General features: G+C 61.6%; 60 protein-coding genes (1 of these 60 cut by a window edge). 9 read left to right on the forward strand and 51 right to left on the reverse strand.

The features are described from left to right. Positions 1–249: 249 nt before the first annotated feature. From ACOERD_RS14730 to ACOERD_RS14770, 9 genes are all read right to left on the reverse strand, one after another. Positions 250–621: a hypothetical protein gene (locus tag ACOERD_RS14730; protein WP_419737910.1), complete on the reverse strand. Its 372-nt coding sequence runs from the start codon at positions 619–621 to the stop codon at positions 250–252. Beyond that, positions 618–935 (reverse strand): hypothetical protein, encoded by a 318-nt coding sequence (locus ACOERD_RS14735; RefSeq protein WP_419737793.1) that lies wholly within the window; start codon positions 933–935, stop codon positions 618–620. The genes ACOERD_RS14730 and ACOERD_RS14735 overlap by 4 nt, the downstream gene beginning before the upstream one ends. Further along, positions 935–1273 carry a hypothetical protein gene (locus ACOERD_RS14740; protein WP_419737794.1) on the reverse strand — a complete coding sequence of 113 codons (339 nt, stop codon included), beginning with the start codon at positions 1271–1273 and terminating at the stop codon, positions 935–937. Before ACOERD_RS14740 ends, ACOERD_RS14735 begins: the two co-directional genes overlap by 1 nt. After that, on the reverse strand, positions 1270–1953 hold the full coding sequence (locus tag ACOERD_RS14745) for a hypothetical protein (RefSeq protein WP_419737911.1): 684 nt from the start codon (positions 1951–1953) through the stop codon (positions 1270–1272). Before ACOERD_RS14745 ends, ACOERD_RS14740 begins: the two co-directional genes overlap by 4 nt. Beyond that, a complete protein-coding gene (locus ACOERD_RS14750; protein WP_419737796.1) occupies positions 1950–2171 on the reverse strand; it encodes a hypothetical protein in 222 nt (73 codons plus the stop codon). Before ACOERD_RS14750 ends, ACOERD_RS14745 begins: the two co-directional genes overlap by 4 nt. A 24-nt stretch (positions 2172–2195) precedes the next feature. Then, entirely contained in the window at positions 2196–2942 is a 747-nt protein-coding gene (locus ACOERD_RS14755; protein WP_419737797.1) for a DUF3164 family protein, read from the reverse strand. Positions 2943–3015: 73 nt separating this feature from the next. After that, a complete protein-coding gene (locus ACOERD_RS14760) occupies positions 3016–3183 on the reverse strand; it encodes a hypothetical protein (protein WP_419737912.1) in 168 nt (55 codons plus the stop codon). After that, on the reverse strand, positions 3180–4196 hold the full coding sequence (locus ACOERD_RS14765) for an AAA family ATPase (RefSeq protein WP_419737913.1): 1017 nt from the start codon (positions 4194–4196) through the stop codon (positions 3180–3182). Before ACOERD_RS14765 ends, ACOERD_RS14760 begins: the two co-directional genes overlap by 4 nt. A gap of 26 nt (positions 4197–4222) precedes the next feature. Further along, positions 4223–4504 carry a hypothetical protein gene (locus ACOERD_RS14770; RefSeq protein ID WP_419737914.1) on the reverse strand — a complete coding sequence of 94 codons (282 nt, stop codon included), beginning with the start codon at positions 4502–4504 and terminating at the stop codon, positions 4223–4225. On the opposite strand from ACOERD_RS14770, the gene ACOERD_RS14775 reads away from it, so the two are divergent. Next, positions 4497–6239 (forward strand): IS1634 family transposase, encoded by a 1743-nt coding sequence (locus tag ACOERD_RS14775; RefSeq protein ID WP_419737624.1) that lies wholly within the window; start codon positions 4497–4499, stop codon positions 6237–6239. The two genes, ACOERD_RS14770 and ACOERD_RS14775, sit on opposite strands and share 8 nt — an antisense overlap. An 85-nt stretch (positions 6240–6324) precedes the next feature. Here ACOERD_RS14775 and ACOERD_RS14780 read toward each other — a convergent pair whose 3' ends face one another. From ACOERD_RS14780 to ACOERD_RS14795, 4 genes are all read right to left on the reverse strand, one after another. After that, positions 6325–8007 (reverse strand): Mu transposase C-terminal domain-containing protein, encoded by a 1683-nt coding sequence (locus ACOERD_RS14780; protein ID WP_419739537.1) that lies wholly within the window; start codon positions 8005–8007, stop codon positions 6325–6327. A gap of 212 nt (positions 8008–8219) precedes the next feature. Next, positions 8220–9029 carry a hypothetical protein gene (locus ACOERD_RS14785; protein WP_419737916.1) on the reverse strand — a complete coding sequence of 270 codons (810 nt, stop codon included), beginning with the start codon at positions 9027–9029 and terminating at the stop codon, positions 8220–8222. Further along, the gene (locus tag ACOERD_RS14790) at positions 9026–9349 is read right to left on the reverse strand and encodes a hypothetical protein (RefSeq protein WP_419739538.1); all 324 of its coding nucleotides are present in this window, start codon (positions 9347–9349) and stop codon (positions 9026–9028) included. The genes ACOERD_RS14785 and ACOERD_RS14790 overlap by 4 nt, the downstream gene beginning before the upstream one ends. Further along, positions 9346–10083 (reverse strand): helix-turn-helix domain-containing protein, encoded by a 738-nt coding sequence (locus ACOERD_RS14795; RefSeq protein WP_419737918.1) that lies wholly within the window; start codon positions 10081–10083, stop codon positions 9346–9348. The genes ACOERD_RS14790 and ACOERD_RS14795 overlap by 4 nt, the downstream gene beginning before the upstream one ends. 273 nt (positions 10084–10356) lie before the next feature. On the opposite strand from ACOERD_RS14795, the gene ACOERD_RS14800 reads away from it, so the two are divergent. Together ACOERD_RS14800 and ACOERD_RS14805 are read left to right on the forward strand one after the other, a co-directional pair. After that, positions 10357–10626 carry a hypothetical protein gene (locus ACOERD_RS14800; RefSeq protein ID WP_419737805.1) on the forward strand — a complete coding sequence of 90 codons (270 nt, stop codon included), beginning with the start codon at positions 10357–10359 and terminating at the stop codon, positions 10624–10626. Positions 10627–10869: 243 nt separating this feature from the next. Continuing rightward, positions 10870–11109, forward strand: a complete 240-nt coding sequence (locus ACOERD_RS14805; RefSeq protein WP_419737806.1) for a hypothetical protein — start codon at positions 10870–10872, stop codon at positions 11107–11109. A gap of 280 nt (positions 11110–11389) precedes the next feature. On the opposite strand, the gene ACOERD_RS14810 is transcribed toward ACOERD_RS14805, so the two are convergent. Further along, positions 11390–12571, reverse strand: a complete 1182-nt coding sequence (locus ACOERD_RS14810) for an ISNCY family transposase (protein ID WP_419737631.1) — start codon at positions 12569–12571, stop codon at positions 11390–11392. Between the two features lie 335 nt (positions 12572–12906). Between ACOERD_RS14810 and ACOERD_RS14815 the strand changes: the two genes are divergently transcribed. Beyond that, positions 12907–13512 (forward strand): invasion associated locus B family protein, encoded by a 606-nt coding sequence (locus tag ACOERD_RS14815; RefSeq protein ID WP_419739539.1) that lies wholly within the window; start codon positions 12907–12909, stop codon positions 13510–13512. A 57-nt stretch (positions 13513–13569) separates the two neighbouring features. Here the strand turns inward: ACOERD_RS14815 and ACOERD_RS14820 are convergent, their stop codons facing one another. The 5 genes from ACOERD_RS14820 to ACOERD_RS14840 form a co-directional block, all read right to left on the reverse strand. Then, positions 13570–14778 (reverse strand): beta-ketoacyl-[acyl-carrier-protein] synthase family protein, encoded by a 1209-nt coding sequence (locus ACOERD_RS14820; RefSeq protein WP_419739540.1) that lies wholly within the window; start codon positions 14776–14778, stop codon positions 13570–13572. A 9-nt stretch (positions 14779–14787) separates the two neighbouring features. Beyond that, entirely contained in the window at positions 14788–15045 is a 258-nt protein-coding gene (locus ACOERD_RS14825; protein WP_170705028.1) for an acyl carrier protein, read from the reverse strand. Between the two features lie 32 nt (positions 15046–15077). Next, complete coding sequence (gene lpxD / locus ACOERD_RS14830; RefSeq protein ID WP_419739541.1) at positions 15078–16169, reverse strand: UDP-3-O-(3-hydroxymyristoyl)glucosamine N-acyltransferase; 1092 nt, start codon at positions 16167–16169, stop codon at positions 15078–15080. A gap of 37 nt (positions 16170–16206) precedes the next feature. Beyond that, entirely contained in the window at positions 16207–17811 is a 1605-nt protein-coding gene (locus tag ACOERD_RS14835; protein ID WP_419739542.1) for a L,D-transpeptidase family protein, read from the reverse strand. A gap of 137 nt (positions 17812–17948) precedes the next feature. After that, positions 17949–18083 (reverse strand): hypothetical protein, encoded by a 135-nt coding sequence (locus tag ACOERD_RS14840; RefSeq protein WP_419739543.1) that lies wholly within the window; start codon positions 18081–18083, stop codon positions 17949–17951. Between the two features lie 84 nt (positions 18084–18167). Here ACOERD_RS14840 and ACOERD_RS14845 point away from each other — a divergent pair, with 84 nt between their 5' ends. Continuing rightward, positions 18168–18737, forward strand: coding sequence for a DUF882 domain-containing protein (locus ACOERD_RS14845; RefSeq protein ID WP_170373694.1), 570 nt, complete (start codon positions 18168–18170; stop codon positions 18735–18737). Between the two features lie 236 nt (positions 18738–18973). Then, positions 18974–19144, forward strand: coding sequence for a hypothetical protein (locus ACOERD_RS14850; protein WP_419739544.1), 171 nt, complete (start codon positions 18974–18976; stop codon positions 19142–19144). A gap of 137 nt (positions 19145–19281) precedes the next feature. On the opposite strand, the gene ACOERD_RS14855 is transcribed toward ACOERD_RS14850, so the two are convergent. The 8 genes from ACOERD_RS14855 to trbJ form a co-directional block, all read right to left on the reverse strand. Next, positions 19282–20094 (reverse strand): nucleotidyl transferase AbiEii/AbiGii toxin family protein, encoded by an 813-nt coding sequence (locus tag ACOERD_RS14855; RefSeq protein WP_419739545.1) that lies wholly within the window; start codon positions 20092–20094, stop codon positions 19282–19284. Then, on the reverse strand, positions 20091–20876 hold the full coding sequence (locus tag ACOERD_RS14860; RefSeq protein ID WP_419739546.1) for a type IV toxin-antitoxin system AbiEi family antitoxin: 786 nt from the start codon (positions 20874–20876) through the stop codon (positions 20091–20093). The genes ACOERD_RS14855 and ACOERD_RS14860 overlap by 4 nt, the downstream gene beginning before the upstream one ends. 96 nt (positions 20877–20972) lie before the next feature. Next, entirely contained in the window at positions 20973–21317 is a 345-nt protein-coding gene (locus tag ACOERD_RS14865; protein WP_419739547.1) for a DUF2274 domain-containing protein, read from the reverse strand. A 13-nt stretch (positions 21318–21330) separates the two neighbouring features. Further along, complete coding sequence (locus tag ACOERD_RS14870) at positions 21331–22551, reverse strand: TrbI/VirB10 family protein (RefSeq protein WP_419739548.1); 1221 nt, start codon at positions 22549–22551, stop codon at positions 21331–21333. Further along, positions 22548–23723, reverse strand: a complete 1176-nt coding sequence (trbG, locus tag ACOERD_RS14875; protein ID WP_419739549.1) for a P-type conjugative transfer protein TrbG — start codon at positions 23721–23723, stop codon at positions 22548–22550. Before trbG ends, ACOERD_RS14870 begins: the two co-directional genes overlap by 4 nt. Then, positions 23720–24445: a conjugal transfer protein TrbF gene (gene trbF, locus ACOERD_RS14880; RefSeq protein ID WP_419739550.1), complete on the reverse strand. Its 726-nt coding sequence runs from the start codon at positions 24443–24445 to the stop codon at positions 23720–23722. Before trbF ends, trbG begins: the two co-directional genes overlap by 4 nt. A gap of 3 nt (positions 24446–24448) precedes the next feature. Then, a complete protein-coding gene (gene trbL / locus ACOERD_RS14885; protein ID WP_419739551.1) occupies positions 24449–25807 on the reverse strand; it encodes a P-type conjugative transfer protein TrbL in 1359 nt (452 codons plus the stop codon). 15 nt (positions 25808–25822) lie between these two features. Then, the gene (trbJ, locus tag ACOERD_RS14890; RefSeq protein ID WP_419740146.1) at positions 25823–26509 is read right to left on the reverse strand and encodes a P-type conjugative transfer protein TrbJ; all 687 of its coding nucleotides are present in this window, start codon (positions 26507–26509) and stop codon (positions 25823–25825) included. 182 nt (positions 26510–26691) lie between these two features. On the opposite strand from trbJ, the gene ACOERD_RS14895 reads away from it, so the two are divergent. Further along, positions 26692–28434 (forward strand): IS1634 family transposase, encoded by a 1743-nt coding sequence (locus ACOERD_RS14895; protein WP_419737624.1) that lies wholly within the window; start codon positions 26692–26694, stop codon positions 28432–28434. A gap of 6 nt (positions 28435–28440) precedes the next feature. Here the strand turns inward: ACOERD_RS14895 and ACOERD_RS14900 are convergent, their stop codons facing one another. The 21 genes from ACOERD_RS14900 to ACOERD_RS15000 form a co-directional block, all read right to left on the reverse strand. Continuing rightward, a complete protein-coding gene (locus tag ACOERD_RS14900; RefSeq protein WP_419739552.1) occupies positions 28441–28824 on the reverse strand; it encodes a hypothetical protein in 384 nt (127 codons plus the stop codon). An 8-nt stretch (positions 28825–28832) separates the two neighbouring features. Then, on the reverse strand, positions 28833–31445 hold the full coding sequence (trbE, locus tag ACOERD_RS14905; protein ID WP_419739553.1) for a conjugal transfer protein TrbE: 2613 nt from the start codon (positions 31443–31445) through the stop codon (positions 28833–28835). Between the two features lie 27 nt (positions 31446–31472). Then, a complete protein-coding gene (locus ACOERD_RS14910; RefSeq protein ID WP_419739554.1) occupies positions 31473–31736 on the reverse strand; it encodes a VirB3 family type IV secretion system protein in 264 nt (87 codons plus the stop codon). Continuing rightward, a complete protein-coding gene (locus ACOERD_RS14915; protein ID WP_419739555.1) occupies positions 31733–32248 on the reverse strand; it encodes a TrbC/VirB2 family protein in 516 nt (171 codons plus the stop codon). Before ACOERD_RS14915 ends, ACOERD_RS14910 begins: the two co-directional genes overlap by 4 nt. 23 nt (positions 32249–32271) lie before the next feature. Beyond that, positions 32272–33231 carry a P-type conjugative transfer ATPase TrbB gene (trbB, locus tag ACOERD_RS14920; RefSeq protein ID WP_419740147.1) on the reverse strand — a complete coding sequence of 320 codons (960 nt, stop codon included), beginning with the start codon at positions 33229–33231 and terminating at the stop codon, positions 32272–32274. A gap of 29 nt (positions 33232–33260) precedes the next feature. After that, entirely contained in the window at positions 33261–33785 is a 525-nt protein-coding gene (locus ACOERD_RS14925; RefSeq protein WP_419739556.1) for a CopG family transcriptional regulator, read from the reverse strand. 252 nt (positions 33786–34037) lie between these two features. Further along, positions 34038–36065, reverse strand: a complete 2028-nt coding sequence (locus tag ACOERD_RS14930) for a conjugal transfer protein TraG (RefSeq protein ID WP_419739557.1) — start codon at positions 36063–36065, stop codon at positions 34038–34040. A gap of 92 nt (positions 36066–36157) precedes the next feature. Continuing rightward, positions 36158–39907: an anti-phage defense-associated sirtuin Dsr1 gene (dsr1, locus tag ACOERD_RS14935; RefSeq protein ID WP_419739558.1), complete on the reverse strand. Its 3750-nt coding sequence runs from the start codon at positions 39905–39907 to the stop codon at positions 36158–36160. A gap of 77 nt (positions 39908–39984) precedes the next feature. Further along, complete coding sequence (gene rlxS, locus ACOERD_RS14940) at positions 39985–41982, reverse strand: relaxase/mobilization nuclease RlxS (RefSeq protein ID WP_419739559.1); 1998 nt, start codon at positions 41980–41982, stop codon at positions 39985–39987. 160 nt (positions 41983–42142) lie between these two features. Further along, positions 42143–42328 carry a hypothetical protein gene (locus ACOERD_RS14945; RefSeq protein ID WP_419739560.1) on the reverse strand — a complete coding sequence of 62 codons (186 nt, stop codon included), beginning with the start codon at positions 42326–42328 and terminating at the stop codon, positions 42143–42145. Positions 42329–42330: 2 nt separating this feature from the next. After that, positions 42331–43047 carry a lytic transglycosylase domain-containing protein gene (locus ACOERD_RS14950; RefSeq protein ID WP_419739561.1) on the reverse strand — a complete coding sequence of 239 codons (717 nt, stop codon included), beginning with the start codon at positions 43045–43047 and terminating at the stop codon, positions 42331–42333. An 80-nt stretch (positions 43048–43127) separates the two neighbouring features. Then, the gene (locus ACOERD_RS14955) at positions 43128–44870 is read right to left on the reverse strand and encodes an IS1634 family transposase (protein ID WP_419737624.1); all 1743 of its coding nucleotides are present in this window, start codon (positions 44868–44870) and stop codon (positions 43128–43130) included. A 132-nt stretch (positions 44871–45002) separates the two neighbouring features. Further along, positions 45003–45617, reverse strand: coding sequence for a lytic transglycosylase domain-containing protein (locus tag ACOERD_RS14960; RefSeq protein WP_419739562.1), 615 nt, complete (start codon positions 45615–45617; stop codon positions 45003–45005). Then, entirely contained in the window at positions 45605–46105 is a 501-nt protein-coding gene (gene traF / locus ACOERD_RS14965) for a conjugative transfer signal peptidase TraF (RefSeq protein ID WP_419739563.1), read from the reverse strand. Before traF ends, ACOERD_RS14960 begins: the two co-directional genes overlap by 13 nt. Next, entirely contained in the window at positions 46102–46338 is a 237-nt protein-coding gene (locus tag ACOERD_RS14970) for a helix-turn-helix transcriptional regulator (protein WP_419739564.1), read from the reverse strand. The genes traF and ACOERD_RS14970 overlap by 4 nt, the downstream gene beginning before the upstream one ends. A gap of 216 nt (positions 46339–46554) precedes the next feature. Beyond that, positions 46555–46704: a hypothetical protein gene (locus ACOERD_RS14975; RefSeq protein WP_419739565.1), complete on the reverse strand. Its 150-nt coding sequence runs from the start codon at positions 46702–46704 to the stop codon at positions 46555–46557. A gap of 314 nt (positions 46705–47018) precedes the next feature. Next, entirely contained in the window at positions 47019–47357 is a 339-nt protein-coding gene (locus ACOERD_RS14980) for a DUF736 domain-containing protein (protein ID WP_419739566.1), read from the reverse strand. A 274-nt stretch (positions 47358–47631) separates the two neighbouring features. Then, complete coding sequence (locus ACOERD_RS14985) at positions 47632–47808, reverse strand: hypothetical protein (RefSeq protein ID WP_419737675.1); 177 nt, start codon at positions 47806–47808, stop codon at positions 47632–47634. 28 nt (positions 47809–47836) lie between these two features. After that, a complete protein-coding gene (locus ACOERD_RS14990) occupies positions 47837–48505 on the reverse strand; it encodes a hypothetical protein (protein ID WP_419737676.1) in 669 nt (222 codons plus the stop codon). 3 nt (positions 48506–48508) lie between these two features. Further along, positions 48509–49231, reverse strand: coding sequence for a DNA methyltransferase (locus tag ACOERD_RS14995; RefSeq protein ID WP_419737677.1), 723 nt, complete (start codon positions 49229–49231; stop codon positions 48509–48511). After that, positions 49228–50196: an IS1595 family transposase gene (locus ACOERD_RS15000; RefSeq protein ID WP_419737678.1), complete on the reverse strand. Its 969-nt coding sequence runs from the start codon at positions 50194–50196 to the stop codon at positions 49228–49230. Before ACOERD_RS15000 ends, ACOERD_RS14995 begins: the two co-directional genes overlap by 4 nt. Before the next feature lie 594 nt (positions 50197–50790). Here ACOERD_RS15000 and ACOERD_RS15005 point away from each other — a divergent pair. Then, on the forward strand, positions 50791–51561 hold the full coding sequence (locus ACOERD_RS15005; protein ID WP_419739567.1) for a DUF6650 family protein: 771 nt from the start codon (positions 50791–50793) through the stop codon (positions 51559–51561). Positions 51562–51616: 55 nt separating this feature from the next. Further along, positions 51617–52933 (forward strand): hypothetical protein, encoded by a 1317-nt coding sequence (locus ACOERD_RS15010; RefSeq protein ID WP_419739568.1) that lies wholly within the window; start codon positions 51617–51619, stop codon positions 52931–52933. A gap of 78 nt (positions 52934–53011) precedes the next feature. On the opposite strand, the gene ACOERD_RS15015 is transcribed toward ACOERD_RS15010, so the two are convergent. The 3 genes from ACOERD_RS15015 to ACOERD_RS15025 all read right to left on the reverse strand — a co-directional run. Continuing rightward, positions 53012–53968 carry a DUF2493 domain-containing protein gene (locus ACOERD_RS15015; RefSeq protein ID WP_419739569.1) on the reverse strand — a complete coding sequence of 319 codons (957 nt, stop codon included), beginning with the start codon at positions 53966–53968 and terminating at the stop codon, positions 53012–53014. A gap of 254 nt (positions 53969–54222) precedes the next feature. Continuing rightward, positions 54223–55320 (reverse strand): DUF7146 domain-containing protein, encoded by a 1098-nt coding sequence (locus ACOERD_RS15020; RefSeq protein WP_419739570.1) that lies wholly within the window; start codon positions 55318–55320, stop codon positions 54223–54225. A 5-nt stretch (positions 55321–55325) separates the two neighbouring features. After that, on the reverse strand, positions 55326–55564 hold the end of the coding sequence (locus tag ACOERD_RS15025) for a strawberry notch-like NTP hydrolase domain-containing protein (RefSeq protein ID WP_419739571.1). 4249 nt of this gene lie beyond the right edge of the window; 239 of the gene's 4488 nt are visible here — the last part of the coding sequence; its start codon lies beyond the right edge, outside the window — the gene reads right to left on this strand; the stop codon is at positions 55326–55328.

Genomic DNA, 55564 nt, shown 5'->3' on the forward strand with positions numbered 1-55564 from the left:
TCCACCTTTGCCCCGGTCTCGATGAGCGCCGTGGTTACCGCCTCGGTGATCGTCTCCACATCCTCCATTCTCGAAAGCCGCTCCAGAAGGGCGGCGCGGGCTGTGGTGCCGGGATCGGCGTTTTTGTCCTGTTCTTCCATATCCATATCCTTCATCTAGGTACATTCTCCCGCTTCCGCCTGGTACAGCGCCCGCCGGAAAAGGCGATCTGCGCCCGCCCCCCGGGCCGGCGGAAGGCACCCTGCCGGCTCATGGCTTGCGCGCCTCGCGCCGGTAGCGCCGCACGGTGCCGGTTGCAATACGCAAGGCGCGGGCGATCTCGCCTGTTCCCATGCCGCGCCCTGCCAGCCACAGCACCACCGCGCGGCGCGCCAGCGGCACCTCCAGCACATGACCGCCACAGCCCTGCATGAGCGCCTGTGCAGGCGCGTGACCCAGAAGGGCGATCAGGGCCTGGCCGTCGGGGCTTTGATCGCGCTGGAACATGGCGGGCACCCGCCAGCTCTGCCCGCCATGTTCCAGCGCGATGGCAAGTGCTGCCTCGCGCCCGGCGTGATCGGCAATCTCGGCCAGGGAGGCCGGCAGGGGCGCGGATGCGCAAGTCTGATGCGGGCGGGTCAATGCTCAGGTCTCCGGCGGGCACCCCTTTGGTGCCGCAGGCTCAGCCGTTCGGCGCGGTTCGAGATCGGCCCGGCCTGGGCGTTGGTTATGGTGACGAGTGCGACCGTGCCATCTGCCGTGCGCCGCAGATGAAACCGCAGGCCGCCCCGGATCACCGCGCCCTCGCCAAAGGTGCGCATGGCGGCCTCCGCGCCCGGCACCTGCGCCGCAATCCGCGCCCTCAGCCCCTCCACATCCACACCCCAGCTGCGCTCGAGCCAGCGCAGCACCGCGTGTTCGGTGACATGCAGCGAAAAGTGGCTTGACCTATCCATTACGCAGCCCCCCGGTCTGGCGTCTCGCGCGACATGCGCCGCGCGGCCATCTTCCGGCGTCCGTATTCGGCAGGGGTGAGGCGAAGCCGCTTTGCCTCGATCCGCGTCTGCGCGCGCCGCTGCTGGCGGGTGAGGCGGGAGGCAGGCGGGATGGCCCTGTTGGCCTTCAGCTTTGCAACCCACCGCCTCTGCGCGCGCCCGACCCCTGCGCCCGGTGCGGCGCGCGTATACTGGCGCGTGTGCTGACCCGGGGGTGCGGGTGTGGCACGTCCGGCCTGAAGCGGCATGGAGGTCAGCCCCGCAAGCAGGGCGCCATAAAGCATCTGTGCCATCTTCATGGGGAGACCTCCGCATCTGCATCTGCCTGCGCCTCTGCGCGGGCCAGCATCGCGCGCAGCGACCGGATCACATCGGTGATGCAGCCCGTATCGGTCAGCGCATCCACATCGATGGGCACAAAGGCCCAATGCGCCCCGAAGCGCGCGCGGATGAAGGCGTTGAGCCCGGCGCGGCCCGGGCGTTTCAGCGCGCCCCGGCGCCCCAGTTCGCCCCAGAGCGCGTGAATGAGGCGCACGTCGCCCCTTTTGGCTTTGGGGCGGGGGTTTGCGCCGCTGTGGCTGTCCCGGTGGGCCGCGCTGGCGCCCTTCTGACCGCCCCTGTGGCCGCCCCCTGTGCCATCCGGGGCTCCGCCCCTGTGGCCGCCCCCTGTGCCATCCGGGGCTCCGCCCCTGTGGCCGCCCCCTGTGCCATCCGGGGCTCCGCCCGTTCGGCGCTTCATCCGTCCACTGGACGGATGACCGGTTGCACCGGACCGCGCCTCACCCTGCAGCGTGTTGAGATGGGCCAGTAGTCGGGCCAGGTCGCGGGCGGACATGTCCCGCATCGACGCCTTGCCGGTCACAGCCAGTTGCACATCATGGCGTGCGTCCGCATCGAGCCCGAGGGCGCGGCAGGCCCCGTGCGCCGCGCGCATCAGCCGGGCGCGGTCCCCTTCGGCATATCGGCGGGTGCGGGTCATGTCACCGCCGCCCCGCCCTGCGCTTTGCGCGCCGCGCGTTCGAACCTCTTCTGCCGCCGCGCGATCCGCATCCGCTGCGCTTTATGTTCGGGCGCCTTCATCGGCAGGCGCGTGACGGGCAGACCGGAGACCCCCTCGGGGATATGCCTGATCCGCCCGGCCGCCACCGCCGCGTCGATGAGCCTGCGCGCCTCGGCGGAGAGCGGGGCGCGCGTCATGCGGGTGCCAAAGACCGCCACCGCTCAGCCCGCCTTGGCCAGATCGATGCTGATCGGCTCCCAGGCCGCATCGGGGGTGGCGCGGCGATAACAGCGCATATAGGTTTTCGAGCCCACCACCCGCATCGCATCGCGGATCGCTTCCATCGCCCTGCGCCAGCGCCCGTCGGCGATATCGAGCCGCAGCAGGCTGTAGATGCCGGCGCGCGCGATCTCGCCCTCCTTGTCGACCTGGAAGGCGTGGGAGACGATGGTGCGGATCTCGGCGCGGCTGCCCTCGGCCCATTCGGCCAGGCATTCCTCCACCAGGTCGCGCGCCACCTGCAATTCGGGGCCGAAGGCGATGCGATCTGCGATCTGCACCTGCACCTTCATGGTGCCGTCATAGGACATATAGGTGCGGTTGCCCTTGACCGAGCGGCGGCTATGGCCGCCATATTCGGCCTCCAGGATCGCATCAAACCCGCCGATCTCGTCAAAGCAATGGGACCGGAACCGCCCGATCTGCCCCGAGAGATCACCGGCAAAATGAATGACCCGGCGCACCATCTCGTCCTGCAACTGGTCCTGCGGGCGCACCATCTCGAGCGGTGTCAGGCGCCCTTGTGCATCGCGCATGTAGCGCGCACCATCAATGTCCACCGTGGCCGCATCGATCCAGTTCAGCGGCGGCAGGCCCAGAGATACGGGACCGGCTTCGCTCTCCGGGTCACAGCCCTGGTCGATCCGGGCCTCGGGGCCCCTGTCGGGATGCGGGTTTGTCTGTGCCATAACATGTCCTTTCGATGTGTGAACTGTTGCAGGGGGTCTTTTGCAGCGGGGGTGCGGTCCCGGATCGGGGTCCTCAGCCCTCGGCCGCGTCCTCAAAATCCACATGCGCGAAGATCGCCGGCACCCCGTCTTCCAGCCCGACGTCATCGATCTCATGCAAGCCGCCCAGGATGTCGGCGATCCAGACCTCCTCATGGGCCGACAGCTCCGAGAGCCGTTCGATCAGCTCCTCTACGCTCATGACAGCTCTCCCGCCGCCGCTTCGATATCGGCCTCCGTAATGGTCTCACGCCCGGCGCCGCGCGCGATCATCCAGGCCCGCGCCAGATGGCGGCGCAACCCGTGCAGCCCGCCGGGCCCTGCAGCGGCGGCGATCAGATGCTTCATCTCGCGGGCGCCCGGTTTGCGTCCCAGCGGTCCTGCGGCAATGGCGGCCACATCGTCGCGGGCCAGCGCCTTGAGATCGACCCGCATGCCGATCCGCCCCGTCACCTGCGGACAGCGCGCCAGCGTCATGCGGATGGTGTCATCGCCGATGAGCGCCAGCCCGCAGCCGGCCATGTCGCGAATGCAGCGGAGCTCATCAAGCAGGGGTGCGCGCAGATGATGCGCCTCATCGACCACGATGAGCGCGCCGCGCCCCTCAAGGCCGGCCACAATCGCCTGCTCGGCCTCCATGGAATGGGTCGGGCGTGCCCCCGCGCCAAGGGCTGTGCCGAGCCGCGAAAGCAGCCGGGGCAGGGTCGTGAGCGTCGGCGAGGCGCGCAGCCAGATCGCCTGGGCGCGGCCGGCGCAATGGGTCTCGGCCGCCCAGGTCTTGCCGCGCCCCGAGGGGCCATGGATCAGCGCCAGATCGCCGGCGGCCTGGGCATAGGCCAGCGCCGCGCTGACCGCCCGCGTGGCACAGGTCTCGGCATGGGCATCGAGCCGGGCCCCGCCAAAGGCATGGGCGGCGCGCTCGGCGCGGGTATCAAGCCAGCGCCCGATCCGCGCCTCCACGGCGTCATTGTCGCCGCCATAGCTGCCGTTCAGCCAGCTTGAGAGCGTGGGGGCGCTGACCCCGGGACCGATCTCGGCAGCAGCCCTGGCGCGCGACAGGCCAAAGGCGGCCATTTCCGCCTCCACCCGGGCGCGCAGCTCCGCCGGGGCGGGGGCCGCAGAGGCGGGATCGAGGACGCCAGAGGCGGGATCGGGGTTCGCAGACGGGCCGCGCGCCTCACGCGCAAGGGGTGTGATGTTTTCTGCCGGTTCCATCGGGGGTTCTCCTCTCTCAGATGCCTTCATCCAGAAACAGTTTCGCGGCCGCCTCCAGCGCAGGGCTGGCGCCCCCGGCCCCGCCAGCGGTGCGGCGGGAGGCTTTGGGTGCGGCGCTGGACGCAGACCCGCCTGCGCCCGCACGCGCCTCGGCCGCCTTGCCCCTGACTTCCGACCTTTTTGTTGATCTGACTGGGTTTTTGGTTTGTTTTCAGGTGTGGTTGCTCAGAGGCGCGTTGTAGTGCCCCATTATTATAAAAAGTATTGACATGGGCCTTCAGATGGCTAACCTCTTCGCCCATGTTCATCCGCACCAAACATGACGCAAAGCTCAACCGCACACGGATCCAGATCGTTGAATCCGTCCGCACCGGCTCCAAGGTACGCCAGAAGATCCTGCGCCATGTGGGTGTGGCCCATAACGACAGCGAGATTGAGGATATCAAGCGTCTGGCGGGCCGCTTGATGGAGCAATTACGCATTGATCGCTCGCCGCAAATGGAACTGTTCACGCCCACGGAATATGCCGATCTGCAGGCGCTGGTGCGCCGCGCTCCGCGGCCGGACAAGCTTGGCGTTGATCTTGCCGAGTGCCGTGAGGAGGCGCGGGTCTCTCTGGGTCTGCGGGATGTCATGGGGACGATGTATGACCAACTGGGTTGGGGGGCCCTTCTGGGGGCGGCGCGTAAAAGTGCCAATCGCATTGTGAAAGAGCTGGTTATGGCGCGGATCGCACAGCCCGAGAGCAAGCGCGCGACCGTGGAGGCGTTGGAGAACCAGGCAGGCATCACGCTCAATCTGGACGTGGTCTATCGGAGCATGGATTACATCAATACGCCGGTGATAGACGGGATTTGCAAAACCTCTCACGCGGCGGCAGAGAAGTTGCTGGGCGGGCCAGTGACCGTGCTGTTCTACGATTGCACGACCCTGGCCTTTGACACCGAGCGCGAGGACCCGGCCGAGGATGCGGACGGGGTCGAGCAGGATCATCTTCTGGCCAAGGGCTTCAGCAAGGATGGCAAGCATCACCGCGCTCAGGTCATGCTGGCGCTGATCGTCACCTCCGATGGGCTGCCTGTGGGCTATGAACTCTTCCCGGGAAACACCTGGGAAGGTCATACGCTGGAAGCTGCGCTGAAGGCGTTGGAGGGACGCTTCGACGTGGCCAGGGTCACGTTCGTGGCCGATGCCGCCATGCTCAGCAAGGACAACCAGCAGATGTTGCAGAACAAGGGTCTGCCCTACATCCTCGGCTATCGCATGAAGTCCGCCCCGGCCGCCGTGAAGGCGAACATTTTGAGCCCGGAGGGACGCCAGCCTTGGGCTGGACACGGTTCTGAAGAGGCAACCGAGAAGGGCTGGTACAAGGTGATCGACCAGGAGGGAGCGCGGGTCATTGTGACCTGGTCACCCACCCGGGCACGCAATGATGCCCACAAGCGCGACAAGGCAATCGAAAAGCTGCACAAGAAGCTCAAGCGCTCTCGCAAACCCGGCAGCTTCAGCAGCCGGGGATATGGCCGCTTCCTGGCCTTCCCCGACAGCGGGGACGTCACGCTGGATGATGCAAAGATCAAGGCAGCGGCACAATGGGACGGGCTGCATGCCATTGTTGTTCATGGTGCGGACGAACTGGAGGCACAGGACGTCATTGCCCGCTATCACCAGTTGTGGGAGATCGAAGCCTGCTTCCGCACCAACAAGCACGATCTGAAAATCCGGCCCATCTATCACTGGTCGCCGCGTCGGGTCCGGGCCCATATCGCCATCTGCTACATGGCCTTCTGCTGCCTGCAGCACCTGCGCAAGCATCTGGACCTGCTCGGACACCCGATGAGCCCGGCTCGTATCCGCAACGAGTTGAACGCATTGCAGCTCTCGATCCTGCGCCACAAAGGCACCCCTGACCGCTACGGCATGCCAAGCCATGCCACGGTCGATGCCAGACGCATCCTCACCTGCGTCGGCCTGACCTGGAACGAAGCCCCTTTCAAGATACCCCCCGGGCGCACCCGAAAAACTGGCCAGACCAAAGCCTGAGCTCCCTCAACACTCCGAAACAATCGCTGGCGAAAAAAGTCCGTGTAGTGCCTTTTGGCAACCAAGGCATAATAATATCAATGACTTATACGAAAAAATGTCGGAAGTCAGGAAACAGTTTCGCGGCCGCCTCCAGCGCAGGGCTGGCGCCCCCGGCCCCGCCAGCGGTGCGGCGGGAGGCTTTGGGTGCGGCGCTGGACGCAGACCCGCCTGCGCCCGCACGCGCCTCGGCCGCCTTGCCGGCCTCCTTGAGTGCCGGCGTCTCGTGGGGTTGATCCGCCCGTGCCCCGGTGCTGGAAAAGGCGATCACCTTGCCCGCCGCCTCCTCAGACGCGCTGAGCACATCCTCCATCGCCCCCTTGGGATTGTGGGCGCGGGCCAGATCGCGGGCGTCCTTGCGGGCGGCCCTGTCGGCCTTGCGGGCCCGGGTTTTCGCCTGCGCCGCAATACGAGCCAGATCAGCCCCGGTGCGCGCGGGGTCCTCGGCCATGAAGAGAAACCGCCCCTCAGGCGAAAACACGAAAAGACGCGCGGGATCAGCAGGGTCATAGCGCAGCTCCACGCGCTCGCCCACGCGGGTGCCCATCTCCGGGGCCATGTACCAGATACCCCCCACCGAAAGGCCGTGCTTGGAAATGGTGCGGCGCGGCCCGTCTCCCGAGCGGCTCACCGGCTCGGCCAGGAGCGGATCAAGCGCGCGCGGATCACCGATCCGGCGCAGGGGCCTGTCCGGGTCTCCCGGCCAGGCCGCCATGCGCTGAAAAGGGCTCTCGCCGGTGCCGCCATGGGCGCGGCGCCCATAGATGGCCTCGACCCAGATGTCGCATTTGCGCTGCAGCTCCGCCCCGGAAAGCGCGATGTCAAAGGTCTCGGCCGCGTCCGTGCCGCGTCTCCGGGACATGGACTTTTTTGCCTCAAGCTTCTTGCGGTCCATCACGTCATGGCCGGTAAAGCCCGGCAGGAAGGCAAAGAGATCGCGCGTCATCGTGCCGAAGAAGCGCTCGATATAAGGTTTTGCCTCGGGCGTATAGGGCGGGCAGATGTCATGCTGGATGCCCAGGTCCGAGAGCACCCGGGTGAGATGGCGCGAGGTGTAGTCCCGGCCCTCATCGGTGCGCGCCACCTCCGGCACGCCCCAGTCGACAAGGCAGCGCCGCAGGAGCGCGCAGATCGCCGTTGCCCGGCTGGTGGGTACCACCAGAACCTTCGCCCGGCGCGCCCAGACATCAATGGCCCCCACGATCGTATGCCGCCCGTCGGTGCAGATCACATCCGCAGGCGTCGAATCCAGTTCCCAGAGCGCGTTGGGCGCGCGCACTTCCGCCGCCGCGCACCCAAGCGCAGGGGCCAGCCGCGCGCGATGCCCGTCAGGATCAGAGACGGCCGAGAGCGCACGGGCGTTCTCCGCATCGCCCCGCCAGGTCTTCAGCCAGCGCTGTGTCGCGCGCAAGGACGGCGTCTTGCCATAGCGCGCCTTCAGCACCCGCACCACATGGGAGGCGGTCAGGTGTCCCCCGTGCTCATGGATCAGCGCAAGGGCGCAGTCGCGCATCTGCGCGTCACTGAGCGGCCCGCAGCGCCCGCGCCCGGGCCGGTCGGTCAGCACCACCAGCCGCGCCTCGGGTGCCAGGCCCTGGCAGGTCAGACGCCAGCGGCGCACGGTGTCACCTGTCACCCCGGCGCCTTTTGCGGCCCGGGCATCCGCATCCGCCCGCGCTATCCCTGTGGCTATCAATCGCTCGGAGGCCGCCACCGCATCCAGCCGCATCCGCGCCTGCGCCAGTGCGGCAGACGAGCGGGGTGCGCTCGGGGGTGCGTCTGAACGAGACGGAAGACCGGCGGAAGGCGTTGCGCCTGAACGGGTCTTTGAGGGGGCCTTGAGGGGGTTTGCATTTGACAGGCCTGGGGGCGTGGAGGGGCCTTGCAGGGGCGCTGCAGGGGGCGGGCTTGGCGATATGGCGGGTTTGGGTGGTGCGAATGTCATGGGCTATGGCCTGAAATCCCTGCCGGCAAGGGGCCGGTTTGTTCCGGGGTGGCGTCATCAATCGTCATGGCGTCGTGACGGTTTGCATCCGTCGCTAGGCGGGTGAGCGACGCGCTGACTTTTCCGGCCAGCTTCGTAACCCTCTCCTCCAGCGCCCGTCCGATCAGGGCCTCCAGTGACGGGGCCAGGCGGCGGCGTGCATTGCCGTGCAGACTTGCAACCGCGACCGCAAGATCCTCCGATTCCGTCGCAGCGAGAATGCGGCGATAACCCTCCTCCACCATATCAAGGCCTGCCTCGATATCGGCGCGCACACCATCAACCACGCGCCGCGCCGCATCGGGCCCCGCCCGCTCGGCCTTCAGCGCCTCGATCTCCGCCTTCAGTCGCGCGTTTTCACGCTCGGCACGGCCCCTTGCGGAGCGCTCCGCCATCACGCCGCGCAGCCGGTCCACGGACCAGTTGTAAAGCGAGGCCTCGGCCAGAACCGCGTCGCCCTCTTCCGGCTCCAGCCCCGCCACTTCGGCATGATGCGACCAGCTCAGTTCGTCCCGGCGTCGGGACGGTTCGATCCGCCGCGCCACCGAGGCGCGGTTCTTCAATGTGCCCAAAGGCACGTCCAGCTTTTCCGCCAGCCGCGTCATGTCGCCATAGGCCGTCGGGCGCTCGGCAACCCAGTCACCCATCTCCCAGGCAATGCCGTCAAGGCCACGGTCGAACGCCCTTTCGCGCGCCACAATCGAAAGACCCTTCTCTTCCCATTCGGCATCAAGGCGCGCCTCTATCTGTTCGCGGGGCTCAATCATTGCGCGTCCTCTTTTCCAGTGTGGCCTTGCTGATCTTCGGGTTCCGGCAACACGGGGGCGCGTTCGGGCGCCCCTTGAGCCGGTGACGGGACCGGCCGCACAAGCCGGTAGAGAAAGATGCGCTCCATCGTCATCGGATCGATACCCTGGCGGCAGGCAATCTCCGCGCCGTTGGCCCTGAGCTCCGCCACGGCCGCATTGACCGCGCAGACATCCGCCCCCGTCACGATCTCGCGCGTCGAGTGTTCCCGCCCGTCGCGCAAAAACGCGTGCAGGCGCTGCAGGCGCGGGGAGCGGGAGAGGCGCGCTGCATGCATCATGCGCGCCCTCCCCCACAGGGCGCACCGCCACCCGCAGGGGTCTCGTTGAGATGCGCGAGCACCTCCGCCACCATCAGCGCCGCCCCATCACAGGCCTCGATCCGTGCCACCGCCCGGGCGATGCCACGGGTCACCGCCTTATGATCGCGCCCGCCAAGGGCGGCCCCGATGCGCCCATACGTGGCTTGCGTGAGGGCAGCGCACAGGCACATGGCCATCTGCCGCGCCTGTGCAACCTCCCGATCCTTGAAACCCCCGCGCAGCGCATCCGCCTCCAGCCCGGCCACATGGGCGCTCACCAGGACAATCCGCGCCAGCGCGCGGTCCTGCCCGCCCGGCAGATGCGGCAGCGGCGCAAGCTCGCTGAGCAGGGCGCGCAGCTCCGCGCGCGAAAGGGGCGGTGTGTCGCTTTGCGGGACGGGTGCGCGCCCCGTCGCAGGGGATGTTTCCGGGGTTATCTCGGGGGGTGTTTCGGGGGCGGTCTTGTCGTCCGCCTCGCGCCCGATCCTGTCGCCCGTCTCAAACGCCATCACGCCGGTGAGCGCCGCCTCTGCGCGGGCCATCGCGCCGCAGGCTTCAAGCTCTGCGCCAAGGGCCGCCGCCTTGCGCAGTTCGCCCAAGGTGGCTTTGGCGGTGCGGGCATCCATGCGGCCGCAGGGTTCGGCCGGGCCGATCGACCGGCCCGCCTCCGCAAGGGCGCGGCGCAATTGCCGGAAATCGGAGGCGGCGCTCATGGGCTCACCGCCCAGGCAAGCACCAGCAGAACCCAGAGTGCCCCGAACAGCGAGACCGCGCCAATGAGATCGCTCAGCCAGTGATCGTCCAGGGCGCGGACGAGCCGGGCAAGAAGGCCCCCACGGACAGGGCCGTGGGGGCAGGTGCTGCGCGCTACAGGCGGGCGCGCAGAGCCAGGGAGTAACCGGTCAGGGGTGGCGGCCGGGTCAGGCGTGACGCCCTCCCCCGCCGCCGGTACCATCGGAGATGCAAACCAACCGATGGAGGAAAAGATGGATCCAGATAACGCCGAAATAATCGCCAAGGTCGCAAGCCGCTCAGCCCGAAGCACACACCATTTACTGATCGCGCTGATTGCCTCCCTGATCGACAGCGGCGCGCTATCAGCGGAGGTATTTGCGGAAAAACTCAACGATATGGAGCGCACCATTCGGAGCGTCAGCCCCGAAGACGCCTGGGATGAACTGGAGATGAGGGTCACGATCAGCCTCATTGATCAAATTCGTGATCTTGTTTCTGGCGGCGAGAAAACGTCACCCTGAGCGCGGCGGCGATCGGCCCCCTGCAATCCATCTCGTCGACGAGCACATTGATCAGCCGATCAGCCGGATCGGCAATCTCGTCAAGATTCGGAGTAGGATGGTTATGCATGGCCGTTACCTCGTTGCTGCAGGGGTGTCGGGCGGGCGGATCATGACAGACCCTCCGCTTTGGCAGGACCGGGCGTAACGCCTGGTCCCGCCGCCGGTTCCATCGGAGATGCAAACCAACCGATGGAGAGATAAATGGATGCGGAAAAATACATGTTAATGACGGAGATCGACCGGCGTATAAGTGAGGCCGGCAATCGGGATTTTGAAACGATCATGAGCATTATGCGCCCCCTCATGGCTGTGGTCAGGGCAGGCCTGCTTTCGGGCGCGATTTCTGTTGATGACGCCATTAAGCTGCTGCCCCCGGGCCGGAATGAGGATCAGGATCGCGGGACGATTGAGCAGTGGGCAAACCCGCGATCCGGCGAATGAACGCACGATCATAGTCGTTTATCTCGATACCCGCCCCGGAGAGATCGTACTCAATCCAGAACACGCCAAGGTCCGAAGATGCGGTGGCAAAGGCGGCGATGACCTTGCGGGTCGCAAGGCGTTCCACCGGGTCTTTCCGGGTGTCGAGAACATTCTGAATTGTCCGGTGTAGGTAACATGCCAATTGTCCGCTTCAGTTGATTGCGCGGTGGCCCAATTCGGAGGGAGCCGTAGGCGACCGTAGATTTGGGCCACCGCGTTCGCGCCACGTCGAAGCGGGTCACGCGACTTTGTGTTTGCTATCCTCCTGTGTGATGGGTGATCCGTCAGGCTGGTAGCGGCCAATGCATCTCGGGCCGTGGAAGATGACCAGTTGACCATCGGGGTATTCGTGGACCCTGACCTTCGCCTTGACGAAATGATGACGGTGCCTGTCTGCCGCGATCTGCATGACCAGGCCCTTGTAGCGCACCGTATTGTCGTTGCCGACGACGCGGTCTTCCTGCACACACAGGGTGTCGCGCACATTGCCTGTAAACGGCACGAAGGCCGAGGTCGTATCCTCCGGCTCCTTTGCAAACAGGGCATTGTGTTCGGGAAGATAGACCTCTTTCAGGAACTGATTGGCCTCTTCAATGGTTGTGATCCCATGGGACCGCAGTTCCTGCGGCAATCGGTTCTGGAACGTGCCAAACATGCGTTCAGACCGTCCACGGGCCTGCGGTGAATAGGCCGGGATCAGCTCAATGCCGAGTTGCTGCAAGGCGCGCCCGACCTGGGTCAGATTGTCCTTGTCCACTTTGCCGCCCGCTTCGGGCGTATGCCAGTAATGAGAGCCCCGATCGGCATAGAGCGAGCAAAACAGACCTTGCGCCTCGATCACCTCTGTCAGCCCCTGAAAACTGCTCATCGTCCCTTCTTCCTCGACAAAGAATGCCGAATAAACCCGGTTGGTGGCATCGTCCATGGTGACGATCAGATCCCACCACTGACCCGGAACCCATTCATGGCTGGAGCCGTCCTGATGCAACATCATGCCAACCATCGGACGGCGGGGCCGCTTGCGCCGATGGGCACCTCGTCGGGGTGCTGCCTGAACCCGGCCGTGGCGCTGCAGTGTAAGCCGCACCCAGTTGTAGCTCTGTGTGAAACCATGGTGGGCCACCAGCTTCTCGTGGAAATGCTTCGGCGTGTAATCCCAGTACTTGGTATCAAACAGTTCAAGCATCTCCATGACCTTATCCGTGGCAACACGATTGTTGGCCAGTTTGCCAAGCCGACGGTCGTACAGACCTTCTGCACCATCCGCCTCAAATCGATCCTCCCAACGCCTGACGGTGCGCACGGATACACCCAGTATCTCAGCCGCCTGTTCTTGCGTCAGCTTGTTCGCGCTTCGCCGCGAATACACATCTTCAAACTTCATCAGTCGAACTTCCTGTAACACTTCTGCTCGGTTCATAACGCCTCCTCTCAGAGACAGAATAGAACCGGACAGATCGCATGTTACATACACCGGACATATCGCGTGTTAGCGACAAATTTTTCTGTTAGCGGTTGACCCTTGCTCCCCCCTTTCGTAACGTCTGCGCATAACTAAGTCGGCCAGTCCGACGGGGAGAAAAATTTTGGGAAGAGGGCTGCTCCACCAGCCCTCTTTTCTTTTGCCTGTATTGGTCCTTGAGCGGGGTTTGGCCCAAGAAAGCAGTCACAATGATATCGGTTATTCGGTTAACGACTGACAGCCGCAGCGAAGGATGCTAGATGAGGCAAAACAAACAGCAAACCGAGGCATTCATGTTCAAGAAACTCCTCTCGTTTAATACTCTGGCAGCCGTTCTGATGTGCGGAGCGGTTAGCGCGCAGGAAACGACTTCTGAAGGCACGACCACTGAAGGCACTGGGGCCGATGCGGGCACAGGCCTCGATTTGGGCCAATCCGGCCCGCGTGTAGGTGAGCAATTTGTCAAAGAAGAATCCGGCGATTGGGATGTCTCCTGCATCAAGGCACCGGAAGGCGAAGATCCTTGTGCGATCGTTCAGGTTCTGAACGGCCCTCAGGGTGATCCGATTGCAGAAGTGTCCATCGGCAAGCTGCCCGAAGGCGGAGCGGCTGTTGCATGGGCCAATGTGATCGTACCGTTGGAGACCTTGCTGCAGGCGCAATTGGCCCTGTCGATCGACGGCGCACCGCGCAAGCTCTACAACTACCACCATTGTCTGCCTGTTGGCTGTGTCGCGCAGCTGGGCCTCAGCCAGGGTGACATTGACGCGATGAAAGCGGGCAGCAAAGCGACCTTCTCGCTGGTTCCCGCACGCTTCCCCGATCAGGTCATAACAATGGAAATGTCCCTGTCGGGCTTCACTTCGGGCTTTGACGGGCTGGCCGTTAACGTCAACTAAGTCAGCTGCGAATAGAGATCGCCGCCGCAGCTTTGTGGCGGTGGTTTTCTTTGCAGTTCAGACGCTTTTGAGCGCCAAGACTGCGTTCAACCCGCCAAACGCAAACGCATTGCTGAGCGCTACGTCGACCTTGGCTTCGCGCGCGACGTTTGGCACCACGTCCAGCGCACATTCCGGGTCAGGTTCTTCATAACCGATGGTGGGCGCGATAACGCCGTCCCGCAGCGCCATGATGCAGGCCAGAAGCTCTACCGCTCCGGTGCCTCCGATCAGGTGGCCGTGCATGGATTTGGTTGATGAGATCATCAAATCATCTGCATGCGGTCCAAACACATCCGCTACGGCGGCACATTCCGTTTTGTCATTTGCCGCAGTACCTGTGCCATGTGCATTGATATAGCACACATCGCTGGCGTTCAGCTTGGCATCCGCCAACGCGCCCGCCATCGCTCGTGCGGCCCCCTGCTTGCTGGGCATCACGATATCCGAGGCGTCCGAAGACATGGCGAAGCCAACAACCTCGCACAGGATATCTGCGCCCCGCGCGCGGGCATGTTCGTATTCCTCGAACACAAAGACACCAGCACCCTCGCCCTGCACCATCCCGTTGCGGTTGGCGCTGAAGGGGCGGCAGGCATCCTTGGACATCACGCGCAGACCTTCCCAGGCCTTCACACCGCCGAAACACAGCATGGATTCGGAACCACCCGTGATCATCGCAGGCGCGGCACCGCTGCGCACCATCTGAAACGCTTGCGCCATTGCATGGTTCGAGGATGCACAAGCCGTCGAAACCGTAAAGCTGGGGCCTTTCAGGTTATGCTCCATTGAGACATGGCTGGCCGCCGCGTTGTTCATCAGCTTGGGCACAACAAAGGGATGCACCCGGTTCTTGCCGTCTTCGTAGACCGAACGGTAATTGTCATCCCAGGTCGAGACACCTCCGCCCGCCGTACCCTGAACCACGCCGGATCGTGCCGCCAGCTCGCCGTGGAACTGAATGCCCGACTGGTCGATCGCCTCCTTCGCGGCTGTCAGAGTGAACTGCGTAAACCGATCGTAGAGAGACATCTGCTGGCGGTTAAAGCGCCCTTCGGCCTCAAACCCCCGCACCTGACCGCCGATCTTGATCGCCAGACGGTCAACATCTCGGAATTCCAGGTCCGAGATACCACAACGCCCTTCGCGCATGGCCTCGAGCGTGTCGGGGACCGAATGACCCAGCGAGTTGATGGTTCCCGCCCCGGTAATGACAACCCGTTTCATTGTTTTGGGTCAGACCTTTTCCGACACTAGCTGTTCGATGCCCGCAATGATCGCAGCCACGTTTGAGATGTCGAAATCATTGGACTCGGGCTCATTGGCGTTGAAGGGAACCGAGATGTCGAACTCTTCCTCGATGGCAAAGATGCTTTCGACCAGACCCAGGCTGTCGATGCCCAGATCCGCAAGTGTACTGTCGGGTGTGACATCCGATGGCTCCAGAACGGCCTGCTCTGCAATGATTGCGATGACGCGGTCGCTGATGCTCATGTTGATCCCCTGGCTATCAATCTGAGGATGATTTAATCGCTCGGAGACTGTTTGAAAACAGCCTTTTTCAATGCCTCGACGTCGCGAGCCATGCGCGGCAAGCGGCGTTGAGCCTTGTAGATCTCGGTATGGGTTTCCATCTTGACGCCCGGATAGCCCATGACCACACGTCCGGCTGGTACGTTGGACAGGATCTTGGTGGCGCCCCCCGCGATCACGCCATCGCCAATGAAGATATTGTCAGCCACGCCGGTTTGACCGCCAAGAACCACGTTGTTTCCCACATCGACTGAGCCGGACAATCCACTTTGACCGCACAGCAGACAATCGCGCCCGATGCGCGTGTTGTGACCCACATGCACAAGGTTATCGAGCTTCGAACCATCGCCAATTCGCGTGTTTCGGATCGTACCATTGTCGATCGTACAGTTAGAGCCGACCTCGACATCGTCCCCGATTTCCACTGCGCCCAGAGAGTGGATGCGCAGCCAGCTTTGCGCCTTTGCATCGCCCTGATCGCCCAACGTCTTGCGCGCGTTTTCAACACCTGAAATCTCAGGAGTAACAAAGCTGAACCCGTCGGAACCAATACGCGCGCCGGGTTGGGCGATGAAGCGGTCTCCGATTTGCGCACGCGCACCGATGCTGACCATTTCGCGCAGATGGGCTTGCTCACCCAACACCACGTCCATTCCGATTGTACAGTGCGGACCGATCACCGATCCCGCGCCAATCTTCGCCCGCGCGCCGATAACGGCCAGCGGGCCGATCGAAACACCCTCACCGATCTCGGCCGCCGGGTCGATCACAGCCGAAGGGTGAACACCCGGTTCAACACCCTGCCCCCGGTCCAGCATTGTCGTGATACCAGCCATCGCCATGCGGGGGCGCGTAACAAAGATCGCAGCGCGCAGGCCCATTGCTTGCCAATCCGCGCCTTCCCACAGCATTGCCGCGCGGGCCTCACCGTTCGAAAGCGTTTCGGCATATTTGGGGGACATTGCCATCGCCAGATCGGTTGGTCCGGCATCACCCGGTTCAGCGGCCCGCAGAATTGTCAGGTCTGTTTCACCCTGACACTCGGCCCCAAGGCTGTCGGCGATCTGTTGGATGGTGAACTGCATAGCGGGCGTCCTCTTGGGCAGGATTTACCCTGAGTGCTTACCCCTGAACGTCCGGCAGGGCCACCCCTGCCTTTTGCAGCGCGTCCCAAATTTTGGCATCGCGGTTATAGACGTCGCGGCGATACTGAACTTCACCTTTCGGGCCTATATAGGCAGTGCGATAGATCAGGTGGACGGGCACTTTCTTGTCCAACTTCACCGTCGTTTCTTTGCCGGTATTCAACACACGGTGGAAGAATGCTTTGGGGTCTTCCTCCTGCTTAGACAGCAGCGCATAGGCGAACTCGAAAGGTTGCGCCAGTCGGATGCACCCGTGCGAGAACGCCCGCACTTCACGCGCAAACAGAGATTTCTGAGGCGTATCATGTAGATAGATGTTGTAATTGTTAGGGAACATGAACTTCACCAGCCCTAGCGCATTGCTTTTGCTGGGCGGCTGACGCATCGCGAACGGAAAGTTGCGCGCGGTAAACTGGGTGAAGTCGACGGCCCCTCGATTGACCTGACGACCACTGCGGTCCGTGATCTGGATATGGCCCACCGCGTTCGGGTTCGATTTCAGTTTCGGCAGGTATTCCTTGGTGATGATCGAGCGTGGCACATACCAGCTGGGATTGATCACCATATGCTCCATCTCATCCGAGAATTCCGGGCTGCGGCGATCATGTACGTTTTTGCCGATCACGGCGCGGGTCTCGAACGTGACCAGCCCGTCATCCACGATCTTTGCCGAGAAGTCGGCCTGATTGACCAAAATATGCCGCTCGCCCCGATCGCGCGGCAGCCAACGTTCCCGCTCCAAGGCGACATAGACGGCCTTTAAACGGTCCGAAGCCGGTCGGTTCAGCTCGGTGATGGTACCTTGTCCGGCCACACCGTCCGATTCCAGTCCATGTGCTGTTTGGAACGCCTGAACGGCCGCAAGCAGGTCGTCATCAAATTCTGGACTGGCCGTGGGCTTAAGGTAACCCATCGAAACAAGCCGATTGCGCAGTTTGATCACATTCGGACCGGTATCTCCGTATTCCAGTTTAGCCACTGGAACGGTCGGCCCCCACCCGCCCTGGCGGATCAGGTTCTCCAACGCGATCTTTTGCTTCATCAAAGCGCGATATTGGGCGGTCTGCGGGATCAGAGTTTCAAAATATGTTGCACCTTGGGTGTTGAGTGCCTCAAGATGCTGGTTTGCATCACGGCGTTTAACCTCGCGCACCAGGCCATCATCAATACTGGCTGGCCGCAAGGCGCCGGAATAGATGTCATTTGCATAGGTCAGGAAGACACGGGACAGCTCAGCCTCGACCGTGCCCAAATCGCGAACTGATCGCGCCTCAGCCATCTGATCAACCAAGGCCTGCACATCAAATGCTGCAGGCAATCCATGGCGCTCGATCTCGGAAAGTGCTTTGATCAGCGCCGCACGGCGTTTGGCGTGTTCTGCTGTATCGCCGACCCACAGAGGGACAAAGCTATTACTGCGGTAAAATTCAGCAATCTGATCAGAAGGCGAGGTATTCTCAGCAACCGCCATCCGAAATGCCGTGTTCGACCCCTCGCCTGACGACGCGTTCGCCAAAGATGCCGTCGCCAGAAAACAGGCGGTGAAAACAAAACTGGTACTGGTCCGTAACACTGAGAGCATGGGATGGCCTTGGTTCTTCAATAACTTATGCGATGTCTGCCGGAGCTTTATTTATATATGGTTTTCAGCCATCGGGCATGTCTATTCACAAATACCTTACTTGTTTCCTTCTTTTGCACCCTGATGCGCGTTTGCATCTACCCGATGCCGAAAACCCTCAGTTGCTCAATAAAATGACTCATTTGCATCACCTGCGCAAAAAACTGCCGAAAATTCCCCCTGACAAAGGTGCATTCCAAAGACTTCTTGGCCAGCGATTCCAACTGTGCCATACATTCGCCATCTGGGATGGGAAAATATTAATACAGCGCGCGTAACATCGTGCGCAGTCAGGAACAGTACGGGACGAAACAAAAATGACCAAGAGCAGTACTTCGGGTATTACCCGTCGTGCCCTTCTGGGCGCATTCGCGGCAACGGCCGTGGCGGCAGCACCGACTTATTCCAACGCAGCAGGCTTCCTTCGTGGCGGTGGCGATATTCGCCGCATTCGCATGTATTCCGGTCGCACGGGTGAGCGGATTGATATGGTTTACTGGGTGGACGGCAAATACATCAAAGACGCCGTGAAAGAAGTGAACCACTTCATGCGCGACTGGCGTACCGATCAGTCGAAAGCGATGGATCTGCGCACAATCGACATCATGGCGGCGTCTCACAACCTTCTGGACGCCGATGAGCCCTATATGCTCCTTTCGGGGTATCGCTCGCCACAAACCAACGCGATGTTGCGGTCGAAATCGCGCCGGGTGGCGCGGAACTCGCTCCATATGCAGGGACAAGCGGCTGACCTGCGCCTCGCATCCCGTTCGGTTTCACAGATGGCCAAAGCGGCCATGTCCTGTCGTGCTGGCGGTGTTGGACAATACTACCGTTCGAACTTCGTCCACATGGATTGCGGCGTCGTTCGCAGTTGGCGCGGCTAAGCGTACTGTCGTTTACTGAGATGTATATGGCAGGCCACTAGGTCTGCCTAAGTGTTGTTGCAAAACTCGAATTTTGCTGGAACGGGCTGCTGCAATTGGCGCCCTTTGTTCGTTGCAGAGCCAATACGCCAACGATTCTCTAGCTTGTTCAGGCTAAAGATATTTTCCAAATCAAACATCTAGCGGATGCAACGACCACGACGGTCGGACTGAACAAATCATCAAGACTGTGAGAAGTGGCGCGCCTTGAAGGAGAAACTTCGAACGCATTTTTTGAAACACTGGAGAGCTGGACCGCTTATCTCGAAGCGGAAGACATTGACTTGCCAGAAGTAGAAGAGCGGCGGTTCGTCGTAGGCCTTCATGATGAGGGTTACGACAAAAACATCGATACAAAGGGACGCTGAGGATCAGTTCGCTGCCGCGGCCGGGAACTCCTCTGCTCGTATAACGCTGCGGCTTGCTGAAGATGAACTGGAGAAGCGTGAGGAGGCTGTCAAATTTGTCTCGGCCAGTAGCCGCACTTTCCTTAAGATGCGGCCACCTATTCACCTTTCCACGGATCGCCGGGCAGGCGCCTGATCAGTTGTGAGGAGACGTCTGCGGCCGCCTCATGAATGTCCCAGCCATACCCGGCCGCCAGCAATGGGCCGATATCGGCCGTGAACAGCGGCATCCTGAGTTTTGCCGCAAGATTACGCTCGAACAGCGCGCGCGTGATGGTGCTTCCCTCCTGCGTCATATAGTGCAGGAATGCCTCGACAACGCGGACAGGGTCAATACCCGATTGCTTCAACGCAACGGCAAGGTCGAAGAGATCGCGCCCTTTGCGCCGCTGATAGAGCGCGCGCAACTTGGTGCCGAGCAACTCGTTGAAGGTGTAGGTGGTGATTTTCGCCTCGCCAATGAACCAGCGCGACGAGATCGCGAACGACTTTTTCCTGAGTCCGAAAAGGGTGAAGTGTTCCCTGGAATTGATCTCGACTTTCAAACGCAGCCGTTGGGGCGGAACATCCTCGGACCCGAAGCGGTAGCTCAGCGTGACCCGCCCCTCGTTCTGCTTCCATTGCGGCTTGCCGAGCCATGGGTCGAGAACAGCGCGCAAGGCATCGAGGGTCGGGCCGATCGGCTCGGCGCGGATCTGCACCAGATCGATGTCCTCCGAATAGCGGGCGGGCGGATCGATATGCAGTTTGTAAAGGGCAGTTCCACCACGAAAAGCAAGGCTCTCGCGCAACTGCGGATGGGAGAATATCTCCACCAGGGCGCGGCTGATGACCAGATCCTGTTCGACCTGAAAATCCTCGACCCAGGGCGCCTTCGTGCGCCACTCGGTAATATAGTCGCGCGGGATCATGCCTCGATCTCCACATCCGCATTGACGTCCAGCTTCCAGCCGGCGTCGCGAACCGCCGCCTCACGCGGCATGGCGGGGATGAGTGGTGTGATGTCGCGTGCTGCCTCATGAACGTAGCGCCTGAGAAGTTCGGCCTTCTCCGCTTTCCCTGCCATGTCCAGCAGATAGCCCAGCCGTTGTGCCCAGGGTATGGGCGCCGTTCGGGCCGCCGCGACCAGTCGTTCGGGATCAATCTGTTCAGCCAGTTCGGCGATGACCGTTGCCGCCTGTTCGAGCCCACCCGCATGATGCGGATAGCCAATGAGATCGATGACCGTGGTCTCAACGGTTGAGACCCGGACTGTACCGCGCGGCGTATTGAAGGGCCGGGTCTTTACATCGGCAAGGTGCTTGCGGACGATAAAGACGACCCTGACCGCGCCGCACGCGATTCCGCGGCGTTTCGTCCCTATGACAACCTGAAATTCCTGCGGCCGGTGATGAGCGGCGCCATGGTATTGGGCGGCGGAAAGCAGCCCGACGTAATAGTCGATGCCAAGCTGTTCCATCAGCGCCGGAATGAATTGATCGGCAGGCAGGCAACCGAGCCGCCTGTACTCGGGCGGGACAATGACGTAGAACCCGTGCGCCGGATGCGCCACCAGCCCCTGCCGGGCAAGCCGGTTCAGTGCGAGCATGACAGCGGTCTTGGTGCCGCCGAGCGCTTCCCGCGCTGCCTCCGGGGTGAAATGATACCGACCGCGCGCGGCAAGCTCGTCAATGTATCTTCTGGCACCTGACATGGCGTCTCCAAAATTAAGTGCAAAATCTATCATATTTTGAAGCTTTTTGCGAACGATTTCGGATTCGAGCAAGGTGAAACGCGAGTTTGCATGGGGTCATTCCTTGACCTGCGATTGGGATAAGGCGGTTTGCGTTTCGCCCGCGAGGGATGACCGAGCGTGGTTTCCGGGCGTGGCTCCATCCTTGTGTGTGCCGGCAACATTGGTCTTCGTCTTCGCCTGCGCAATCCCCTCCTTCCGCGCCTTCGCGAACGCACGGTCACTGGCGAGGAAGGCGTCGAGCATGAAGGGGATGAGGTCGGCAACCTTTTCGTCTTCGCCGTAGGTGGCTCGATAGAGGGCGGCATAGTCCCTGAGCGCCGCATTGAGTTCTGCATCCACCGTGATGGTGATCCGGGTCGGCGTGCGATCGGGAAGCCTTGCGAGTCTGAGGTTTGTCATAGTCGTGTTCCTTTCAGCCTTTGTTGCCGTGGTAAGGGCGCAGGATGAGATCGCGTTGGACGATGATCCTGAGCGGCCAGCCGGGGCGGATGGTGATGGTGGGCTGGATGTCGAGGTTTTTTTGTGTGATCCGCTGGCCTGCCCGCTTGGCATTCTGCTGGACGGAGTCGCGGATGGCGCGGACCAGATCGCTTTCACCCTCACCGAAGGTGAGTTCGGTGCCGACGCCGAGCAACGTTGCCATGGCGATGCCCTTGAGGAGCCGCCCGGTGTGATGGTCCACCTTGTCTTCGAGCCCGGCGTAGCCTGCGGCGTCGGTAGCAGGAAGGTTGTCAATCCGGATCGATGATCCGTCCGGCAGGATGATCCGCTGCCAGACGAGCAGGGCGCGGGACTGGCCGAAAGCGACGACGCTGTCATAGGCGCCGATCAGGCGCGCGCCTTGCGGGATGAGCAGGACCCGGCCGGTGACCGTGTCATGGACGTTCTCGGTGACCTGTGCCACGACCAGCCCCGGCAGGTCGGAATTGATGCCGGTGATCAGGCTGGCGGCGATGACGCTGCCGGCCATGATCTGATAGGGCGAGGCGGGTGTTTGCAGCGCATGGGGACTGTAGATGCCGCCTGTGTCCTGCCGGTTCAGGAAATCCAGCTTGTGTCGCTGGTGGTTCGGATCGCGTCCGGACCCCGATGTGCCAGGTCCTGACAAAGCGATGGGCGCAGGCTGGCCGGCCATCACCGGTGCCATCGCCTGTGGTACCGCCAGCGCTGATCCCGTCGCCGTTGCATTCTGCGGCGGCCGGTTTTCAATCCGGAAGAAGAGGACGGATTCCTTCGCCGCAATCGCCTGTTGGGCGGCCCGCTGGTCGGCGGCGGTTTGGTCCTGACCGCCGGGGGCGATGCCGAGTTGACGTTGATGTTCGAGGATCGGACGCCCGAGATCACCGGGCAGCGGTGGCCCCAGTTCGGGGATATCGGACATTGCCGGTTTGACCTGGCTGTAATCCCCCGGCAGGGCGGCGAGACCGTCGGGCGTCGGGTTTGTGCCGGTGTTATACAGTTCCTCGGCCTGTTTCGCGATACGCAGGGCCGGGGTTTGCAGCGCCAGCAGGGTGACGATCAGCAATCCGGTGGAGACGATGGCGGTCCCACCGATGACGACGCTTTTGCGGAAGCGTACGATGCGCCGCCCGGGTCCGGTGTGCATGGGGGCCCCTTCCTGTTTGCCGCTCATCTTTCCCTCCCCGCCCGATGGTCTGCCCGTTTTCGCTGGTGGTGCCGGGGTTTGCCGCCGGATATACCGTCCGTGCGGGTGATACGTACGACTTTCTGGGGGTTGGCACCGAGCCGGAGTTCGGCGGCGGCGAACAGGCGGTCGACGATGTAGTAATGGCCGTTCATGCGGTAATTGACGAGCGCGCTGCCGCCCTGCGCACCGACGACGAACAGCGGTGGCGCCTCGCCCTGATCGATTCGGCGCGGGAACGCTATATAGACCTTGTGGCCGTCGTCGAAAGCGCGCAAAGGCTTCCAGGGCGGATCGTCGCCGGTAATGGCATAGCGGAAACGGATCCGGTCGAGCGCAATGCCGGCAGCGACCGGACGGGCGGCCTCGGCTCTGGCGTTGTCGCGTTTGAGTGCGATCAACTGGTCGGCCGGATAGGTCCAGGAGATCGCCGCCATGGCGGTCCTGTCGGTGCTGATGAGGTGCAGGTGATAGGTACGCCGGTCGGTGGTGATGACGAGATTGGTCTCAAGGTCCGGCGCGAAGGGCTTGACCAGCACATGGGTGCGTTGCGTGGCACCGGTACCGCTCAACGTGTCGCCGATCACCCAGCGCACGGTATCGCCGGCGGCCACGGAGGTGAGTTTCTCGCCCGTCTGAAGTGCGATGTCACTGACCCGTTCAGGCGCGGCATAGAGGCGATAGAGCGCGCCTTTTGTATAAGGGTAGACCTGGATGGCATTGATATAGCCGTGCCGGGTCGGCTCCTGTGTCGCGGCCCTGTTGGCGTCCCTGATACGCTCGGTTGGGGCGCGGGCGGCAGGCGGGCGCTTGTCTTTTGCGCGCATGTCTTTACCGGCCTCATCGCCATTGGCCTTGTTACCGGGGGCCTTTTGACCGGGTGCCGTTTTGCCGGTGGCCTCTTCGGCAACAGAAGCTCCTGCCTTGCCGGGTTTAGAACCCGGGTCGGGCATGAGTTGTCCGGGCAGCGGCAGCGGCTTGGCCACTTCGACGATCCGTACCGGCTTCAGCGGTTCCCGTGTGACGGCCGCCGGTCTGAAGTCATTGGCGTCATAGGGGGCGTCATAGGGGGCATCATAGATGATTGTCGGTGGCAAAGGGTTTGAGACGCAGGCCGACAGGGCGAGCGCGGATACAGACAGGATGGTCAGGTGTTTCATCGGGCGGGGTCCTTATTATGTTTTTCCTGGGGATTGACGGTGTCGATTTCGCGCGTCCAGTCGATGGCGGTGACGAAGACCCCCAGCGGGTTCTTGCGCAGCTGCTCTTGCGTTTGCGGCGCTCGCATCATCACGCCCAGGATGGCGGTCCAGCGCTCCGTGCGGGCGAGACTGCCGCGCTCATAGACCTGCTCGGTCCATTTGACCTGGAACGAGGTATCGGAGGCACGCACCACGCTGCTCACCTGTACGGAGACACTGTGTGTGCCGATCCGGCCGAACGGGTCGCTCTCTTTGGCGTAGTCGTTCAGAAACAGCGCGGCGGGGCCGGTGACAAAATCATAGGCCGCCAGCCAGTTCTGCCGCACCAGCACCGGATCAGTGGAAAGGGACCGCACCTGGGTGATGACGCGCGCCAGATGCCAGGCGATCTGGGCGTCAGTGGGCTGGTAGTCCTGAATGGCGGGCGCCACAGTGCGGGCCTCACCGAAGCGGTCCACCTCGACCACGTAAGGAGTGACACGGCTTTGCATCGATTGCCAGACGAGCGCAGATGAAAGTGCAACCGAGGCGGCAAAGCAGCCGAAAGCCATCAGCCGCCAGTTCCTGGCCTGCACACGAACAGAGCCGATGCGCTCGTCCCAGAGCTGCGCGGCCCTTTGGTAGGGGGTGACGGGCTCGGGTGTTTGCCCGTATCGCTGGAGTGTGCGTTTGAACAGCATCGTTCAATCCTCTTTGTTCGCAAGTGTGGGATTTGCGCCCTGGCCGGGCCGGTCACCGTCGCGGATCGCCTGGCCCACCGCATGACGGCCGGCGCGGGCGGCCTGCCCGCTGTGCAGGCGTCTGGCCCATGTTGGCGGCGCGGTCTCCGCAGGCCCCTTCGAACTGCCCGATGCGGCCGCGCTCATTGCCGCGGTCGGCGTGCCGCCGGTAGCGCTCCAGGCCCCACGGTGTCCGGCATCGGCGCTTTGCCTGAGGGACGCGCTGGCGCGACCGGCAACCTGACGCGCTGTGTTGGTAACCGCCCCGCCGGCGGCACGGGCGACCCCGCCCATACCGGCCGTGACACCTGCCAGGCCCGAAGCACCTGATGTGGCGCTGCCAAGCTGGTAGGCGGTAGACGCGGCCGATCCCATGGCGGTGCCGGCCCGGATCGCGGCAATGCCACCGGCAGTGCCCATACGCGCTGCAGCCAGACCCGCGCCACCGGCCAGGAGAGTGGCCCCAGCAGCGGCGCCCGCTGTGCCGATGGCGGCACCAGCCCCCAGTTGCGGCGCACCGGCAACAAGGCCCGAAGCGATACCGGGGCCGAAGATGCCGAGGCCCAGAAGCGACAGTGCGCCCAGCACCTGGGCCATGGCGGTGGCAAGGTCCGCTTCCCGGCCGCCGAGCCCGGAGGTGAAACTGGCGAACAGGGTGCTGCCGATGCCGGTGATGACGGCGAGCACCATCACCTTGATGCCCGAGGAGATCACGTTGCCGAGCACCCTCTCGGCGAGGAAGGCGGTGCCGTTCCACAGCGCGAAAGGCACCAGCACGAACCCCGCCAGCGTCGTCAGTTTGAACTCGATCACGGTGATGAACAGCTGGATCGACAGGATGAAGAAGGCCAACAGCACCAAAAGCCAGGCGACCAGCAGCACGAAGACGGTCAGCGCGTTGCCGAAAATCTCCGGGAAACCGACGAGATCGCTCACCTGCCCGATGAGCGGATAGGCGGCCTCATAGCCGGTGGCGGCGATGCGGCCGGGTTTCATGAGGTCAGCGGCGGTCATGCCGCCGGGCACGGCCTGAAGCCCGAGACCGGCGAAGGAACGATAGACGATGTCGGCCAGCCGCTGGAAATTGCCGAGGATGAAGGCGAAGACGCCGACATAGAGCACCTTCTTCAGGAAGCGGGCGATGACCGCATCCTCGCTGCCGCTCATGGTCCCCAGCGCCCAGAAGAGACCGGCGAGCGTGATGTCGATGCCGATCAGGATGGTGGTCAGGAAGGCAACGTCGCCCGACAACAGACCGAAGCCTGAATCGATGTAGCGGCTGAAGGTCGCCGTAAAGGTGTCGATGATGCCCAGATCGTTCATGTCGCCGCCTCACCCTTACTCGGCCGTATAGGCGGACCCGGAGCCCAGAAACCGCCGCGTCGTCTCACGCGCTGCTTCCTCGGCCTGCGCCTTGCGCGCCATGTCCTGGGCTTCAGCGCGATACTGCGCCGCCATCAGCGTCTGGATCTGCATCTGCTGCTTGGTCGAGAGCGCGATCAGCTGGTTGGCCGCCTGTTGGACCTGAAGCGCGCCCGCCGCCCCCTGGCTGCGGGTGACAAGATCGCTCAGGAGCTGCCGATCGCCCTGTACATTGGTAACGATCTGCGCCTGAACCTGCATGGTGCGGCGGAAGGCGCCCATGGCGTCCTGCCAGCGGCTACGGGCGGCACGGACGATATCGTCCGTACGGACCATTGCGTCATAGCCTTGCGGATGCTGCTGCCGCCACCGGACCTCGAACTGTTCAAGGTTGAAGTTCAACCCTTCGGCCTCGATCATCAGCCCGTCGATGCGGGTCAGCGCGGCCTGCATCCGGCCGAGGGTGGAGACATCGAGCCGCTCAAGGTTTTTCGCCATGTTCTGCAACATGCTTGCCTGGTTCTGCAGCGCACGAATCTGGTTGTTGATCTGTTCGAGCGCCCGGGTGGCGGTGAGCACATTCTGCGCATGGTTGGTTGGATCGAAGACGACGCCACCGAACCCGAACAGGGCCGCAGCAGGACCCGGCGGGAACAGCGCCAGAAAAGCGGCAAGACAGGCGGCGGCAAGAGCGTGTGAACGGTGTTTCCTGACTTCCGACCTTTTTGTTGATCTGACTGGGTTTTTGGTTTGTTTTCAGGTGTGGTTGCTCAGAGGCGCGTTGTAGTGCCCCATTATTATAAAAAGTATTGACATGGGCCTTCAGATGGCTAACCTCTTCGCCCATGTTCATCCGCACCAAACATGACGCAAAGCTCAACCGCACACGGATCCAGATCGTTGAATCCGTCCGCACCGGCTCCAAGGTACGCCAGAAGATCCTGCGCCATGTGGGTGTGGCCCATAACGACAGCGAGATTGAGGATATCAAGCGTCTGGCGGGCCGCTTGATGGAGCAATTACGCATTGATCGCTCGCCGCAAATGGAACTGTTCACGCCCACGGAATATGCCGATCTGCAGGCGCTGGTGCGCCGCGCTCCGCGGCCGGACAAGCTTGGCGTTGATCTTGCCGAGTGCCGTGAGGAGGCGCGGGTCTCTCTGGGTCTGCGGGATGTCATGGGGACGATGTATGACCAACTGGGTTGGGGGGCCCTTCTGGGGGCGGCGCGTAAAAGTGCCAATCGCATTGTGAAAGAGCTGGTTATGGCGCGGATCGCACAGCCCGAGAGCAAGCGCGCGACCGTGGAGGCGTTGGAGAACCAGGCAGGCATCACGCTCAATCTGGACGTGGTCTATCGGAGCATGGATTACATCAATACGCCGGTGATAGACGGGATTTGCAAAACCTCTCACGCGGCGGCAGAGAAGTTGCTGGGCGGGCCAGTGACCGTGCTGTTCTACGATTGCACGACCCTGGCCTTTGACACCGAGCGCGAGGACCCGGCCGAGGATGCGGACGGGGTCGAGCAGGATCATCTTCTGGCCAAGGGCTTCAGCAAGGATGGCAAGCATCACCGCGCTCAGGTCATGCTGGCGCTGATCGTCACCTCCGATGGGCTGCCTGTGGGCTATGAACTCTTCCCGGGAAACACCTGGGAAGGTCATACGCTGGAAGCTGCGCTGAAGGCGTTGGAGGGACGCTTCGACGTGGCCAGGGTCACGTTCGTGGCCGATGCCGCCATGCTCAGCAAGGACAACCAGCAGATGTTGCAGAACAAGGGTCTGCCCTACATCCTCGGCTATCGCATGAAGTCCGCCCCGGCCGCCGTGAAGGCGAACATTTTGAGCCCGGAGGGACGCCAGCCTTGGGCTGGACACGGTTCTGAAGAGGCAACCGAGAAGGGCTGGTACAAGGTGATCGACCAGGAGGGAGCGCGGGTCATTGTGACCTGGTCACCCACCCGGGCACGCAATGATGCCCACAAGCGCGACAAGGCAATCGAAAAGCTGCACAAGAAGCTCAAGCGCTCTCGCAAACCCGGCAGCTTCAGCAGCCGGGGATATGGCCGCTTCCTGGCCTTCCCCGACAGCGGGGACGTCACGCTGGATGATGCAAAGATCAAGGCAGCGGCACAATGGGACGGGCTGCATGCCATTGTTGTTCATGGTGCGGACGAACTGGAGGCACAGGACGTCATTGCCCGCTATCACCAGTTGTGGGAGATCGAAGCCTGCTTCCGCACCAACAAGCACGATCTGAAAATCCGGCCCATCTATCACTGGTCGCCGCGTCGGGTCCGGGCCCATATCGCCATCTGCTACATGGCCTTCTGCTGCCTGCAGCACCTGCGCAAGCATCTGGACCTGCTCGGACACCCGATGAGCCCGGCTCGTATCCGCAACGAGTTGAACGCATTGCAGCTCTCGATCCTGCGCCACAAAGGCACCCCTGACCGCTACGGCATGCCAAGCCATGCCACGGTCGATGCCAGACGCATCCTCACCTGCGTCGGCCTGACCTGGAACGAAGCCCCTTTCAAGATACCCCCCGGGCGCACCCGAAAAACTGGCCAGACCAAAGCCTGAGCTCCCTCAACACTCCGAAACAATCGCTGGCGAAAAAAGTCCGTGTAGTGCCTTTTGGCAACCAAGGCATAATAATATCAATGACTTATACGAAAAAATGTCGGAAGTCAGGCGGGTCAGCGCGGCCTGCATCCGGCCGAGGGTGGAGACATCGAGCCGCTCAAGGTTTTTCGCCATGTTCTGCAACATGCTTGCCTGGTTCTGCAGCGCACGAATCTGGTTGTTGATCTGTTCGAGCGCCCGGGTGGCGGTGAGCACATTCTGCGCATGGTTGGTTGGATCGAAGACGACGCCACCGAACCCGAACAGGGCCGCAGCAGGACCCGGCGGGAACAGCGCCAGAAAAGCGGCAAGACAGGCGGCGGCAAGAGCGTGTGAACGGTGTTTCATGGGGCGTTTCATGGGGATGGCTCCTCCTGTTGGGAATTTTCCGGACCCGGCTCCTGTGCCGGTGCCTCGTGTACTTGTGTCTTGTGTTCCGGTGCCTGCTGCTGCGATGTCTCCTTTTGGGGAGACGGGAACTGCGCGATCAGGTTGCCGGCCCAATCGAGGCCGCGGGCCTTGAGGAAGCCGGCGGCAAAATCGTTCGGGCCGTATTCAGCCAGGACACGGTCGATCAGGGTTTGTGCGGCCGGATTAGAGGCGCCGCACAGGGCGAGGTTGACGGGCCCCAGGCCCAGGTCGAACAGCCGGTTGCCGCCCCGCGATTGCAGGTAATAGTGACGCTTGGGTGTCGCGCGGGCGATCAGGTCGATCTGGCGGTCGTTGAGACCGAAACGTGCGTAAGCCGCGCGTGCCTGCGGCTCGACCGCCCGGTCATTGGGCAGAAGGATACGCTGCGGGCAGCTCTCGATGATCGCCGGCGCGACCGCGCTGTCGGCGATATCGGCCAGCGACTGGGTGGCGAAGATCACCGAGACGTTTTTCTTGCGCAACACCTTCAGCCATTCGCGGATGCGCGCGGCAAAGAGCGGGTTGTCGAGAAACACCCAGGCCTCGTCGAGGATCAGCAGGGTCGGTCGCCCGTCAAAACGTTCCTCAAGACGATGGAACAGGTAGGTGAGCACCGGCAGGACGGCGCTTTCCCGGTGCATCAGTTCCTCCATCTCGAAACACTGCACATCCGACAGCACCAGCCGGTCCTGCGATCCGTCGAGAAACCGCCCGTTCGGGCCGTCAAGCGTCCAGGGTTGAAGCGCCGCCCGGACCGGCCCCGATTGCAGGAGCGCCGCGAGACCCGTCAGCGTGCGCTCGCCCGCCGGCGCGTCGGCAAGGTTGGTGAGCGCCGACCAGACGGCATCCTTTATCTCCGGCGTGACGGCAAGCTGTTCGTGGCCCAGCAGGTCGCCGATCCAGTCCGCCGCCCAGCTCCGTGTCGCAGAATCGTCGATGTGGCGCAGCGGCTGAAAGGCGGGCGCACCGTCGCCGCCGAGCGCATGATGCGTCCCGCCCATGGCGAGCACCGGGCACCGGGCCGACCGGCCCTTGTCGAAGAAGGTGACCTGCGCGCCCGCGTAGCGGCGGAACTGCATAGCGATCAGCGACAGGAGCACCGACTTGCCGGCCCCGGTCGGGCCGACGACCATCATATGGCCGACATCGCCCACATGGGTCGACAGCCGGAACGGGGTCGACCCGCTGGTCTTCGCATAAAGCAGGGGCGGTGCGTCCTGACCGGTGACGTTGGCGAGGTGGGCGTTCTGTGAAGGCCCGGACCACACCGCCGACAGCGGCATCAGGTGGGCCAGGTTCAGCGTGTGCACGAGCGGCTGGCGGACATTGGCGTAAACGTGCCCGGGCAGCGATCCGAGCCAGGCCTCGACCGCGTTCACCGTTTCGCGGATTGCGGTAAAGCCGAGCCCGTTCACGATGCGCTCGACGGCGCGGGCTTTTTCCTCCACCCCCTGCCGGTCCGCACCAAACACCGTGACGGTTGTCGTCAGATAGCCGAAGCCGACATGATCGCCGCCGAGCGCCTGCAGGGCCGCATCGGCGTCAAAGGCCTTGTTGTCGGCGTCGCTGTCCACGAGCACCGTCGCCTCGCCCGTCAGCGCCTCGCGCAGGATGGCGGCAACCGACTTTCTCTTGGCGAACCATTGCCGGCGCAGGCGGGTCAGCACCTTCGTCGCCGCCGTCCTGTCGAGGGGGATGAAGCGCGTCACCCAGCGATAGGCGAAATCCTGATGGTTGAGCGCGTCGAGAAGACCGGGGCGGGTAACATTGGGAAAGCCCATGATGGTGAGCGTGCGCATATGCGTCTCCCCCAGCATCGGCTCCAGCCCGCCGGTGAGCGGCGTATCGACAAGAACGCCGTCCAGATACATCGGGGTTTCCGGCACCGCGACCGGATGGCGCTTTGTCGAGATCGTGCCGTGCAGGAAGGTGAGCGTCTCGCCATCGTCGAGCGCGTGGATCTCCGGCAGGAAACCGCCCATCAGGTCCAGCACCCGGTCAGTCTCGTCGCGGAACCGGGCAAGCTCCTGCCGCCAGTTGCGGGCGCTGCCGTTTGTCTCTCCCTCTCCGGCTCCGTTCCGGTCGCGGTCGAGAACCGCGTCCCCGATGCGGGCCTGTGCATCCGGCGGCGGCATATGGGCGAGCGTCAGGTGATAGCGGCTCTCGAAATGCCGGCCCTGCGCGTTTGCCGGGAAATCGCTCCACCGGAGCGATTTCCGGTCCGGCGCCCCTTCAAACGCCGCGCGGCGTTCCTCATCGACGAGCCAGGAGGCCGCATCGGGAAAGGTGGAAGCCGGATAATGCTGCGCCTCCAGCCGTTCGGCGTCGAAGAACAGCGCCCAGCCGGAGCCGAGCCGCTTGAGCGCGTTGTTGGCGCGGGCGCAGAGGCCCACCAGTTCGGCCTCCGTCGCGCTTTCCAGATCAGGCCCCCTGAAACGCAGGGTGCGCTGGAAACTGCCGTCCTTGTTCAGGACGACGCCCGGCGCCACCAACGCCGCCCAGGGCAGCAGATCGGCGAGCCGGTCGGCCCGGTTGCGGTATTCGGCCAGACTTAACATGATAAACCCCTCAGCATGAAATACCCCTCAACATCGCCACCAGCCGCTTTGCCGCAGGTGCCGCGCCAGCACGGCCATGAACGCCGGATCGCGCTTCGCGGCAAAAACGGCAAGCGTGTGCCCGAGGGCAAACAGGACAAGTCCGGCCACCCATTGCTGGAGGCCGAGACCGACGGCGGCGGCGATGGTGCCGCCGGTGATCGCGACCGGGCGCGGAGCCCCGCCCAAAAGGATCGGTTCGCACAGCGCCCGGTGGACGGGCACCTCGAAGCCTTGCGTCTGATCCGTCACCACACCAGCGCCCCGCCGCCGAAGGAAAAGAAGGACAAAAAGAAGCTGCTTGCCGCAAAGGCGATCGACAGACCGAAGACGATCTGGATCAGCCGCCGGAAGCCGCCCGCGCTTTCGCCGAAGGCGAGCGTCAGACCGGTGACGATGATGATGATCACCGCGATGATCTTGGCCACCGGTCCCTGCACCGATTGCAGGATTCTTTGCAGGGGCGCTTCCCACGGCATGCCGGAGCCGGCCGCATAAGCGGGAGCCACATAGACAAACACAAAAACGGCGGAGAGACAGGACCGGAGTTTCCTGTATAGGCAGGGGTGCCGACGGCTTTTGGCCCGACCTGAACCGGTCGGCGATATGCTGACAGTGCCGGAATCGGTGGCGGTGTCATGCGGGGCGGATTGACGGTTTTTTCGCCCGAAATGTCCCCATTCTGAATTTCCCGGCCCCGAATTTCCCGGTCCTGAATTTTCCCGGCCGGGGCGGTCGCAATGGATATTGTCGGTCTTGCGCATGACTGGTTTCCTTTTCCAAAAGATCAGAGGTGTTGCAGGTGCAGCGGGGAAAAAGCGGTGACGGCATAATCGCCATTGGCGTCGAGCCCGCTGACCCCGGCGATGGCACTGAGGCGCCGCGTGGCGCCGCGCCCGGTGATGAAGACGATGAGATCCACCGCATCGGCAATCAGGCGGCGCGGCACGATGGCCACCCCTTCCTGCACCAGTTGTTCGATCCGGTAGAGCGCCGCATGCGCCGAATTGGCGTGCACTGTGGCGATGCCGCCCGGATGGCCCGTGTTCCACGCCTTGAGCATGTCGAGCGCTTCCGGCCCGCGCACCTCGCCGACGATGATGCGGTCGGGCCGGAGCCGGAGCGTCGAGCGCACCAGGTCGCCCATGGACACCGCGCCCGCGCGGGTTCTGAGCGCCACGCAGTCGGTCGCCGCGCATTGCAGTTCGCGCGTGTCCTCGATCAGGATGACCCGCTCATCGCAATCGGAAATCTCGTCGAGCAGCGCGTTGGCCAGCGTCGTCTTGCCCGAGGACGTGCCGCCCGCAACCAGGATGTTCTTCCGCGCCCGTACCGCCTCTCTGAGCGCGCCGGCCTCGATGGGCGTCATGATCCGGTCCCGGACATAGTCGGAAAGTGTATGGATCCTTGCCGCCGGTTTGCGGATGGCAAAGCAGGGGCGCAGGACCACCGGCGGCAGCAGCCCCTCGAAACGTTCACCACCCATGCCATCCGGAGGGCCGTCCGCAGAGGACGGCAGTTCCGCGCTGACGATGGGCGTGTCCGCCGTAACCTCGGCGCGCATATGGGAGGCCACCAGCCGGATGATCCGCTCGGTCCCGGATGCGGGGATGCACACGCCCGTGTCAACCCTGCCTTCGCCGAGCCGGTCGATCCACAATCGGCCGTCGGGATTGACCATCACCTCAATGACAGTAGGGTCGGACAGCGCCCTGCCGATCACCGGCCCCAGCGCCGTCTTCAGCATGGCGCGTCGGCGCGCGTCTGACGTGTCGCTCATGGCCGGTCCTCCCTCTGATTGGGCTGATCCGCCCCGGGGCTGGTATGGTCCTTAACGGAGTCGCGGGCGCCAGTCTTTCTGTGACGATCACCGGCTGTTTCGGGGCGCCGGTCGGCGGCCCGTTCGTCATCCGCTACGTCATCCGGATCGAGGGAGCGCCTGCCGCTTGCGATCTGACGGCCTACCTGCTCGGTGAACTTGCGGAACCGGTCCCGCGCTTGCCGCTGCGTCGCCTGGTCGGGAACCGGCGTATAAGCGTTGAAGGTCAGATACAGCCTGACAAAAAATGCCAGGGTTTCGGTCAGCACATCAATATCACGCCGGACAAGACCCGTTTCGCGCGACAGCCGGTCGAGGCGGGATTTCAGGGCGTCATCGATCCGGTATGCGCCGCGATGGCGCAGATAGTGGCGCAGGGCATCCGAGACGATCGCCGATTTCGATGCGCCGGGTCCGGCCGCCAGCGCTTCCAGTTCGGCGCTGGTCTCCTCGTCGATATAGATGTTGTGGCGCGGTTTCATGCGGTCCTGTCCTGACAAATCGAACGTCGGAACAAGGATCGCCCGGAACTCTGAAATCCCTTATAGCCTTTATGTACGACCACACACGATCACGGACGGAACCAGAAGATGAAGCCGCACCATGACGATGATCACGGAGCCTGTCCGGTCTGATTGAAGTCGTAAACCCGAAAGGCCGGGTCACGGCAGCGATTGCGAAGCCCGGACGCGTTCGGTCCTGCTCAAGGGCGCACCTGGAGGACCGGACGCGCTCTAGAACCCGTCCAGCAAATCCCTGTCCGGCCCCATCGCCTCGTTGACGCCATAGACGCGCGCGGGTGTGGCGGCGCGATCCATCATGGTCTGATCGGCGGGGCTGTCAGACTCATCCTCCAGCAGGTTCGGCAAGTCGCCCTGCCCGGGCTCAGTGGTTTTAACACTTTCTTCCCCTCCCCCCGGATGGCGCTGTTGCTGCATCCCGCCTTCGTCAGCGGATGCTGCGATCCTGCCGTCATCTTCAGCGGCCAGCCGCCTATCCGTCCGGCGCACCTCTTTGCCCCAATCGTCAGGCCGCGCCTCGGGCCTGTCCGCATAGTCGCCCTCTGCAAGCTGCGGCGCGGGCAGCAGCCGTTCGGTAAAATTCCCGTCCTCGTAATAGCGCAGCTTTTTTGCCCGGATCGGTGCCAGCCCCGAGACCAGCACCAGTTCATCCGTCGGCGGCAGTTGCATCACCTCGCCGGGGGTCAGGAGCGGCCGCGCCGTCTCCTGCCGGCTGACCATGACATGGGAAAGCCACGGCGCCAGCCGTTGACCCGCATAATTGCGCATGGCCCGCAGTTCCGTCGCCGTCCCCAGCGCGTCCGAGATGCGCTTTGCCGTGCGCTCGTCATTGCTGCTGAAGGCGATGCGCACATGGCAGTTGTCGAGGATGGCGTTGTTCTCGCCATAGGCTTTCGATATCTGGTTCAATGACTGCGCGATCAGATAGGCGCGCACGCCGTAGCCCGCCATGAAGGCCAGCGCCGTCTCGAAGAAATCAAGCCGTCCAAGTGCGGGAAACTCATCGAGCATCATCAGAAGCTGATGGCGGCGGCTCTTCTTCGGGTCGCCCTCCAGCCGTTCGGTCAGCCGCCGCCCGATCTGGTTGAGGATCAGCCGCACCAGCGGCTTCGTCCTCGATATATCCGATGGCGGCACCACCAGATAGAGCGACACCGGATGTGCTGCGTCCATGAGATCGGCGATGCGCCAGTCACAGGCCGCGGTCGCCGCCGCCACGGTCGGATCGCGATAGAGTCCCAGAAACGACATGGCGGTCGACAGAACCCCCGAGCGCTCGTTCTCCGACTTGTTCAGCACCTCGCGCGCGGCCGACGCCACCACCGGATGGACCTGCGGGGTCTCCGCCGTTCCTAGATGGTTGGTCTCCATCATCCGCCGCAGCGTCGCCGTAAAAGGCCGGTTCGGGTCGGACAGGAAGGTCGCCACCCGCGCGAGCGTCTTTTCCTCCTCGGCATAGAGCACATGCAGGATCGCACCCACCAGCAGGGCATGGCTGGTCTTTTCCCAATGGTTCCGGCGTTCGAGCGCGCCTTCGGGATCGACCAGGATATCGGCGATGTTCTGCACGTCGCGCACCTCGTCCGGTCCCTTGCATACCTCAAGCAGAGGATTGTAGCGGGCTGACCGGGGATCGGTCGGGTTGAACAGCAGGCAGTGCGAGAACCGCGATCGCCAGCCGGCGGTCAACTGCCAGTTCTCGCCCTTGATGTCGTGGATCACCGCCGAGTCCGGCCACGACAGCAGGGTCGGCACGACCAGCCCCACTCCCTTGCCCGAGCGGGTCGGGGCAAACGCCATCACATGTTCCGGCCCGTCATGGCGCAAATACCGGTCTTCATATTGGCCGAGGAACACACCCGCCGGACGAAACAGTCCGGCCTTGCCGATCTCGCGCGGCAGCGCCCATCGCGAGGAACCATAGGTGGTCACCAGATGCGATTGCCGCGCCCGCCACAGCGAACCGAAAATAGCCGCCGCGCACCCTATGAAGCCGCTTGCCGCCGCCAGCATCCCGGCCCGGTCGAACACATCAGGTGCATAGGCCTCGTAGAAGTACCACCACTCGAACAGCTTCCACGGCTCATAAACCGGCCAGCCGAACAGCACGAACCACGGGGGCCCCAACTGCGGCTGATAGCCCAGCATCGCCGCACCCCACTGCGTCGCCGACCAGACGCCGAGAAGGACCATGGCGAAAACGACGACAATCTGGCCAATCAGCAGTTTGGTGGGCGTCATGGCAAAGGGCTCCGTTACATGTGGCAAACGGAAGCGATTATGGCGCGAGATGGCCGAAACGCTTATGCCCTTTAGGTACGCTGGAGTGCGCTCTATTGATTTTGCTGCCGCAAAAGCGTGTCCAGCCGTTGATATTGTTGATCGGCTTCCAGGTCAGATCGGGCGGTCCGAATATTTTCAAGACAAGCCCGCAACTCTTCTGGGGGATACGGCAATTGGCCCGGAATAATCCGACCCAGGAAATCCAGCGCCTTCCCTGGAAAGTCTGTGCATAGTCCGGATTCCCCCAAAAGGTGAACGACATAGTGCAAGTCATCAATGGGCCGCAACCAGTCTCTGAAGATATTCATCGCCTCAGGAAATGCGTCTCCTGAGGCAGCGCACAGTTTGGCAAAATACCTTGAGACCTCCGGCGTTCTGGCCTCGTTCCTCTGCGGCCAAAAACACTTCATGAATGGCGCAATCAGGTTACGAAGATATTCCGGCCGTTGCGCGCCAGCCCCCTGAAAAGCCTGGAACAAAGTTTCCGCTGTCTGTGCGAGCGCTACCGGCGGAAAGGCCCCGATCACGGCCTTGAAATCACAGCTTTTGTAGGTTTTACTCGGATCCAATGCTGCATGAGTAAAAAACGCAACATATTGCCTGCCGTATGTTTCTCCGAGATCGGCAAGATGTCCAGCGGTCGTCAGAACCGACGATTTGAGCGTGTCCAGCAGAGGCCAGTGCGAGCGGGGCGAATGCAGAAAAGCTTGCCACACCCCACGGGCGGTATCTTGATCCCGCCCCCAGTCGAAATGGGGCAACAGGTGCCGTTCGGTCCAGTCGCGGTCAACCCGATATAGCGCGATCACATTTCTGGCTAGGATTATGCAGCCATATCGAAGACCAGCAGCGTCTGCATCGCATATCTCCGCGAACAGTGATTTAACCTCGTCCCGCAATCCTTCATCGTCCCGCAGGTTCTGCCTGTACCACCAGCGCATCGCTGCTTGGGTGACAAGGCCGACCGGATGGTTAATCGCCTGAAACACAATATCGTCCGAGAGATCGAACGGATCGTTTTTCTGTATCTCCAGGATTCGGCGGACAAGCTCAAAAAACACGGCTTCGCTTCCGGTGAATTCTCCACCAACGGAATCCAGCCACCACGCGACAGGGTGCGCGATTTCCTTCAACCTGTCATCGGGAATATCGGCGAGCACGCGGCTTGCATATTTCCACGACCGCTTCCGGAACCGTTCGGTCGACCAAGCTTGTAGAGCCTGATGCCAACGCTCAACGGGCCATATTCCCTGCCGTGCAAGGCTGAACAAAGCAACGGCCGTGCGCGGAAAGTCACTCACGCAATGGTCAGCCCAATCGTCTGCTTTATCCCATTGGTCGGTTGACGGGTTCTTTTGCAGCCAAGTTTCCAATTCGCGGCGCGAGTTCGGAGTGGGCTGGAATACCCGCCAGTCGTCATTATCACCCATCCAGAATGAAAACTCGTCCCGGTCATCGTCTGCCAGTTGCCATTCCGGATATTGTTCGGAGAGTGTCTGAAGTCGAACCGATGCTTCTGGTATCAGTGTGTCGGCGGCGGTGCGATATTTCGCAAGGAGCAACCATGTTTTCCGGTCAATGAGACGTTGGTCTATATCATCCCGGAGTAGTTGATCCGGCGGCCCATCAAGAATGGCCTGCTGCAAAACGGTGCTCTGCTCGGGAGACAATATGGGTGCCAGCGCCATGATAAGCCTGACTGCCTCGCGTTTCGTTTCATTGGCCCAAAGCCAACGGCGATCATCCGCCAGAAGCCAGTGAATTGTTTCGTCCGGAGGAAGGATATCCGGCCTTTGGGCGGCCGCGAAAAGTGCCAGCCGCCGGAACATCGGGTACTTAATCATCGTCCAGCGTCTGGCCTCGTTCCGGGCAACGTCCGGCTGCCTTTCTGCTTCTGCCAGCCAGGCATCCCGCGTTAGCTCGATCAGGGCCGTCCAGTCGCACAAATTACTGTTCTGTTCATGTGGGCTGATCGAAGGCTGATGAATATATGAAAGGTCATGATGATCGTCGGCTCCTTCAAGCTCGCTCATGAGATCAAGTGTATCCAGAACCAGAGCCGTCAGGTCCGGAAGCAATTGCGGAAGCGCTTCCTGCCATAGGTCGCTGCCCGAAAGGGTATCGAGGACAGATTGAACATTGTCAGCGCCCAGAACGATTTCCCATCGCACCAGATCGGCCACACTAACGTTGCCTGTTGCATCGCCTTCTTGTTCACCGTCGCTGTCCCCCGTAGGAAAGCGAAACGGTTCTCCGATCTCGATACAGGGTGATAGCGCCTGCCTCAGACGCCACCGCAGCGAAGGTGACAGGCCGTCCCTTTTGAAATCTTCCCTCCATGTGTACAGGTCCACACCATCATTGCCGCCCTTCAGCCGACCAGCGACCACCAAGCGCCACAGGCGCTGCATCGGCGAGGACAGCGGCTGGGCGCTGTCATGACGTTCTACCATCGACCTCGAAACAATCGCCAGAAAACAGGGGTGAAGCTGCCCGCCATGGTTCGCGATCCAGAGCAGGAGCTTGGGGTCGTCCAGATGCCGCGCCAGCCAGCGGGCTATCTGCCCCATGACGTCATCCCACTTTCCTACGGAGTCATGCAGCAAAATCGGCGCCATCCATGGCGCGTGCCTATAAAGGGAAGGCCTTATCACGAGACTGAAGGTCAGTCTTTCGTCTTTTTCCGAATTCGGCTGAACCCCGAAGCGGCGCAGGTCATGGTAACCGAACCGCCGGTCGGTAAAAGCCTCCAGCCATTCAAGCGAGGGCAGAGGATCAAATTCGGCAAAACGTTTTGCGGGCAGACCCTCTTTATCGCTGAGTGCCCATAACATCCGGCCAACAAAATCATCCTGAGCTGTGCTGCCGGTCGGCACGGTCATGGCATACCGCGTGACGATGGCCTCCTTTCCCCGAACGCCGTCACGATAGCTTTCCGCCCACGCATGCAAGGATTTGTGAAGATACGTGTGCTTTTTGGTTTCCCGGTAAAGGATCGGCGTGACGTTTCTGGCTCTCCAGTCCTGTTCCGCAGCCGCGCCCTTTCCCTTTTTGAAGCTGCCAAACGCAAACGCCTCTATCGGTGCTTCGCCCATGAGCCGGTCAGCCGCCAGGGCATCCGTCATGTAGCGCAGAACTGGATCGTCGAGGCTGTATCCAACGAAACAAACGGTGTAGTTGCGGAACAGTTCGGTCACGAAGCGTGCGGCCCAACGCTCGGTCAGATAGGCAAGTCCGAAGTCCCCGCTGGACACAACCAGTCTGTTCAGATCTTCTTCCGAAGGAGCCTGCGGCAACAGGCCGTGAAGATAAACAAGGCCGTTCCAGCGATTCTTGGGGACGGGCAGTAACGGTGCATTGAACCGTGAAACTTCAATATCTTTGTCCGCGATGACCGTTTCAAACAACCGGTCGAAATTGGTTGTCACCAGCCTGCATTGCCCCTCGCGGCTTCGACTCAGCGTCAGCAGGGCATCATGGGTTCGCGTAGCTTGTGACTGCTTTGTCAGCTCAGGTGTGAGCACTTCAGCCAACTGGCTGCGGACAGCCGCACGTCCACCGGGGAACCGGTTTTCGAGCAGACCGATCACCGTGTCATAACGGCCCTGCTCGAAGGCTGCATCCTCAACCGAATCGCGCTCAGTTCCAAGGTTTGTATAGATATCTTCAACCAACCCCTTGAATCCCGGCAGTTCCGCCGGATAGGAGATTCCGGCCCCACAGAAAAACACCACACCGCCTTCTTCATGTGCTTGGATCAGGTGCTCAGGAATATCGGGGCCGTTCTTTACGAATTGCACTCTTTGATCTCTCCTCGAAATTGGTTCCCATGCACAAGAGACATTACCCCTATTACACTGCGCATCAACATCCCTTCTCACGAAATCCCCCGCCCCCGCTGCCGTCCGATGGTCCATGAGATGCCGTCGCCGCGGATGACGCCTGAGACGTGCTGGCCGATATGGCGTTCGAGGATGGGACGCCAGGGGACGAGGGTAAACTCGCGGGATTTTTCGATGACGGCGTATTTACCGTTGGCCAGTTCAACCGCGCGGCGCAAAGTACCTTCGACGGGCTCGCCCTGTCTGGCATCGACATAGGCAAGACCAAGCTGATCTGACAACTGACCGGCGACGCGAGCAAGCTCGCGGCGGCGCAGGGTGGCCAGCATGTCGGCGCGGTAGCGGGTGCGTCCCTGCTCTTCGCGCGCCAGCCCTTCGGCGACCAGCCATTGGCGGCGGTGTTCTCTCGCTTCACGCAGTTCGCGCCCGAACCCGCTGTCGCGGGTGGCTTCGGGCATATCGGCAACCAGATCACGATCGAGCCATGTGGCACCGTCGGCACCCACCTGCCGGTCGAGCGACAGATGCGACAGCGTCTCGACGATGACCGGCGCGGCCCTGGCCCGCCCGCGTTCATACTCTGTCACCTGGTCGAGATGATCGGGTGCAATGAGCCAGGTGCCGTCCGGCGCGCGGTCGATGGCGCCGGTGGCGCGGCGGATCGCCTCCAGCCGCCGTATATGGGTCTGGGCGAACCGCTCGGTCGCACGCGGGTCATGATCGAGATGGAGGTCGGTGGTGTAGCGGCCCCCGTTGGCGGCGGCGACCTCGGCGACCGTGATATCCGCCTGGCGCGGTTCGATGGTTTTGGGTGTCACGCGAACTATGCTGCCTTCCGGTGTTGGTTCGGTCGCATCGCCCCGGCCGATGTCGATATAGTGCGCCCGTCCGTCCAGACCATCGACGATCAGATAAAGCCGGTCGTTGAGTTCGTCGGACAGGCCCCGCGCCGTCACCCGCCCGGTGACGGGTCTGACATTCGGGTCTGCCGGGTCATGGATGACATAATCACCCGGACTGCGGGCGATGTCTTGTGCCGCCATTGCGCGCTGCAGGGTCCTGATGATGTCGCCGCGCTCGCCCATGCGACGCAACGTGTCTTCAAGGCCCTCTTCCAGTCGCCATACACCCGGGCGGTGTTCCGCTGCGAGGCCCAGATGCGCAAGTTTCTGCAACCGGCCCGCGCGCAGGCTCTGCCGGAAAGGATCGCGGTCGGCGGCCGTGACAAACCCGTCCCCGTCCATTTCATGCAGCAGACGACGGTCGAGAGAGGTCAGCCGCTCCTGCTTCACTTCCGCCCGCAGCCGGTCTTCGATCTCGCGGTCGGTGCGGGGTCCGAGATCAAGGCTGACCAGCTCGGCGGCGCGCTCCCGCAGGCCAGTGGTGATATAGTCGCGGGCGATGACCAGATCGTCGCCCCTGTCATCCTTGCCGCGCAGCATGATGTGGGTATGGGGATGACCGGTGTTGAAGTGATCGACCGCCACCCAGTCGAGGCGTGTGCCGAGGTCTTCCTCCATCTGCGCCATCAGGCGGCGGGTGAGCGGCTTCAGGTCGTCATACTCAAAACCGTCCTCGGGTGAGACGATGAAGCGGAACTGGTGGCGGTCGCCATCGGCCCGGTCGAGGAAGGCCTTGCCATCCGCTTCGTTCTCAAGCGCAGTGTACAGGTCACCGCGTTTCCCCTCACGGGTGACGCCGTCACGCTGGATATAGCGCAAGTGAGCCTTTGCTCCGTTCATCCCCTTGCCCGCCAGTCTGACGATACGGGATTTGACGACGACGCGGCGCTGACGGAAGGCGGCATGGCGATCACGGCTGGCCAGCACACGACCTGCGCCTGCGCCGCGTCCGAGGCGCGCGCCGGTAAAGCCCGGCCTGCGTGCCGCAGACTTGCCACCACGTACAGGGCCACCCCGCGCCAGGTTTGACGCGGCCAGCACCTGATGCAGGAACTTGCGCTCGCTCTTCGCGCCGGACGAACCGGTCGCGCGCGGCTTGCCGACCCTCGGTCTGAAATCGTCGCCTGACATAATCTGCTCCTTTCCGCCCCCATGAAGGGACAGTCGGGCGGCCCTTGTAAACCGGTGCCATGCGGAACCAGTAAAATCAGAGTGTTACGGCACCCGTGGCACCATGGCATAGAGCCTGGCACCATCCGACCTCCCGAAAAAACAATGTGCAGACAAGGGCTTACCCTTCGCGGTTCCCGCCGATGGTGCCGTTGCTTTTATCTTGCCATACACGACTTCCTTCATCCCCCCTGCGACCCTCCACGATCCCCTGCGACCGATCCTCCATCGAGGCGGAAATCCCGGCAGCTGCAAGGTCGCGCTGCCGGGTGTAAGAATACGCAGAAATCGCGATGGGAAACGACATTTTCATCTCATTTCCCGTTCTGTTTTGGGGGGAAAGCGGCACGAAAAACTCGCCATTTCGTGCGAGAATTTCGCTGTTTTCGCGCGTCGAAACCGGCAAAACAGCCGCGTATCGAAGGCAATTTTCGGTGAATTTTGTGTGGTTGATGGGCCGGATTTTGTCTTTGTGACGGTGGTTTCCGGCGTACCACCAGGCGCCTCCCGGGTGCCGGCGGCACAGGCGCGAGTCTCGGCAGGAAGCGGTTTTCCATCGCGCAAATGCCCCCCGTAGCGTCCCGGCTTTTCCACCTGACCGGCATTGTAAGCAGCGAAGAGACCTGAACTGCCGAAGCGCTCGTACATGGCCTTGAGATAGGCGGTTCCGGCGAGAATATTGGTGCGCGGATTGTAAGGATTGGTGCCCAGTCCGTGCTCGTCGCGCAGTTCTTTCCAAGTGCCGGGCATGAGCTGCATCAGACCCATGGCGCCCTTGGGTGAAATGGCTTGGCTGTCGCCATTGCTCTCGGCCAGGATGACGGCGCGGAACCAGCTTTCGGGGATGGAATACCGTTGTGCTGCTTCTTTGATATGCGCCTGAAACCGTGCGAGCGTAGCCGCTTCAGCGGGGGAGATAATCGCGGCGGCAGCGATGATGAGAGGTGTTATTCGGTCCATAGCGGTGCGAGTCTTGCGATGATCCGGTGACGCTCCTGACTTCCGACATTTTTTCGTATAAGTCATTGATATTATTATGCCTTGGTTGCCAAAAGGCACTACACGGACTTTTTTCGCCAGCGATTGTTTCGGAGTGTTGAGGGAGCTCAGGCTTTGGTCTGGCCAGTTTTTCGGGTGCGCCCGGGGGGTATCTTGAAAGGGGCTTCGTTCCAGGTCAGGCCGACGCAGGTGAGGATGCGTCTGGCATCGACCGTGGCATGGCTTGGCATGCCGTAGCGGTCAGGGGTGCCTTTGTGGCGCAGGATCGAGAGCTGCAATGCGTTCAACTCGTTGCGGATACGAGCCGGGCTCATCGGGTGTCCGAGCAGGTCCAGATGCTTGCGCAGGTGCTGCAGGCAGCAGAAGGCCATGTAGCAGATGGCGATATGGGCCCGGACCCGACGCGGCGACCAGTGATAGATGGGCCGGATTTTCAGATCGTGCTTGTTGGTGCGGAAGCAGGCTTCGATCTCCCACAACTGGTGATAGCGGGCAATGACGTCCTGTGCCTCCAGTTCGTCCGCACCATGAACAACAATGGCATGCAGCCCGTCCCATTGTGCCGCTGCCTTGATCTTTGCATCATCCAGCGTGACGTCCCCGCTGTCGGGGAAGGCCAGGAAGCGGCCATATCCCCGGCTGCTGAAGCTGCCGGGTTTGCGAGAGCGCTTGAGCTTCTTGTGCAGCTTTTCGATTGCCTTGTCGCGCTTGTGGGCATCATTGCGTGCCCGGGTGGGTGACCAGGTCACAATGACCCGCGCTCCCTCCTGGTCGATCACCTTGTACCAGCCCTTCTCGGTTGCCTCTTCAGAACCGTGTCCAGCCCAAGGCTGGCGTCCCTCCGGGCTCAAAATGTTCGCCTTCACGGCGGCCGGGGCGGACTTCATGCGATAGCCGAGGATGTAGGGCAGACCCTTGTTCTGCAACATCTGCTGGTTGTCCTTGCTGAGCATGGCGGCATCGGCCACGAACGTGACCCTGGCCACGTCGAAGCGTCCCTCCAACGCCTTCAGCGCAGCTTCCAGCGTATGACCTTCCCAGGTGTTTCCCGGGAAGAGTTCATAGCCCACAGGCAGCCCATCGGAGGTGACGATCAGCGCCAGCATGACCTGAGCGCGGTGATGCTTGCCATCCTTGCTGAAGCCCTTGGCCAGAAGATGATCCTGCTCGACCCCGTCCGCATCCTCGGCCGGGTCCTCGCGCTCGGTGTCAAAGGCCAGGGTCGTGCAATCGTAGAACAGCACGGTCACTGGCCCGCCCAGCAACTTCTCTGCCGCCGCGTGAGAGGTTTTGCAAATCCCGTCTATCACCGGCGTATTGATGTAATCCATGCTCCGATAGACCACGTCCAGATTGAGCGTGATGCCTGCCTGGTTCTCCAACGCCTCCACGGTCGCGCGCTTGCTCTCGGGCTGTGCGATCCGCGCCATAACCAGCTCTTTCACAATGCGATTGGCACTTTTACGCGCCGCCCCCAGAAGGGCCCCCCAACCCAGTTGGTCATACATCGTCCCCATGACATCCCGCAGACCCAGAGAGACCCGCGCCTCCTCACGGCACTCGGCAAGATCAACGCCAAGCTTGTCCGGCCGCGGAGCGCGGCGCACCAGCGCCTGCAGATCGGCATATTCCGTGGGCGTGAACAGTTCCATTTGCGGCGAGCGATCAATGCGTAATTGCTCCATCAAGCGGCCCGCCAGACGCTTGATATCCTCAATCTCGCTGTCGTTATGGGCCACACCCACATGGCGCAGGATCTTCTGGCGTACCTTGGAGCCGGTGCGGACGGATTCAACGATCTGGATCCGTGTGCGGTTGAGCTTTGCGTCATGTTTGGTGCGGATGAACATGGGCGAAGAGGTTAGCCATCTGAAGGCCCATGTCAATACTTTTTATAATAATGGGGCACTACAACGCGCCTCTGAGCAACCACACCTGAAAACAAACCAAAAACCCAGTCAGATCAACAAAAAGGTCGGAAGTCAGGAAAAACTCGCCATTTCGTGCGAGAATTTCGCTGTTTTCGCGCGTCGAAACCGGCAAAACAGCCGCGTATCGAAGGCAATTTTCGGTGAATTTTGTGTGGTTGATGGGCCGGATTTTGTCTTTGTGACGGTGGTTTCCGGCGTACCACCAGGCGCCTCCCGGGTGCCGGCGGCACAGGCGCGAGTCTCGGCAGGAAGCGGTTTTCCATCGCGCAAATGCCCCCCGTAGCGTCCCGGCTTTTCCACCTGACCGGCATTGTAAGCAGCGAAGAGACCTGAACTGCCGAAGCGCTCGTACATGGCCTTGAGATAGGCGGTTCCGGCGAGAATATTGGTGCGCGGATTGTAAGGATTGGTGCCCAGTCCGTGCTCGTCGCGCAGTTCTTTCCAAGTGCCGGGCATGAGCTGCATCAGACCCATGGCGCCCTTGGGTGAAATGGCTTGGCTGTCGCCATTGCTCTCGGCCAGGATGACGGCGCGGAACCAGCTTTCGGGGATGGAATACCGTTGTGCTGCTTCTTTGATATGCGCCTGAAACCGTGCGAGCGTAGCCGCTTCAGCGGGGGAGATAATCGCGGCGGCAGCGATGATGAGAGGTGTTATTCGGTCCATAGCGGTGCGAGTCTTGCGATGATCCGGTGACGCTTCACCGGCCCGAAATAGCGGCTGTCAAAGGAGCCGGCAGGCGTAAGGAGCAGGAAGATTTCATCCGCTTCGAGTGTGCGGCATTCGTTCCAGCGCGGCATAGGGCGACCTTTGCGGTCGACTTTAAGGTGGTCAGCAACCACATCACCGTTGATGATGATCACGCTATTAAAGGCGCAGACGTCATCGCCGCTCATGGCCGCGATGCGTTTGATCAGCGGTACGCCAGCGGGCAGATAGCGGCGCTCGGCGGCCAGTTTGGCGATGGATTTAGAGGGTTGGACGAGCACCAGGTCGCCGCGCTCCGGCGCACCGGATGTGACGCGATAGAGGCCGATTGGCGCGCTGGCGGAGGCGTTCCAGACCAGCAAGGGCGTGTGGGCAATGGCAGAAATACCGATCAGCGCGACACCTGAAAGGACGGCAGCAAGGGGAAGGAGGACGGCTTTTTTCATACGCCTGCCCCATCCGATGTGGAAGATTGCCCCCGACCTTGTGACCAGGCCTCAAGGTCGGCGATGTGGTAGCGCACATAGCGGCCATGCTTGCGAAAGCGGGGGCCATTGCCAGTCAGGCGCATCTTTTCTAATGTGCGATAAGAGAGGCAGAGGTAATACGCGGCCTCTCGGGTGGTGAGAAACGGGCTGCCCTTTTTGGCCTCGCTCGCCCGTGTTTGATCGTCTTGCATCCATAGCTCCTTTCGGTGTGCCGGAGCGCATCCAGCCGAAGTGTGAACCCGGTTCGGCGTTCGGATGCGCGACCAGGCGCAGATGGCCCAAGGATGGCGCGCAAGGGCGCGTCGCGGGACGCTCGAAAAACGGGGGGTATCGAAATCGAGCCCCCGTCCAATCGCGGTGTGAAACAGGACTTCTGTCGAAGAAAACGGAGGAGAAGAACGGGCTGCTTAAGCCCCATCTCCGGTATCCATTGCATCGAGCTGGGCCTGCAATTCAGCGATCCTGGCGCGGCTCCATGCGCGCTCATCTGCGGGCAAGCCTCCGCGCAGTTCGATGTCCAGGAGTTCGATCCAGATGGCGATATCGATGCGTGACATGGGTGAAAATCTCCGTGATGATTGAGCTGTTCTCTTGGTCAGAGAACGCGCCCAGCGGTCATCCGGTGAGCCGAGGGTCAAGGCCGCGTCAGCGCCGCGAAGCGGGGCGTGGGGGAGCCGAAATGCGGTAGCATTTTGGGGGAACCGCGCAGCCTTGAGGCTCGCGTTGCGCCGGGTGGTATACTGAAGAAATCGAGACGGAAAGCCCGTTGCCGTCAGGCAACACCGCATCAATTCCGGCGATTGGGCAGGTGCGAAAGCCCGAAAAAGCCCCGCTAGCGGATCAGCCGCAGCGGGGCTTTGAGGGTACGGGATTAGCGCTCGCGTGGCTCCCAGAGGGCGATATGGGTGGTGCCGTCTTCGCCGGACTGTTCCAGCTTGACCAGGCGGGCGCGCACCCAGTTGGGACCGAATTCCGGCGCGCCGATCTTGAGGTTGAGGTAGGTCTCACCGCTGGTTTTGGCGATCTGCGACCAGCCTGCGCCGACTTCGTAGCGATTGCCGTTGCCGGCATAGACGCGATGGTCGGGGGCGTTCTCGCTCATCTTGTCGACCGGGGCGATGACGAGGCCGGCGGTGGCGTTGAGGGTTTTGAGCGTGCCGGTGAAGCTGCCGTCTGCGGATTTGGTGAAAGTACCAAGTGTGATAGCCATGATAAGTCTCCTGTGCTGTTCGTCGCGGGACCATCCCTCGCGATGTCACCAGCGATAAGACCGCAAAGGCGGGCGGTTCACCTGAAAGGGCGAAGCGGAGCGGAGCACCCGCCAGGCGGAGAAATTTGGAGCGAAGCGGGCGCGAGGAATGGCCGCAGGCCAGGGGAAATTTTTGGGAATTATATACTTAAGTAACATTTTTATAGTGGACTGTCGCATATTGACGCGATAAAAACGAAAACCGCGCAAGGTATTTTAGCACTCTGCGCTCTCTTTAATCAGGCTTCTTGATACTCATTGGCCGCATGAATGCAGCCCTGATTTCATCCAATGACATTTCAGGCATGTCGATTTCTTCTTCCAACTCAGCCTTGGTCGGTTGATATTTGTTCGATCTGATGTGCAGATCGGCGGGTTCAGGCAGGTCTGCATTGTAACGTTGGTTTGTCATGCGAATTCCTAAATTGAATACATTGGTTTTAGCCGAGAAGTTCTCGCAAGCGGGTTTGGATTGGTTCAATTTTAGCCAGTTCGGTCAACAAAAACTCTACGTTGTCGGGGCCGTCGGCCTGACGCGCCCGCACAATACTGTCGTAATCAATTTCCAACAAATCACAAAACTCCCGACCTGTCATTGCCTCATCGATTGAAATTCTCTTCTTGAATCCTTCCCAGATCGCTTGCTTGTCTTCTTGATTGAAAGCACAAAAGTGTGCCTGGAACCGATATTGAATATGCTGGGCGTTGCGTTGAATGAACCCGTGCATTGACTGCCTCTCTGCGCTAGCTTTTTTTGTGTCGAACACATGACCGTCCTTCAACTCAACTATATGGCAGTTTTGCTCGCCTTTTCGGCGCTTGAAAACCATAAAGTCAGGCTCTGATCCCGAAAAATCCAAGGTCCGACTTCGTTTAATTTCACGTTTTCGGGCAAGCAACACGCCCTCAGGCATGATTTCTTGTTCCAAAAAGGTGTCCAGATTAGGGATGTTGGGAACAGCTTCCACGATCATCGATTCCAGTTCTGACCCCGATGAGATTACAGCTGACTGTATCTTGCTGGCCAATTCACCTAACGCTTCATTCCCAAACAACCGGGCGTAAGAACCAGATGTGTTCTTTGGTTTGGCATCCCGTAATCGTGCCATAATCTAACCGTTCAAGTCGCAACCAAGGAAGGTGCGGCCATGGTTTCGTGCCGCTTGCAGAACCGAAAACGACCCGGCAGCCGGATCAATTACAAAATCGCCTTCGTGGCTCACGGCGGCCATGAGTTGACCTTGTATGTCTATTGGTTTGGAATGTGGGTGATCCCGCTGGGATACTTGTTCTTGAATTACATCTGGAATGTTATGTATTTTCCACACGCCTTTTGCCTTACGCGGCTGTTTCTGTAGTACTATGCAGTATTCTCCTCTGCGCCGAGTGCGATAGCCCATACCAAATGTACCCTTGTTCCACGTTAAAAGATCCACAATGTCCAGCCTCGTTCCGTCCAGCCACGGGTGAATACCTTGGCAAAGGTGAAACTTATCCACCCATAAAAAGAGATGGCCTGATGGGATAAGCGTACGATCTATTCCGCGAATAAAATTGGCGATGGCCTCCTCCGGCATTTGCTGTAGGGCGCTGCGGCGTTTTCCACGAACTTTGCCTTCGTTCCCATATGCCAGCTTTTCAAGCACGCCACGGTATTGGGGATCGAAGAATGCGACTGGAACTGCGTCCGCAGGTATAGCGGAAAGGAACTCAAGACCGTCCATCTTAAGGCGCGTGTTGGGCTTAAGGACATCGGGAAGCACCAGCTTTGGCACGGTCACCGTGCGCGTGTTGGAAAATACCCCGGCAGTACTTTGCGAAGTTCCGACGCTCATGACCGCGCTCCGCTATTCAATCCGTTATCCTCGATTAGCTTCTTGTAAGGCAGGTTCTTTCCAGCCATCCCATGCACAACGCCGCCCATTTGGTCGATTGTATCCTTTGGCCTGTTGTTGTGACGGTGCTGAAACTCGTCCACATAGCGTTGCAGATGCTTGGGCGACATCTTGTGATAGACGCCATTATAACCCCGCTTCATAGGAGCCCAAAAGCTTTCCAGCCCGTTGGTGTGCGCCTGATCGCGGACATATTCACCCACTGAGTGCTTTACCACCTCATGCGGCCTGTCAATGCCCTTGTAGGCACTAGCCTCATCGGTATAGAGTGTTGCTCCTTCGACGGCATGCTCGTTCACAAACCCCTGCAAGGTCTCTTTGTCTGTGCTCTCTACCACTTTGGCAACAACCTGACCCGTTTCGCGATCCCTGATACCAGCAACAGCAGCCTTGCCAACAGCGCCACGTCCAGCCTTGAGTTTCTTCTTCGCGTGTTTGTTGCCTTCCTTGCCGCCTATGTAGGTTTCATCTGCTTCGACTGGGCCATTAAACCAAGGCATGTTTGCCTCCATTGCAGCCCGAAGACGATGCAGCATGAACCACGCGGACTTCTGCGTAACACCAAGCTCACGGTGCAACTTCATCGAAGATACGCCCTTAAGGTTAGTTGTGAACAAGTAAATACCAATGGCCCATGTGCGATATGGTAGCCGGGTATTCTCAAGGATCGTGCCGACCCGAACCGTAAACATGGGTTTTTTGGAGCACTCACGACACCTGTGCGTCATGCTTGGATGCCTGATGCCTGACTGCACGTTGAAAGAACCGCAATGCGGGCAAAACGGACCATCTGGCCAATGTAGTTCCTCAATCCACTTACGCGACTTTTCTTCATTACCGAACATTGCAGCAACCTGTAGGAAGGTCAGGCCCTTGCGGTTTGATTTTCCCGGTGCTTTTGTCATTTTTACACTCCTGAATGTTATTAAAATGTAACAAATGCGTCGGAGTCCGTCAATCATAAATGTTACTTAAGTATATAATTCCCAAATTTTTTCGTCCTGCGGGTTGAACGGTCCGGCGCAGGATTTAAGCGGCAAAGACATGCAGGGATTGGTCCTCGATGAATGGCGGGATAGGGAGACAAATGGCCTCATCACCCGCAGCTTTCACCGGCCTGCCTGACGGCTTTTCCGGCCACTTCAATACCCGTCACCGCCCGTCGGGTCGGTATTCTTCCGTGCAAGGATGAGCCCCAAAACGCCCCTTCCTCGCCCAAAATGCCGGTGGCACGATACGGAAAATGAAGCCGGATATGCCACTCCAAAGCAGGTGGCAAAGCTGTACCCAATCCCATCCGCCGTGCTATTTTGGACCGGATGCGCTGACCCAACCCAAGCCAGGCACGCCCGCAAGACGGCCCGCTGCACTGCTGGCAGGAGGCATAACGCGCCTTTTCCACCCCTCCCGGCCACGTCTGATCGCATGAGGAATGGGGCTTTTCATGCGGGAAACGCTAGCCACCCATCGTCCGCGAATGCGGGCAAAAGCGCCATGGGATGGAAGCCCGCAGGGCCGAAACCGCGAAGCGGGTTCGGTTCACGACAGCCCGGCGCGCGAGGCTTATCCTCGCGCGGGCGCCACATTTTAGGACACCTTTTGCACCCTGTTATGATTTCCGCGATAAGCGCTTCCCTAATGTGCTCGGCTGGTTTGATCCGCCACAAAATCCACAAATGATGGTAGATTCCATTTGTGGTTATTGTAGAACGGTCGAACAATTGGGGGATCTTGGCGTGAGCAAATCGGGTGACATCACGAAGAAAGGAAAGATCGCAGCGAAATCGCTAGCGCATCGACTGACGGGGTTCTCGCTGCCATTCTTTGGCGTCCAGTGGACGCCTTCCGCTGATGAACGAGAGATCATCCGGCGATTGCTGGCTGCGCTTGAAGACCGGCGCGTTCTCTTCGTTCCGTATCACCTCGAAGTCGTTTCACAGGTGACATCTTCGGTCCTGCAAATGCGCGAACTGCTGACAGAATCATTGCAAGCTCTACCTGAGACCGCTCGGGCCGCCGGGTCCATCCGTGCCATGCGCGCTGCGTGTCGAAAGTTCCTTGAGGAACCGCATCCGGATTTCCGCAACCTGCCGCCCCACTACAGCAGAGGGCGCTTTGGAGACGCAGAAGGCAGCCCACCATTCTTCGTTGCTCTTGGCGAACTGCGGGCGACATTTGGCACCCACGTGGCAGCGCTCGCGTACCAATATGGCGTCGATGTCGAGGGCGAGCTCGCATCGATCCTTCCTCCCACGGACGATGCATCATGAAGGCGCTGCCGCGAGCAAGAAGCGGACGGGGCAAAACGTCGGCAGGAGGCAATTCATGAGTGATGTATTGACCTCCTCTGCGGTCTGGCGAGTTGAAAACTCGGTCGGCATCACCGGGCACACCCGTCATCGGCACAATCCGAGTCCGATTTCCGTGGGCTTCAATGCCCCCGGCATGTGCAAGACCCTGACGTTTGGCCCGACCGCTCTTGCGGCATCAATCGCGAGGACGGCAACGCTCCGGGATGCGCCGCCAGAGATGTTGGCACGATGGGGATACAGCGCCCTGACCGAAGTGGAATGGCTGATTGAAGACGGCTCCACGTTCATGCTTACGCAGCACATCAACTCGCTGGCCGATGCCGAACGGACGGCCTTCGCCGGCCGCGTCGGAGCCGGCGTCACCGACCTGCTCATGAACGCGCTCGGCTATACGTGGCGAGACAATGCTGCCTGCCTCTCTAGTTCTCTCGCCCCACACGCCGACTTCATTTACGGGGACGGTGCGGTTACTGACTACGGTGTCGTGCTGGCGGAGGCGCGTGGATCGTTCGCCGCCAACGTTTCGGCCGCGGCCATAAGCGGACAGGCAAAGCGCAAGTACAGCAAGCAAGTGAAACCCCATCTGGCGGCAGAATCGGCTCACGGCAAAGTCATCCACGGTTACTCGATCGCGTTCGGCTCAAGACCGGGATCAGCAGGCGCCGTTCTGCATGCTGCCGAGACGCGCATTTCCAAGCTGCGCGGCAAGCGGTCGCCTCCGACGGAACCGACCCCGCGCTTGAGCCCGGAGTCGACGCCAACCTCGCTTGCTCTCGCGACGCATCGCGCGAATTTTTCTCTTATGGACGCGCCGAGCATCGTGACCTGGATCGATTGGGTTCGCGCTGGAGGAGAACGCCCCGATGCTGACTCGCCGGTGAGCTTCCTGGAGATTCCATACGCCGGCCGAATATTTCTAGCCTGCATGGAATCCATCTGGCCTTTCCACGACCATCCCTACTGGCTGGATGACCTTTGGCATGATCCCAGATGGTGGCCGCATTTCCCGCGAAGGCGCCTGCTGCGACGAAGCGGCGATGGCTTTGCGGGATGGTTCGTCATGGAGGAAAAGTCCGCCGAACGGTTCCTCAACGCCCTGAGCACCATCATCCGCGGCGGGCGAGAGAATATGCCCGCAGCCCTCGGACTTCCGCGTGTCGAACACGCCGGTTTCGCCGTGGATCGAGACGAAGGGGGCGATGTTTCGCCAGAATCCGAATACAGCTACGCTCTGTATCGGGACGGTCTGGCATTGTTGGGCAGCCCACCGCCACGGCGAATAGTCGGACATAGAACCTGGTCGCCGGAAGAAGGATTGCGGAGCAACTGAGCTGGTTTCGACCCGCAGAGGCAAGTGCGCCCGCGCCGGCATCCAGAAGCAATACTTGCACCGGAATGGGGTGGCGCATCACGCGCCGCCCTCGCATTGCCATACCTTGATGCCCATTTTGCGGGCCTTATCGGCGAGGTTTTGGCTGATACCGGAGCCTGGGAAGGCGATGACGCCGATGGGGAGTGCGTCCAGCATCCGGTCATTGCGCTTGAAGGGCGCTGCGTTCTTGTGGCGGGTCCAGTCGGGCTTGAAGACGATCTGCGGAACTTTGCGATTGTCGGCCCACAGGGAAGCGATCTTTTCGGCACCCTTCGGCGATCCGCCATGGATCAGCACCATGTCGGCGTGTTTTGCATGCGCCTTGTCGAGAGCATCCCAGATACGGGCGTGATCGCCAAAATCCATGCCGCCGGTGAAGGCAATACGCGGGCCGGTGGGCAGAAGCGGCTCGATCTCGGCCTTGCGTTTGGCGGCGATGAAGTCGCGGCTGTCGATCATGCTCGCCGTCATCGTCTGGCGATTGGCCATCGAGCCGGAACGCGGTTTCCAGGCGGAGAAGGTGTATTTCTCGAACCATGAGGCGCCGATCTCGCGGAAGGCTTCGAACGCATTGCGACGCTCGATAATCGAGATGCCCTGCGCCGTCATCCGCTCCAGCTCATTTGATTTGACCTCGGAGCCGTCCTGCTCGCGCTGCATCCGGCGCTGCGTCTGCTCATTGTCGTCAGCCAAGCGGTCGAGGTTTGCGATCTTGCGGTGGAAGATATTGACGAGGTTCCAGAGCACATCGTCGAGATCGTCTTCGAGGCGCGTATCGGCCATCAGGGCAGTGAGGGATTCGAATGCGGCCTCTAACTCCTGTTCGGCGCGGGCGGCTTCGGGCAGCGGGCGCGGATCGGGTTCGTCGCCATTAATATGGGCATGGGGGCTATAGCCATACATCTGCAACTCGTCGAGGAGATGGGCGGTTGGCGATGATATGTGATGGGGCTCGTCGTCAAAGGGTTCGATGAAAGGGTTATGAAGCGTCATGGCGGGGTCTCCCGGTTTTGCGAGGCCGCGCCTGTCGCAGCCTTGTCCTGAGGATCGCCCGCCAGCGCCGCAAAGCGGGTTTGCACCCCGCGCGCCTGGCGCGCTGTCTTTAGACAGTCGGCCATGGGCCGACGGGGCCGCAACGCAGTGGAGGACGGCGCAGCCGTTGCAAAGCCGATTGGCGCTGGCAGATACCCCTATAGGACAAGGCCGGGGCGTGGCCCCTTTGCGAACGGCGAGACTTGCCGGAATGTTCACTCCGTCACGGCCCGATGGCGGAACCATAAGGCGCATGGCCGCCCATCGCGGATGAGGAAATGGCTGTCGTCTTCGGCGAGTTGCTCCCCGATCCAGCCCCGCAGCCGGTCCGGGCCGAGTGTGAGGAGATCGGCGTTGAAATCCTCCGCCCGTGGCACCAGTTCGCGGATGTCGATCCCGGTGGCTCTGGATCGCAGCTTTTCCAGCGCAAACCGCCCGGCCGGGTCATTATCGCGCGCGACATAGAGCCGACGGAGTTTCGTCGGCCAGATCAGGGCGGTGAGGTGCGCGGCCGAAAGGGCAGCGATGATCGGTATTTCGGGCAGGATCATCTTTAGCGACAAGGCTGTTTCCAGCCCCTCCGCTGCCATCATGGTATGGCTGGCAGTCCCGAAGCGCACGCCGTTTCCGGCGAGGATGCCGAGGGCCTTGCGCGGTGCGTCAACCGGGGCCTTGCCGCCGTTGGGGTGCAGCCAGGTGCGATGCACACCGGTCACGTTGCCTTTGCCATCGGTGACGGCGGCAATGAGCGCGGGCCATTCCTGACGGCCATCCGGCCCGCGGTAATAGCATCGCGGATGAAACCGCAGGGCACGAACCGTGGCGTCATCAGATGGCAAAACGATACCGCGCTGGCAGAGCCAGGCTTGCGCCAGTGTACCCCGGATCGAACCCGATGCGGCAAACAGCCGCCGCGCCGCTTCCGAAGTACCCGGTGGCGCGGGTGCCTCTGATCGCCTTGCCTGCATAATCGGAAGACGCAGAAACGCCCGCGCCTCATCACACGCCGCACGGAAATCAAGGCCACGATTGGCCACGATGAGGTCCAGGAGGTCACCATGTTCCCCAGTTGCTGCGTCGGCATATTTGCCGGCACGGTCGCCGAAAAGCCGGACATAGAGACTGCACCCCGGCGTGCCATGCACATCGCCGCAGATCCAGTATCGGCCCTGGCGGCGACCTTTGGGCAGCCAGGTTCGGCACACGGCCTCGGCATTTTGCCCGAGACCGCGCGCGAGATCGCCCGCGCTCTCAGGAAAAGTGGATGCCGGTTTTCCGTCCGAGTGCACGTCATCAAAATTGCTGCTCGACATGGGCATCACCCCCTTTCCGCGATTTGCGTCAGCGCCCAGCGGTCGGTGAGGCTTTCGAAAATCACCTGCCCCCGATCACCGGCTGCCCGATCATCGGCTGAATGTCGCGAAATGGGCACGAACAGCCTCAGTTTCCAATTGATGATCTCCGACATCAGCCCGCGCGCCTTCAGGGCATCGACCAGACCGGAGGTAAAGCCGGTCAGCTCAATGCGGTTCTCATTCATCACCCGCACGCGGCGCA

Origin of the sequence: Ruegeria sp., from assembly GCF_965199275.1 — a bacterium.
Classification (GTDB): Bacteria; Pseudomonadota; Alphaproteobacteria; order Rhodobacterales; family Rhodobacteraceae; genus Ruegeria.

Bases quoted from the DNA above. Each gene is read 5' to 3' on its own strand.
- ACOERD_RS14735 (WP_419737793.1), bottom strand. From the start codon at position 935: ATGGATAGGTCAAGCCACTTTTCGCTGCATGTCACCGAACACGCGGTG.
- ACOERD_RS14740 (WP_419737794.1), bottom strand. From the start codon at position 1,273: ATGAAGATGGCACAGATGCTTTATGGCGCCCTGCTTGCGGGGCTGACC.
- ACOERD_RS14745 (WP_419737911.1), bottom strand. From the start codon at position 1,953: ATGACCCGCACCCGCCGATATGCCGAAGGGGACCGCGCCCGGCTGATG.
- ACOERD_RS14750 (WP_419737796.1), bottom strand. From the start codon at position 2,171: ATGACGCGCGCCCCGCTCTCCGCCGAGGCGCGCAGGCTCATCGACGCG.
- ACOERD_RS14755 (WP_419737797.1), bottom strand. From the start codon at position 2,942: ATGGCACAGACAAACCCGCATCCCGACAGGGGCCCCGAGGCCCGGATC.
- ACOERD_RS14760 (WP_419737912.1), bottom strand. From the start codon at position 3,183: ATGAGCGTAGAGGAGCTGATCGAACGGCTCTCGGAGCTGTCGGCCCAT.
- ACOERD_RS14765 (WP_419737913.1), bottom strand. From the start codon at position 4,196: ATGGAACCGGCAGAAAACATCACACCCCTTGCGCGTGAGGCGCGCGGC.
- ACOERD_RS14775 (WP_419737624.1), top strand. From the start codon at position 4,497: ATGTTCATCCGCACCAAACATGACGCAAAGCTCAACCGCACACGGATC.
- ACOERD_RS14770 (WP_419737914.1), bottom strand. From the start codon at position 4,504: ATGAACATGGGCGAAGAGGTTAGCCATCTGAAGGCCCATGTCAATACT.
- ACOERD_RS14780 (WP_419739537.1), bottom strand. From the start codon at position 8,007: ATGCGGCTGGATGCGGTGGCGGCCTCCGAGCGATTGATAGCCACAGGG.
- ACOERD_RS14785 (WP_419737916.1), bottom strand. From the start codon at position 9,029: ATGATTGAGCCCCGCGAACAGATAGAGGCGCGCCTTGATGCCGAATGG.
- ACOERD_RS14790 (WP_419739538.1), bottom strand. From the start codon at position 9,349: ATGATGCATGCAGCGCGCCTCTCCCGCTCCCCGCGCCTGCAGCGCCTG.
- ACOERD_RS14795 (WP_419737918.1), bottom strand. From the start codon at position 10,083: ATGAGCGCCGCCTCCGATTTCCGGCAATTGCGCCGCGCCCTTGCGGAG.
- ACOERD_RS14800 (WP_419737805.1), top strand. From the start codon at position 10,357: ATGGATCCAGATAACGCCGAAATAATCGCCAAGGTCGCAAGCCGCTCA.
- ACOERD_RS14805 (WP_419737806.1), top strand. From the start codon at position 10,870: ATGGATGCGGAAAAATACATGTTAATGACGGAGATCGACCGGCGTATA.
- ACOERD_RS14810 (WP_419737631.1), bottom strand. From the start codon at position 12,571: ATGAACCGAGCAGAAGTGTTACAGGAAGTTCGACTGATGAAGTTTGAA.
- ACOERD_RS14815 (WP_419739539.1), top strand. From the start codon at position 12,907: ATGTTCAAGAAACTCCTCTCGTTTAATACTCTGGCAGCCGTTCTGATG.
- ACOERD_RS14820 (WP_419739540.1), bottom strand. From the start codon at position 14,778: ATGAAACGGGTTGTCATTACCGGGGCGGGAACCATCAACTCGCTGGGT.
- ACOERD_RS14825 (WP_170705028.1), bottom strand. From the start codon at position 15,045: ATGAGCATCAGCGACCGCGTCATCGCAATCATTGCAGAGCAGGCCGTT.
- lpxD (WP_419739541.1), bottom strand. From the start codon at position 16,169: ATGCAGTTCACCATCCAACAGATCGCCGACAGCCTTGGGGCCGAGTGT.
- ACOERD_RS14835 (WP_419739542.1), bottom strand. From the start codon at position 17,811: ATGCTCTCAGTGTTACGGACCAGTACCAGTTTTGTTTTCACCGCCTGT.
- ACOERD_RS14840 (WP_419739543.1), bottom strand. From the start codon at position 18,083: ATGGCACAGTTGGAATCGCTGGCCAAGAAGTCTTTGGAATGCACCTTT.
- ACOERD_RS14845 (WP_170373694.1), top strand. From the start codon at position 18,168: ATGACCAAGAGCAGTACTTCGGGTATTACCCGTCGTGCCCTTCTGGGC.
- ACOERD_RS14855 (WP_419739545.1), bottom strand. From the start codon at position 20,094: ATGATCCCGCGCGACTATATTACCGAGTGGCGCACGAAGGCGCCCTGG.
- ACOERD_RS14860 (WP_419739546.1), bottom strand. From the start codon at position 20,876: ATGTCAGGTGCCAGAAGATACATTGACGAGCTTGCCGCGCGCGGTCGG.
- ACOERD_RS14865 (WP_419739547.1), bottom strand. From the start codon at position 21,317: ATGACAAACCTCAGACTCGCAAGGCTTCCCGATCGCACGCCGACCCGG.
- ACOERD_RS14870 (WP_419739548.1), bottom strand. From the start codon at position 22,551: ATGAGCGGCAAACAGGAAGGGGCCCCCATGCACACCGGACCCGGGCGG.
- trbG (WP_419739549.1), bottom strand. From the start codon at position 23,723: ATGAAACACCTGACCATCCTGTCTGTATCCGCGCTCGCCCTGTCGGCC.
- trbF (WP_419739550.1), bottom strand. From the start codon at position 24,445: ATGCTGTTCAAACGCACACTCCAGCGATACGGGCAAACACCCGAGCCC.
- trbL (WP_419739551.1), bottom strand. From the start codon at position 25,807: ATGAACGATCTGGGCATCATCGACACCTTTACGGCGACCTTCAGCCGC.
- ACOERD_RS14895 (WP_419737624.1), top strand. From the start codon at position 26,692: ATGTTCATCCGCACCAAACATGACGCAAAGCTCAACCGCACACGGATC.
- ACOERD_RS14900 (WP_419739552.1), bottom strand. From the start codon at position 28,824: ATGAAACACCGTTCACACGCTCTTGCCGCCGCCTGTCTTGCCGCTTTT.
- trbE (WP_419739553.1), bottom strand. From the start codon at position 31,445: ATGTTAAGTCTGGCCGAATACCGCAACCGGGCCGACCGGCTCGCCGAT.
- ACOERD_RS14915 (WP_419739555.1), bottom strand. From the start codon at position 32,248: ATGCGCAAGACCGACAATATCCATTGCGACCGCCCCGGCCGGGAAAAT.
- trbB (WP_419740147.1), bottom strand. From the start codon at position 33,231: ATGCTGAAGACGGCGCTGGGGCCGGTGATCGGCAGGGCGCTGTCCGAC.
- ACOERD_RS14925 (WP_419739556.1), bottom strand. From the start codon at position 33,785: ATGAAACCGCGCCACAACATCTATATCGACGAGGAGACCAGCGCCGAA.
- ACOERD_RS14930 (WP_419739557.1), bottom strand. From the start codon at position 36,065: ATGACGCCCACCAAACTGCTGATTGGCCAGATTGTCGTCGTTTTCGCC.
- rlxS (WP_419739559.1), bottom strand. From the start codon at position 41,982: ATGTCAGGCGACGATTTCAGACCGAGGGTCGGCAAGCCGCGCGCGACC.
- ACOERD_RS14945 (WP_419739560.1), bottom strand. From the start codon at position 42,328: ATGTCGTTTCCCATCGCGATTTCTGCGTATTCTTACACCCGGCAGCGC.
- ACOERD_RS14950 (WP_419739561.1), bottom strand. From the start codon at position 43,047: ATGACTTATACGAAAAAATGTCGGAAGTCAGGAGCGTCACCGGATCAT.
- ACOERD_RS14955 (WP_419737624.1), bottom strand. From the start codon at position 44,870: ATGTTCATCCGCACCAAACATGACGCAAAGCTCAACCGCACACGGATC.
- ACOERD_RS14960 (WP_419739562.1), bottom strand. From the start codon at position 45,617: ATGGACCGAATAACACCTCTCATCATCGCTGCCGCCGCGATTATCTCC.
- traF (WP_419739563.1), bottom strand. From the start codon at position 46,105: ATGAAAAAAGCCGTCCTCCTTCCCCTTGCTGCCGTCCTTTCAGGTGTC.
- ACOERD_RS14970 (WP_419739564.1), bottom strand. From the start codon at position 46,338: ATGCAAGACGATCAAACACGGGCGAGCGAGGCCAAAAAGGGCAGCCCG.
- ACOERD_RS14975 (WP_419739565.1), bottom strand. From the start codon at position 46,704: ATGTCACGCATCGATATCGCCATCTGGATCGAACTCCTGGACATCGAA.
- ACOERD_RS14980 (WP_419739566.1), bottom strand. From the start codon at position 47,357: ATGGCTATCACACTTGGTACTTTCACCAAATCCGCAGACGGCAGCTTC.
- ACOERD_RS14985 (WP_419737675.1), bottom strand. From the start codon at position 47,808: ATGACAAACCAACGTTACAATGCAGACCTGCCTGAACCCGCCGATCTG.
- ACOERD_RS14990 (WP_419737676.1), bottom strand. From the start codon at position 48,505: ATGGCACGATTACGGGATGCCAAACCAAAGAACACATCTGGTTCTTAC.
- ACOERD_RS14995 (WP_419737677.1), bottom strand. From the start codon at position 49,231: ATGAGCGTCGGAACTTCGCAAAGTACTGCCGGGGTATTTTCCAACACG.
- ACOERD_RS15000 (WP_419737678.1), bottom strand. From the start codon at position 50,196: ATGACAAAAGCACCGGGAAAATCAAACCGCAAGGGCCTGACCTTCCTA.
- ACOERD_RS15005 (WP_419739567.1), top strand. From the start codon at position 50,791: ATGGAAGCCCGCAGGGCCGAAACCGCGAAGCGGGTTCGGTTCACGACA.
- ACOERD_RS15010 (WP_419739568.1), top strand. From the start codon at position 51,617: ATGAGTGATGTATTGACCTCCTCTGCGGTCTGGCGAGTTGAAAACTCG.
- ACOERD_RS15015 (WP_419739569.1), bottom strand. From the start codon at position 53,968: ATGACGCTTCATAACCCTTTCATCGAACCCTTTGACGACGAGCCCCAT.
- ACOERD_RS15020 (WP_419739570.1), bottom strand. From the start codon at position 55,320: ATGTCGAGCAGCAATTTTGATGACGTGCACTCGGACGGAAAACCGGCA.